Origin of the sequence: Niallia sp. (assembly GCF_031978665.1) — a bacterium.
Lineage (GTDB): Bacteria > Bacillota > Bacilli > Bacillales > Cytobacillaceae > Niallia.
Genome location: NZ_DALZDK010000016.1, coordinates 46,169 through 103,839, shown reverse-complemented (window position 1 = coordinate 103,839; position 57,671 = coordinate 46,169). Strand labels below are relative to the sequence as shown.

Here is a 57,671-nt window from a genome sequence, read left to right as displayed (position 1 = left end):
TGGATTTATTTCATTTAGTCTTTCCATTAATTCGCCAACAACATCGCCTACTTCTCCGACATCTTTTCGCTGAACGTGTTCAATCATCATGTGAGAAAAAGACAGCAATTTCTTCTGAGCTTCTGCTCCATAAGAAATCATAATTCGGTGATTAGTTGGATCAAGCTTAGCCGCCAGTTCATATGCCCGTTTCTGATTTTCTGGTGGCAAAACATCAATAAGGCGAACAGTTTCAGCTGTTTCGCCTTTTTTCATCAACAAATTATTGCTTTCTCCTAAAGGGTCAGAGAAATAATCATTTGAAATAGTTTTCATTTCTCGTTCATCTGTCATTTAGGCCGCCTGCTTTCATCTATCAAATCCTTGTCTTTCTCCTTATAAGAAGTATGCTTTACTACATCTAATTCAAAATGCAAATCATCGATATCATCTGACAGTATTTCATGAAGATCGTCTTCTAGCGTTCTGGAAAGCTGCTCTAATGTTCTTCTTGTATCATTTAAAGTTGCCTGTAATGCCCTGTTCTTTTTGGGTTGAGCTGATAACAGTGCATATTTTTCAGCAATCTCCACTAAAGAATCCAAGTGAGAATAATAAAATTTGTCCGCTTTATAAAAACGGCGTGGCTCTTCCTTCGTTAATCGATAGATTTTCTTTGTGACGCGCATTAAATCAATTCTTTGTTTAAAGGAAGGAAAGTGACGAATGGCAAATACGTGTCGATTTAAACGACTAATTTTCTCATTCGCTTCCTTTAATTGCGTCTGGATAAATTTATATTCCTTTCTTGATAATCCTTGCCTTACCATTGACTGATGCTTGATTACACCATCAGAGATAAAATAAGTAACAGCGGTTGCTGCTATCCCATATGCAACGGAAAGGAAGAAATATTGATCAAATCCCACATAACTAATTAACCATGTTAAAGCACCTACAGGAAAAGAGATGCCTGTTCGCACTAAAAACATTAAAAATGAGTTCACTATAATCGACTCCTGCCTTTGTATCCTTTAATTTTTATACGTTCCTAATCAACATTTGTTTCAAAAATGTACGTTTTATTTAATTCTATTTTAACGTAAACAGGCTATTTTTTGCTATAGACTTTAAATGGAATATTGTCTACGACTAAAGACGTATTTTCTTATACTGTCCCTTACATTATATCTATGTGGAAAAGCATAAAAAAATGATTTGATCCTTTTGATTCTATCAATCTAGACTTATATCGTTGATTTCCATTAGGCATGGTATGTAATAATAGAAATGTTGACATTAATTTTCACATTTACGGAGATGGCAAAAGATACTTTGACTCGAAAAGCAGATTCAGTATCTAGGTTTGGAAAACTGGCGCTTTTCTGTGGTCTAATCCCATTCGAATATACCGACCATACTTAATTAAGGTAGTTCACCAATCAGACATAACTTTGTGAACTAAATGTGAATTACATCACAAACATCTTTATTACGTTGGAAATGGTGATATTATATAAGTGTAGTAAGAAACAAACAAGATCTTGTAAAAAGAAATGTGAAATAGTGAACAATATAATCAGATAACTAATCTTAAGGAGATGGAGTAAAATGTTAGACTTATTAAGAAATAATAAAGTGGTTGCCGGAATTTTAGCGATATTTAGAATTTATCTTGGTTATCAATTTATCCATGCAGGCTATAAAAAAATTACAAGTGGTGGCTTTGACGCAAGTGGATTTTTACAAGGGGCAATTGCAAATAGCACAGGTGATCACCCAGCAGTACAAGGATGGTGGGCAACATTTCTAGAACATATAGCACTCCCAAATGCGGATTTATTCAGTTTCATGGTTCAATGGGGAGAAGTTCTAGTAGGGATCGCACTAATCCTAGGTTTATTCACAAGCTTTGCAACATTGATGGGAATGGTCATGAACTTTGCCTTCTTATTTAGTGGAACAGTAAGCACAAATGGACAAATGATTCTATTAGCAATATTCGTTATCGTAGCAGGTGCAAACGCAGGTAAATTTGGTCTAGACCGATATGCAATGCCATATATCAAAAAGCAATGGAACAATAGAAGAAATAATAAACACAAAAAAGAAACAGCAATTGCGTAAGCAGTTAATAGAAAGAAGTCAGTTACGATTAACATAACTGACTTCTTTTCTTTATGCATTTTAGTTTTTACCCAAGGCGATTTGCCAATTCAGGGCGACGTGCCTTTTTCTCTTTCGGTTCTGTCTTCGTATATGGTGGCTGAATAATCAATGTAATAACAAATGAAATCACACATAATATTGTAATAACCGTAAAGGTTGCATGGAATCCTCCTAGTACTGCTGCAATCATAGATCCAGCAAGTGCTCCGAATCCAAAACCTTGATAGATGATTCCATAGTTTTTACTTTGATTTTTCAGACCAAAGAAATCAGCGACAATGGCCGGATAGACGGTAATTACTCCTCCGAAACAGAATGCAATTGCTGCTACACAGGCAAAGAATAGTGGGAAATTTAATGGCACTACATTTAAAACAGTGACTGCTATAGCAGTTACTACTAATGTTCCAGATACTACTTTAATTCGTCCTACTTTATCAGATAATGCTCCAAGAATAATACGTCCAATTGTATTGAAAATTGCTACTAACGCAACAGCGTTGGCTGCTGTCGCAACATCTAAAGTAGCTAAGCTGACACCAATATCTTTGACAATTCCAATTAAATACAGTCCGCTCATACATGCTGTAAAGAAAATAACAAAGAGTAGGTATGCTTGTTTCGTTTTCAGCATTTCCTTCACTGTGTAATTCTTTTGAGCTGTTACTGACGCTGTTTTTGTTTCTACTTCTTGCGCTTCTTTTAAGAGGAATGATCCTCCCACAACCATTGCTAATGCGATAATACCCCAGATTAAAAAGGCTGTTGAAACACCAAATGATTCAATAAAACTTGCATTTAAATATTTGAAAACAAGGCTACCGGTTCCATATGCCCCTACAGAAATACCAGATATCAATCCTTTTTTCTCAGGGAACCATTTAATTAAATTTGATAGGGAAGTAATATATGCAGTACCGTCGGCAAAACCAACGATTACTCCTGCAACAAGATATAACATCCATAAAGAAGATACTTGAGAGCTTAACATTAATCCTCCACCGAGGAAAATTCCAGCGATAGCAATTAAGCGACGCAATCCCCATTTATCTTGTAGCTTGCCTGCAAAAAGAGTAGCAAATGCTAGTGCAAAACTTGTAATCGAAAAAGTAATTGCAGTTGCACTTATATCCCAGCCAAATTTATCAACGAGCGGTTGATTGAATAAGCTCCATGTATAAATGGTTCCTAATCCCATTTGAACAATAATTGTACCAATAACTATAAGAAGGCGACTTCCATTTCGTTCTTTCATTCCGATCTCCTCTTTCTACTCGGTTTATAAACAGTATTTTCTACTATAAAAGGTTGTTTATGCTTTCTATTTATAGTTAAATTATACCGCCTGAAAGCTTTTTGAAACCGGTATCAGAATGAAATGCCCTATATTCGGAATGAATGGTAATTACAGATGCATAAGTTGTCGAAATGCTTTCGCTTTACTTCTGCTAACTGGTATTTCTGCCTTCATATCCTTTAATCGAACGAGATAAGTATGATTAAACCATGGCACAATTTCATGGATTTTCGAAAGGTTCACCGTATAGGATCGGTGGCAGCGAAAAAAAGTATCCTGTGGCAATTTATCGTGAAAATCAGAAATGCTCATTTGCATCATATATTCTTCTGATTTTGTATAAACTACTGTTACTTTTTCACTTGCTTCTGCAAAATAAATATCATTTACATCTGTCACAATAATATTTTCATTTTTGCGCAGATTGATACGACGATTTACCTCTGTTGTGACTTCTTCTGATCCCTTACTTTCCCTTTGATATGCTGATTCTAATTTTGCAAGCATCGCTGCTATACGCTTTTCTTCGTAGGGCTTTAAAATATAATCAAATGCTTCTAATTCAAAAGCCTGTGCTGCATGCTCCTTATAGGCTGTCGTGAAAATAATATAAGGCTTTTTGGCAAATTTACTAATATTGCTTGCTAAGAGCATTCCATCTAAAGACGGAATATTAATATCCAAGAAAATGGCATCGACTTCATTCTCTTGTAAAAATTTAAGCACATCTAGACCATCCTCAAATGAGGCAACAATTTCAATACTGCTATGTGTCTTAATTAAATATTCTAATTCGTCTTTTGCTGGAATTTCATCCTCTACAATTATTGCTTTCATGCTATCACCTTCGTTATATCAAAATAAACTTCCGTACCTGGCTCTAATCTTCGAATGATCAAGCCTGTTCCATAGGTTAATTTTACTCGTTGATGGACATTCGTTAAACCGATCTGTTTTGATGATACTTCTTCTTTCGCGAGGCGATCAATTACTTCCTGAGCAATGCCTTCACCTGTATCTCGTACACTAACGCGAACCTTTTCTCCTAAATCTTTGACTGCAATTGTGATAACTCCAGGTCCCTTCCGCTTTAAAATTCCATGAACAACAGCATTTTCCACTAATGGTTGGATAAGCAGACTTGGAAGCTTAATATGGGTATCATCTATTTCATAGTTCACTTGTAGCCTATTCCCAAAACGCGCTTTTTCAATTTGGATATAGTCTCTTACTTGCTGAAGGGCTAGCTGTATATCAATAAGCTCTTCTCCTACCTCTAAGTTATAGCGCATATACCCTGATAAATTAATTATCAATTCTCGTGCTTTTTCTGGATTGCGACGGGTCGTTGAAGCAATTGCATTTAGAGCATTGAATAAGAAATGTGGGTTGATTTTTGTCTGTAAAGCTTTAAGTTCCGCTTTATTTGCCTCTTCCTTCATTTGTTCTACTCGTGAAACTTCCATAAGGGTAGAGATAATTTGTGCTAAGCCAATCGCCATCGTTTGGAGCGTATTTGTAATCGTATAGGCCTTTCGATAATAGATTTTCAAGGTACCGGTTACAACGCCCCTTTCTTCCAATGGAATAACCAATAAACAATGAATTTGTGGGGTGTGATGGTCAGCGATATTATTTCGGATTGTGATTTTCCCACTTCGAATCGTGTCTTTTGTTAAATCACTAATAATTTCTTGGCCAATTTTGTATTTCTCTTCTCCAAATCCAACATATGCAAGAACATCCTTTGTGTCCGTTATTGCCACGGCATCAGCCTGAATATCCTCTTTAATAATGGTACAAATGGTACGTAAGGAATTTCCATTAATGGAACGGAAATACGGCAATGTTTTATTAGCAATATTAAGGGCTAGCTGTGCCTGCTGTGCAGCAATTCTTTCTTTTTCCCCTTCTACACTAGCAATCATTAATACAATTAACCCGATACTGACTTGTCCTAAAATCATCGGTAAGGCAATGATGGATACAATATCTAACCCTAAATCAAATGGATCTGCCATTAGCAAAATAAGAATCATCGTGAGCATTTCGCATAGCATCCCCGCAATAATTCCATATATCCAGCGACTATTCTTTTTCACGCGAAGATGAATATAACCGGATACAACCCCAGCTAAAATACTTGTAATTAAACAAGGGATAGAAGTGACGCCCCCAATATCGATTAAATAACGATGTACACCAGATACAATTCCTGTTACAATCCCAACCCAGGGGCCAAACAGGATACCACCTGACATAATCGCTATTGTTCGGATGTTCACAATCGAACCTTCTACTTGGATGCCTGAATAGGTACCAAATAAGGCAAAGGCGCAAAATATCAAGGTAATTAATGTTAGTTCAGTAGGAGAGTGATGTTCCTTTTGCAATGTTTCTTTAAATTTCGGAACTCGTGTCATAAAAAATAAAGTAATGAGTAAAAGTGCAGCTCGTTCAAATAACTGAATGAGCATTTGTAATTCTAGGGAAGAGTCCATTCTACTTCCTCCTTCTGTTTAAAAATCTTTGGTGTTGTTCTTGCAAAATCCTTCGCATGAATAATATTTCCTATTAATTAATAAAAAAGGAACCATTTAACTTGGTGATTTCACCACTTTTCACATCTACAAAGTAATCACAATCTAATTTTCCGGATAGTACCCACTTTTTATCCTCTGAATCATATACATAATAGGGAGTTAGGGTGAAATAAGGCTTTAGCTTATCAAAAGCCTCTTCCTTGGTTACTTGTATCTCGATCGGTTCCTCTTCTTTTACGTCCATTATTTTATCCCATAATTCCTTTTTGTCCATATAGTTTACTACTTTCCCTTCTGCATTAAGGAATACAATTACCTTTTCTGGAAAATGAGCTTGAGCTGTAATATGCTCTAGGTGTGCATGTAAATAGGTATGTTCTCGATATAAATAGGTAAGTGTCCATTTCCCTGAATCATTCGGATACTTCATTTGCAAGAATTCTTTTACTGTTTGTATCGCACTTTCTTCTTCCACATCTGTTATTGGCAAAGAATCTGGATGGGGTTCCATTGAATAGGCTTGCTCGATACTCACCTCATTCTCCCACTGTAGATATTCCCTTTCAAAAATATCCTTCCTTCCCTCATCCCATTTGATTATTTTGTTTACGTTTTTTCGAAATGCACCATTCTCCTGCATAAATGGAATGGTTCTTTTCCGATTATTTCTTATGTATGTTTCTTCCACTCCATATACGATTATCATACCATCCTCTTCAGGAAATTTGGCTACAACAACCTGCTCTCTCGCTATCTCCTCTATATCAGCTAGCGATAAAGTATATTCTTCTCCTAAATCTTTCTTATTCGTTAACACACTTGTGTTTTTGGAATAAAAAGTTAACTTCCCATTTTCATTAAACTCTACGTTTATCGAACTAGATGGAGAGAAAGGAATGCCATTCCACTGTTCTTCAAAATATAACTCCCTTTCGTCTCTTTTCTTGCAAACATAGTCTTTGTCTATATTTAATCCGGTGAAATCATGGAGCCAGCTCTTAACCTCATTCACCTCTTTATTTGGAAAAACAACTCCATTTTCCGCATAGGTCAGCCCTTGTACAAAAATAGCAGAGTCAAACTCCTTTGTATGGATGTTTATATCGATGGAAGCTGTCCCTGCAGGGTTTTCCTCCTCATCTGTCCAATCAGCATATTTATTAGGAAACCATTCCATATTTAAGAGATACATAGTCTCGCCATCCAACATTAGCCTTCTAAATAAACGATGCCGTCCTAAATAATATTTCGTTAGTCCCCATTGATCTTTTGTAAAGTCTACAAGGTCTTTAATCCGCGTGTCCATTTTTCTTTCCCCTTTAACATGATTTTATCTCACTATATCATTAATCGCATCACATACATCATCTGCCAACATTCCATACGGTCCCTTTTTTGATGCTGCAGCATCTCCTGCCAATCCATGAATATAGACCCCTAAGCGAGCAGCTTCTATTTCACTTAACCCTTGTGCAAGCAAACCAACAATCACACCTGTAAGTACATCTCCTGTACCACCAGTCGCCATGCCATTATTTCCAGATGTATTCACATATGTATTATCAGCACCTTCCGTTACAATCGTTCTGGCATCCTTTAATACACATACTATCTTCTTTTCCTCAGCAAATCTCTCTGCTACTCCGATAATATCCTCCGTAATCTCAGGAATTGCTTTATCGGTGAGTCGAGCCATCTCTCCTAGATGTGGCGTCATAATAATATTTTGTTTATGATTCTGTAAAAGCGCTGGTTCCCTAGCTATAATAGTAATGGCATCTGCATCTATCACTAGCGGGACTTTGCTAATGGAAAGTACCTTGCTTACCAGATAATGAGCTTCCTCTGTTATCCCCATTCCAGGACCAATTACAATGGCACTCGCCCAGTTAATAGCATCCATTAACCAATCTTCTTCTAATTGACTACTGTGATAAGTCGTTACAATAGATTCTGGAAGCAGGGTTTGGAGAATTTGCCGATTTTCTTCTGGGGTCACGATTCTTACCAATCCAGCTCCCATTCGATAAGCTGCTTTTGCGGAAAAATACGCTGCGCCGCTCATATTTTTGGAACCAGCAATCACCAGTATTTTTCCATATGTACCTTTATTAGAATAAGAATGACGTTTGGGAATTTTCTTTAAATCCTTGTCTGTATAGGTATATACTTTTGGCACTTCTCCTTCAAATCCTACTTCCGTAATTCCAATATCTTTTATCTTTACACTCCCCGCATATGCAGCTCCTGGGTAAAGCACTAACCCTAATTTCTGAAATGCAAATGTCACCGTTTTTGTCGCTTTTATGGCGTTTCCCATCACTTTTCCATTATCTGCTGAAATACCTGAAGGAATATCTACAGAAAGAATTTCCGCCTCAGCTTGATTTACTTGCTCTATCACCTCTAAATATTTTCCACTTATCGGGCGTGATAAGCCAATACCAAACAAGGCATCTACAATCGTTGTATATTGATTAATCCCTATATCGCTTACTGACTTCACTCCATAATACTCTGCAATTTTCTTTTGCTGTTCATTTTCTGATGTTCGTTTCTGTTCATTGCCTACAAACAAAACATCTACCTTTATATTTTGTAAATGCAAAAGCCTTGCCACTGCATACCCATCTGCACCATTATTGCCAGAACCACAAACAACGAGAACCCTCTTTAAATCAAAAGAAGCCAGCTCCTCGACTACCGAAAGAGCTGCCCGTTCCATAAGCACCATAGATGGCATGCCTATTTTTTGAATGGTAGTTGCATCGCATCTTTTCATTTCTTCACTATTTAGTAAATATTCCATTCTATCCCACTCTTTCTAAAAAGAAATCAACCTACTCGCTCATGATACTTACCTTCTATTTTTTTCTTATATTCTCCTGCTACAAGAAGAATCAATCTCATCTCTCATTAAAGCAGAAAAAAGTATCCCTGTATGGAAGGAACGGGTTCTCTTCTGTGGGACAATGAAATCTTAGCAAAGAAAAAATTCGTTTTATATAAAATCGCAGTGTTTTTAACGTTATTTATGCTGACTTTAGTGTGCTCAAAAAACAAATGGAAAAATTCCGTTTATTATGAAAAACACGCATATTTCTATAAAAATAAGAGAGGTTTTTCCGCTTATCGTATCCAAATCTTTGGATTTTGTCTTATTTTGAGCAGTTAAGCGGAATATCTCCTCTTATATCTGCTTCCTAACCTCCCTTTATATAGATTAGCCGGAAATTCTCCGCCTATGAATTTTCATACCTATCCTAATATCCACAATGAACATATAATTGGTAATCAAAATCGCAGAAAAATAGCGTTGTATAACAGCTACTGTACAAGGCTAATTTAATGCTAAATTGGGTGTGAATATGCTATAAATGGCTTAATATCAACAAAAAACACCTACTCAAACAATGTGAGTAAGTGTGTGATTTACTTGTTTTGTCCCCTTCAAGAGAACCCGCTAGTATGGAAGGATATTTATTGTCTTTTTTTCGTCTTTTTATTATTTAACTTCTCCGCTGCTGTTAATGGCTCATTGGCAAATTCATGATCATATTGACGGGATGTATCATCCTGAACTGCTTGTTTCGCGTTTTTATTTTTATTTTTTGCCATGATTATCACCTCCAACCTTTATTGTTTCTAGCACCATGAGAAATATGTAAGCTGGATAGTGAATTTTTTGTTACAAAAACAAAGCCTTCAAATGCCATCTAGCATTTGAAGGCTTTGTCAGTTATTTTCCATGGGTAACTATTTTCACCTTTTGCTTAATCGTCGTTCTAAGCACATCTCCTTTTTTATAAGCAATTCCCGTTGCTACTAAAAGCAGCATACCTGTTACGATAAAAACAGACTGTGCAGGGAAAACGCCTCCGAGAAAACCTCCTATCATCGGACCAAGCATTCCACCTAACTGATTGGCTGTTTGGTTTAGACTAAAGGCTCTGCCACGGAAATCTTCTGCCGTTGATTTGACAACTAATCCATTTAAGGCTGGAAAAACAGCACAGAAGAAGAGTCCGAAAATGAATCGAGTTATCGAGAAGCCCCAAATATTACTGAAGATAATTTGGGAAAAGGTGCCAAGTCCTCCACCTAATAAACCAATAAATAAGATACGGTTAAATCCAACCTTGTCTGCCCACTTCCCCCAATAGGGTGCCATGATGACACTTGCGATACCAGGAAGAGAAAAGATAATCCCAGCTAATAGGGAGGCTTTGTCCATCGAACCACCAACCTCCAGAATATAAAGTGGAAGAATCGGCTCAATTGTCATAATAGAGCATGAAGTGACAACCGTTAAAAGGAGTACTAACATAAGAGGTCTATTCGAAAAAGCAATTCGCAAGTCATTTCTAACAGATCCTTTTTCTTTACTTGGCGAAAAGTTATCCTCTTTTACCCAGAAGATAATTAAAAAGGTAGCAATGAAAACAAGAAAACCAGCACTCGCAAAGGAAAGTCGGTTCCCAACTAATTGCGAGATTATGCCTCCAATTAATGGCCCCATTATTCCTCCTGATGCAGAAGCTGTAGAAATCATTGATAAAGCATAACCTGTTTTATCAGAAGGTGTATTTGTTCCAATTAAGGCAATCGCCCCAGGAATAAAACCAGATAACAATCCTTGCAGTATTCGAAGTACTAATAATTGATAAGGGTTCGTAACAAAGGCTGCTAAAGTGTATACCACGAAAAGGACAAATCCAGCTCGAATGATCATGGGTTTTCTTCCATATTTATCTGCTAGCCTTCCCCAAAACGGTGAAGCAAACGCGCCTGCAAAAAACGCTGCACTAAACAATACCCCAGACCAAATCTCTGTGTTTTCGTGAACATCTAATTCTAGAAGAAAAATTGGCAAAAAGGGAATTACCATGTTAAATGATGCTGAGGTAAAGAAAACCCCTATCCACAAAACAAGTAAATTCCGCTTCCAAATTTCCATTTAGTATCGCTCTCCTAAGACATCAGCAATCAACTACTAAGCCAATGAGATTTATTTCCTCCATCATAGCATACTACCATTTATTTTTATACCCGAAATTTTCATTTTTCGAATAATTAGGTGGAATAAGAAAAGTGCAGGACACCAAATTAACTTCAAAAAAATTTACTTCTTAGCTATTGAAAAAAGTTGAGAAACTTTTATTCATTTCTCAACTTTCCATGGTTAATTAATTTTAAATTCCTTTACTAATCCGTTTAACTCTACCGCTAAATTAGATAATTCATGTGAACTGTCTGACAGCTCTTGCATGGAACTACTTGTTTGTTGAACAGAAGCAGATGTTTGTTCAATGCCAGCAGCTGCTTCTTCGGAAATCGACGCGATATCTTCAATGGATCGATTCATTTCTTTACTTGTTTCTAAAATAGAGGCCAGATTTTCTGAAACAACTTCAATGCTATTCGCCATGTCATTTACAGCGGTTTTAATACCATTAAATGTTGCACCTGTAGTTTTGATCTGTTCTGCACCTCTCATTACTTCTTCATAACCACCTTGGAGAGACTCCGTCACAATACTCGATTCTTTTTGAATACTGCCTACGATATTAGTAATATCGGTGACGGAGAAAGCAACTTGTTCTGCAAGCTTTCTTACTTCATCCGCTACTACCGCAAAGCCTCGCCCATGTTCTCCAGCTCGTGCTGCTTCAATAGCCGCGTTTAAAGCAAGTAAATTTGTTTGATCGGCAATTCCTTTAATAACGGAAACTAACTTCGATATTTCCTGTGACTGTGTATCCAAGCCACGTACTTTTTCCACAGCTTCTTTCATGATTTGATTAATAACATTCATTTGTTCAATAGAAGATTCCATTAATTGGCTACCATCATTAGTCATTCCTAATACTTTATTAGAAGATTGGTAAATTAACTCCCCTTGCGTATATGCGTCACCAATTGTTCCAGAAAAGGACTCCATCGATGCTGCTAAATCACTCGCTGTGTTTGCTTGGCTTTCTGCTCCAGAAGATAATTCCTGCATGGTTGTCGCTACTTGCTGACTTCCAGCAGTCACTTCATTTGTCGATTGGGATAAGTTTTCACTCTGCTTATTAACAGTAATCGATACTTCTGATATCTTTTGAATGACCATACGGAGATTGCTGCTCATTTTATTCATTGACTGAGCTAGTTTTCCAATCTCATCCCTACCTTCATAATTAATGCTTTTAGCGGTTAGATCACCATTCGCAATCGTATCACTAACCTGTACTACTTTCTTTAAATTACGCGTGATAATCCGACTAATAATCATGATTAATACTGTACCAATAATCAGAGCAGTAACCATTGCTATAACTAAGGTTCTTGTCGCAATATCTGCACTATCTACCGCATCGCCTGCTGCCTTCGTACGACTAACTTGTACCAATTCTTGCAGTTTATTTAAAGCAGTAATCGTTCTATTACGAAGGGTTGTATTTGTTAAGCTTAAGGAATTAATCGCCGATCGATCATTCGCTTGCATCGCAGGTATAATTTGATCTACAAACAGTTCATTCATACTCTTATCGCGCTCAACGATTTCATCAAATAATGCTTGCTCTTCAGCATTTCGAATATCTTTTTTAATCGCTTCTTCATATTCATTAAATTTAGTAATACTCACTTGATACTCGTCCACATATGTAGGATTTTGATAGTCGAGATAATTTAAGATACTTATACTCTTTTCACGAGTAATAGAACCCATCTCTGTTATAATCAGAGCTCTTTCATCGGTGTTATTTAATTGCTCAATACTGTCATTAATATGGATTAAACGCGTAGTTACTAGAATAGTAGTAATGGTTAAAAGTGCAAAAACCAGCAACAAGGTAATTCCATATTTCCAACCAATTGATACATTATTTAATTGAAAATTACCTAAACTCTTAAAGTTCCAATTACTTAGTTTGCTAAAAAATTTTTTCTTTGTTTTTTTCTTTTGGCTAGTGATTTTTGGTTTTTTAAACTTCATTTTCGCCATCACAAGTTCTCCCCCTTGATGATTTAAGACCCCCACTACTAAGAATATTTCTTTCTCTAATTCATCTCTGCATCGATAATAGAATATTCCGAAATAGCAATTTTTGGTTTATTTATTTTTGTCCTCCTTTCTTATTCAGCTAGCACTCTTTATTTGTCTGCATCTATTTCTTTAATCTGCCTCTTCTGTCAACTAGTAAAATAGAATTAGATTCGTTAAAAACAAGGTACTTTTTCACTTGGTATGTACAATTCTAAAGTAATTTACAGAATAATTCAATTTTATTTACAAATTATATATCGGACTTTTTGCTCAATTGTTTATATTTAAATAATTTTTCATTATAATTTTTTCTTATATTAGAACTTTAATAATTATTTCACTAACTAACAGACTGACTGCAGGATTTCTCCACCCAGTGCAACTACATGTATTCATAGGATGCACCTTATTTTAAAAATAAAACTGTGATCAAAACTCTTTTATTAAAAGTTTGATCACAGTAAAAAACTAATCTTATAAATAAAGAACCATTAATTCTTCATCATAATATTTCCCAGTTATTTTTAATGCTTTTCGATCGATGCCATAGGTTTCAAATCCAAACGATTGATATAGCTTTTTGGCAGATATATTATCAGTGACAACCTCTAAGTATAGCTGCTCTATTTCTTGTAGATCACGTGCTTTTTCAATTGCTGTTTGTACTAATTGTTTCCCAATACCTTTTCCACGGTACAAAGGTGTAACATAGGCAGCATATAAATGGGAACGGTGGCTCATTTTTTGTTTTGTATCACTCATTAAGGTCAAGACACCGATGAGATTATTTTCAGCAAATGCTCCAAATACATAAGCAGATAAATCTTCTAACCGGTTCTGTGTCCTACTGATCGGATAGTTTTTTTCTTCCTCATAGCTAGACCCAAATGCCTCTGGATTTGTTTTCAATGCTTCTAATCTTAATGCAAAATAAGCCTCTGCATCATGGCGGTGTAATTGCCTGATTTCCATTTGAATCACTCCCTATCTGTGTAAAACTCGCCTTCGTAATCGATGGAGCTACGGTTACTTTTTCTGGTGTTTGTTTTTTCTTCTGAATGCTCGGATGCTTAAAGATCACTCCAACTTTTACTTGTTGAACCTCTTTTACCCCTTGTACAATCAGCTGCATCGCAAAAATTGCCAGAATAAATGGAACGAGTATAAATAAATACCAGTATCGTCCAGAAGCTAGTGCCGCTCTCCCAACCTGCCCTATTAACCCAGACCATTCATAGGTAGAAGATTGAGGAGGATCTGCAAACATAGGATCCATAGATAATTTTGTTCCCCCAAAGAAATAATCAAAAATCCCTAAATGCATGAATATTAACAATACCTGGATAAATTGCTGTCCAAATAAAATTGAAAGCCGTGGTCCTAAATGGGGGAGAATATGGCGTGTAAAGATTTGAAATTTCCCACCTCCCATTACCTTAGCACTTGCAATAAATTCATAATCAAGCACTCGATTAATTTCTTTTCCTATTAATACCGTCGTTAAAGGGACAACGAGTATAGTCAAAATCATTGTTTCTAAAAAGACTCTTTCCCAAAAGGAATAACTGAATCCATCAAAGCCTGGCAAAAGAATTGGTCTTAGCAAAATATATGCAATCAAGCTTAATGGCATAAAGTGAATAGAATCTACCATCTTTGCAAGCCATTGCTGTGCTTGCGGTTTCGCATAAAAGGAATAAACAACAGCAAGCAGCAATCCGCCAATTACACGTAAAAACGCAATAAGGAGCGCAAAAAATAGTGTGTATTTCGCGCCAATCACTATTTGGTCAAAAATACTATAGCCGAGTTTATCAGAACCAAAGAAAAAAGGTTCAGTTGGTGCAAACGGCGAAGCAGCAAGTAACGTCGCTCCATCTTCTGCGTATAATAAACGCATTTGATCAACATGATTATTAGTTGTGACTGAGTAAATAATGCTATACCCAATTACCACGATAAAAAACAAGCTTCCCAAAGCAAATTTCCAATTCTTCAGATGTACGCCTAACATCTTTCCTCCCCACTTTACTGGACGAGCAAAGGAAAGGCTTCTCCAGCTAAACCGTTGGAATCCATCCTTTAGATTGATAAGAAATACTTTTAAGGAGGTGGTGAGATGCGGAATGGATATCCGCTGCTGCCACGATTCCTTTTTCAACTCATGTGTATGCTCTTGTTCTTCCTTCATTGCGAGATCGACTAGTTGAAAAATAATAAAAAATGGCGTAAATATAAGCAGTAAGGAAACGGCAATTGTCATTGGAGTAAAGCTTTCTACGAGAAAATGAGTAAAACCATGTACATTAAACAGTCGTTCAATAATAAATTGGCTAGACAACAATCCCCATATAATAATTTTCATATGGTGAAAGGACACTGGGATAATATTTCGGAGTATATGCTTCCACAAAATCGGAAAGTTATGAATCCCTTTACTTCTTGCAAAAGTTACATACATCTTCAAAAATTCTTCTTCCATCATCAGAATTAGAATTTTAAATAAAGAAACGGCAGGAAGAACAGCAAGCGTTATAATAGGTCCTAAATATGCCTTTTCTGAATAACTGGCTACTTCAAATATCTCTACACCAGTTTGTACAAAAATAAAGATGACTAAAGCTTGCAGAAGTGTTGCAATAATAATGTCTGGAATTGATTCAATTAGATCTAGGATTCTTTTTATTGGTTGTAGGAGAAATTTGGGTAGAAAAAAAGAGACGATTGCTAAAATAAAAGCAACCATGCCTCCTAGCAAAATCGCCCCAAATAGAATTTCCATCGAATAAACAAAAGCCGGCCATAGCACATCCAAAATTGGTTTTTCATCCACACCATTTAAGGAATATACCCATCCATCCTTCTGAAAAAATTCCTTCCACAAAAATGATCCTAATGTTGAAAAATACCCCTCTCCCTCTGGAAAATTTCTCATTTGAAAGTATTTCGGAAAAACACTTAAAGCTAGTATCGCAATCGCGCCAAGTAAATAATAGATGATTAATTTCGCAAATTTTCTCATAGCTCCCCTTTCTTCTCATTTCATCATTCTAAAAATTCATTCTATTCAAATTATATGGATATATTGATTGCTAATCAACCCTTTATTTTCCAATAAGTGGTCTATTAGATGGATAATAAAGGGTTATTACTCTAATATCAGCGAAATTTATGAGATATCAGCCAAATTTACATTTTTTCAGCCAAAACCAGGGGGATATCAGCCAAACTTTCATTTTTTAGCCAAATCATTGGGAAATCAGCCAAACATTTTCATCTTTCTAGTAGCAGCTCCCTATTATATAATCACTATCCGTTGAGTCCCCATGCTGGATAATTCCCTAGACCCCAACCTCTTTCACTCGCTGATTTTTTCTGCAAGTATATCAAACATTTTTCGGACTGTTTCAGTCGGAACTTCTTTATAGGCGTCACCAAGGCTAATTTCAAAAGAGCAGGTATTTTCATCGATTGCATTTACATAGCCACTTATTCCAATTCCCATTATTTCTTGGATATCTGTTAAAATAGCCTCTACCTCTTCTTTTCCCAATTCAAAATGAACATGGAACATATTAGAAACTGGTGTAATCGGAAGAGTTCGAATTCCTTCACACGCATTAAAAAATGCTGCAAGTTCTTTAGCAGATTCATAGTATTCACCCATTTTATGAGCTCTTTTCTCATAATAATAATCAGCAGACAGAATATATGGGTACAAACTGATTAAATCACCGCCATATCTTCGTTTCCACACCTTTGATTGACTCGTAAACTCTTCACTTCCAGCTAATATCGCTCCGGCAATTCCGCCGATTCCTTTATAAAAAGACATATAGACACTATCAAAAAGTGCACATACTTCTGCCGCAGTTTTTTGATAATAAGGTAGCACTTCCAATAATCTTGCCCCATCAAGATGAAGTTTAATTCCTTGTTCTTTGCAATAATGAGAAATTTCTTCTAATGTCGCAAAGCTTGGTAATTGACCACCAATTTCACGCTGAGGCAATTCTAATAGCACACAGGCAACACCATTCTCCATTTGCTTAATATCTTCTAATTCTATTACTCTCGTTTCATCAGCAAGTAAAACCGTTTCAATTTTATGAAGCTTCTTTAATCCATCTTGTTCATGTATTTCTAAATGGCTTAATGGATGGTAGGCCACTTTCCCTAAATCTTTTTCATCACACCATATTCGTAGAGCGATTTGCTGTGCCATCGTTCCGCTCGGAAAAAAGACTGCTGCTTCTTTTCCTAAAAGATTGGCCATTTTTTGCTGAAAGTCTTCTATTATTTGTCCTTGTCCATACATATCACTTTCTGTATTTTCGTCTACTTTCTGTATTGCTTCTTTTAGTACTTGAACATTTCTTTTGCCATGATTACCTAATTTATAGGTAGTTTTGTTATATGAATCTCTTAATGTATTTGCCATGGTATTCTCCCTACTCTCACTCAGAATATTTCGACGATATGATAACTATAGCACTTTTTAAATTCAGCTAGGTATTTTTTATTAGCTTAGTCCCTTACTTTCTTGAAAAATAGGAGGCTGGCGCTGACGAGGAGAGTCTGTTACTTTTTCCCATTCTCTGATGCCAACTCGGGCTCAGAGCGACCTTCTCTGTTCCCTTTCTCCTTTCTCTTTTAACAAAACGGGCACTGAGAACCTCTCTTTTCTAGCTTTATTTCATTCTTAAAACATCTCTAACTTGCTTTCTCTAAAATAATCAACCATACGAAAAGAACAGTAATCCCCAAAAGAAATACTGTTCTCTACCATTACTTATATAAGCTGTGTTGCATTCTGATTAACAGTCGCCTCTCCAATATCTGCTTCCCGTTTGAATAGTCGAGTATAAACACCATTATTATTTTTTAATAGTTCAGTATGTGTGCCTTCTTCAACTATTACGCCTTTATCTAATACGATAATTCGATCTGCAGATAGTACCGTTGATAGTCGGTGGGAAATAATGAAAATCGTTTGTTTCTTTGTTGTTTTTAACACTGCTTCATTAATCTTTGCTTCTGTGATAGGGTCTAGTGCCGAACTTGCTTCATCCAAAACAAGGATTGGCGCATCTTTTAAAATTGCTCGTGCTAAAGAAAGACGCTGTTTCTGACCGCCAGATAGTAAACTTCCTCTTTCCCCAACCTTTGTGTTCAGTCCTTCAGGAAGTGTTTCGAGTAGTTCTCCCAAACCGCTCGCACGGAGAACCTCTAATAATTCTTTCTCTGTAGCATCTGATTTCCCAATTCGTAAATTATCTGCCAATGTACCACTTCGCATTTGTACATCCTGTGTCACAATTGCCATTTGCGAGCGAAGCCAGTCTGTATCCCATTCTTTAATCTCTCGGCCATCTACTTCAATGGAACCGTTTGTTGTGTCATATAATCGAAACAGCAAATCAATAATCGTTGATTTCCCAGAACCGCTTGGACCAACTAACGCTATTTTCTCTCCTGCCTTAATACTAAAGGAAACACCCTTCAATACACTTTCTTCTTTATCAGGATAAACGAAAGATACATCCTTCAAACGCACATCTCCACTTGCTCTTTCTCCTCTTACACCTTGCTTTGTTTCTGCTTCTGATGCTGCCTGAGAAAGTAAGATTTCCGAACGATCTAAAGCAGGACCTGTTCTTCTCACAGACAGCCAATTTCGGAGAAGACGTTGCATTTCGTTGGCAGCAATCGTTACTAACCCGCCTGCTGTTAACATTTGACCACTTGTTAAGTCAGCATTCCAAATAAGGAGGGTACTAATAAAATAAACCAGCCCTAATGCAAAACCGTTATAGCTTGCAATCACAACTACCGACTGCATTCTTGCTTTTAATTCTCTTAATGAATGTTTTACGAACGAATCCCTGATGGAAACAACACTTTCTACTTCACTATCAGAAACACCCATTACTCGTGAAAGATGAATTCCTGTCACAGATTCTCTTAATCTCTCTAAATATCTAGAGGCTTCTGCCCTAGCGTCGGCTGATGCTGCTCTTGTTCTTGCCCCAAGATAGTTCGATGCCCAGTAAAAAAGAATTCCTAGAACAACACTCGTAATCATCAAATAAGGGTGAATGAAAAGTAGAACAATGCTATAAATCACTACCCCTTGTGCACTTGCCATAAAGGTTGACCCTTCCCATGCCAAAAAATTATGAAGGGTATCTGGATCATCAGAAGCTCGTGCTAATAATTCCCCTGATGAATTATTTTGATAAAAAGAAAAAGGCAACACTTGCAAGTGCCCAAATAATCGTAGCTTTTGTCTATTCGTCACAGACTTCGATGTAATATGGCAAAAATATTCATCAATGATCATCATGCCTAAATCCAATACAGCAGATAATACCAATAGCCACATTAAGCCCCATAACCATGTATTATTCTCACTTGGAAGAATGGTATCTATCAGCCAACTCAGGGCTAAAGTTGGTATTAACGCAGAAAAGACCTGGCTAATCGCAATAACGAGCGAATCGCCAATTACCCATTTTTTATAGGGCATTAAAAATTGAATAACACGTTTGCCATCGCCAATTTTCTTTTGTTTGGAGATATCCTGCTTACTCATCCAATCATCTCCTTTTCTAGCTCGCTATATTGTGCTCGATATAGTTGATAATACTGCCCTCTTAAGGCAAGCAGTTCCTCATGTGTACCTTGTTCAGCAACCATCCCTTGATCAAGCAGCAGGATTGTATCAGCCTTTCTGACTGTAATCAATCGATGGGCAATCGTAATCGTCGTTCTCCCTGGAATTAATTGCTCCAGTGATTCTTGAACCTTTTCTTCTGTTTCACCATCTAAGGAAGACGTAGCTTCGTCAAAAATTAATACTGGTGGCTGGCGAAGGATTGCCCTCGCAAGTGCAACTCTTTGTCTTTGCCCACCAGAAAGCTTCAAGCCACGTTCCCCAACAATCGTTTCATACTTATCCTCCAAGGAATCAATTAATTCCTTTAATCCTGCTGCATCAACAGCCTGCTCCAATTCTTCCATCGTTGCATCAGGCTTTCCATAAAGAAGATTCGTTCGAAGCGTACTATTTAAAAGAAAAGTTTCCTGGGAAACAACTCCCACCTGCCTTCGAAAACTATTACGGTCATAAGCAAATAAATCTTTTCCATCAATGGTTACTGAGCCCTTCTCTGGTTCATATAATCCTAGTAAGATTTGAATAAGCGTACTTTTTCCTCCGCCACTAGTCCCGACGATTCCAATATGCTTGCCGGATTCCACGGAAACCGATACACCCTTTAATACTCGCTTGTCACTGCCTGGATAGGAAAACCAAATATTATCTAAATCTATTTTCCCTTGAACTGCACCAAAATTCGGAAGATTTTGTTCATGCTCTTCCGGCAGATCGAAGTATTCGTATATCCTTTGTAATGCTGGGATTGCCTGTTGAATGGTTAAGGCATTTTCCGCTAATGATCGCACAGGCTGAAACATGATAGGAATAAAGTTTAAACACGATACTAGTGTTCCAACAGTGATATTCCCTTGCCAAATTGCCAATCCACCAATCAGCATCACAACACCAGGTGTAGCAATATTAAATAAATTTCCCAGACGCCAATTGACTTTTCCGATTAAGGCCGCTCGAATAGAATAGTTTTTCCAATTCGTCAGTTTCTTTTCTTGTGTAGCAATCTCGTCTTTTTGTGTTTGATATGTTCTTACTAAACGAACACTCTCAATGCTTTCCTGTAAATGCTGATACATATCAGCACTCATATCTCTTTGTACAGCACTCATTTTCCGCATCGTCTTCCCTAACTTAAAGGATGGGAAAATATAAATCGCAAATACAATAAACATGACAATCGCTGCTGGCCAGTATATTGCAAACACTGTAATAAAAGCCGCTACTGCACTAATTACTTGTTGGAGAATTCGTGGTACAACAGTATTATTCAAATTCTGTATTGATTCTACATCATGGGTTAGTCGATATAGCATATCCCCGCGAGGTGTCGTCGAGAAAAAGGACATCGGTGTTCGGTGAAGCCTTTTAAACGCACGAATTTGCATATCTGTTATCACATCAAAACCAATTTTCACCTGTACAAACTCTTGTAAAGATTCAAATAGCGCCTTTCCTAAAAATGCTGCTAATATTCCGAAAACAATCCATAAAATAAATGCTACAACCTTGTCTCCGATTACTTCGTCCACCAATTTCCCTACAAGAATTGGAGGCAAAATCGTAAACGCACCTCCAACTAATGAGAAAAATAAGGCAACCAATAACTTACGCCAATATGGTTTAAAATGCTGTAAAGTAGTTCTTAATAAGTTCATTCTTTCTCCTCCCCACAAAGAGTTATTGTATTACAAATAATGAAAATATTCACTATAATTTACAAAAAAATTTCGGATTATGAAATTTATATTCATGTAGTAAAAAAAGCTACCTTTAGCTCCAAATCTTTTTATGCAAAAAAAGAAGGCAGCAATTTGCTAACCCTCTAAGTATCTATTATTCTCTTATTCCTAAAATATATTTTTTCTATCCTACCACTTTCTATCTGGACAGCTCTTCTGCATTAAGCTAGCTCGAAATCGAATAAAACAGCCGCATTTTCCACATGTATGCTGACTCAGATGCTCACATTGAAAACATATTTCCAACCGCTGATCTCTTAATTCTTCCCCGGCTAAGTCTGTTTCGAAAGAAAGTTGTTCTTGTACAAGCGAATCCACATCCATTCGGCTAATTGCTTCCTTTAACTCACAGCCGATACAGCCCATTTTAGTTTTCCTTTGTAATGATACTTGCCACACTCATTGGTGGTAATGTAACTTTTAAAGTTTCTTTATCTGCTATATAACTAGTAAACTCTTTTTTTGCTACAACATCAGGTTCTTCAAATGTGTTATGGGCATCCATCACGTCAGCTGTAATATATTCTGCTTCCAGGACAACGAATTCTCCATCTTTTCTGGAAAGCGTAATTTCTCTCGTTTCTGTTATATCATAGTTGCACAGGGAAACAGTTACTTTCCCATCCTTTTTGGAAGCCGTGTATGTGACATGATTGCTCTCATCTCCATAAGATTCAACTAACTCTGCATTCTGATGATGTTTATACAAATCGAAAACATGATACGTAGGGGTTTTGATCATTTTTTCCCCTTCTGTTAATAACATTGCCTGTAGTACATTCACCATTTGGGCAATATTAGCCATATGAACACGGTCTGCATGCTTATGGAAAATATTTAACGTAATAGCAGCTAACATCGCATCACGAATCGTATTTTGTTGATATAAGAAGCCTGGGTTTGTTCCTGGTTCTACGTTATACCAAGAACCCCACTCGTCTACGATTAAGCCAACACGCTTTTCCGGATCGTATTTATCCATTATTGTACTGTGTTTTGTTATCAATTCGTCCATGTACTGAGCATGTTCTAATACAGAATACCACTGCTCTTCTGGGAAGTTTAAAGCATTTCCTTTATCCTGCCATACTCTTGTTGGAATCGAATAATGATGAAGGCTAATTCCATCCATAAATCTTGCCGCATTTTTCATCAATACTTCTGTCCAATTGTAGTCATCTACATTGGCACCACAGGCAATTTTATAAATATTATGCTCTCCATATTTTCGAACATAAGTCTGATATCTACGGTATAAGTCTGCATAATATTCTGGACGCATATTTCCACCACAGCCCCAGGATTCGTTACCTACACCAAAAAACTCTAATTTCCATGCTTCTTGCTGTCCATTTTCTCGGCGGAGATTTGCCATTGGGGATTCACCATTCATGGTCATATACTCAACCCATTCTTGCATTTCTTGGACTGTCCCGCTTCCAACATTTCCATTCACATAAGCTTCACAGCCTAATTGCTGAATCAATTCAAAAAACTCATGTGTTCCGAAGTGGTTATTTTCTGTTACTCCACCCCAATGTGTATTAACTATTGTACTTCTATTCTCTAATGATCCAATCCCATCTTTCCAATGGTATTCATCCGCAAAGCATCCACCTGGCCAACGAACTACAGGAACTTGAATTTCTTTTAAAGCTTTCACTACATCTTTGCGAATTCCATTTTCATTTGGAATATCGGAATCTTTTCCAACCCAAACACCTTCATAAATACAACGTCCTAAATGTTCAGCAAATTGTCCATAAATATATTTACTAATTGTCGGTCCTTGTTTATCTAATAATAAATTCACTTGCATGTTATGATTCCTCCATTTTCAATTTTGGGAAAAACGTAGACAAATCATTAGGCTTATTCTATGTATCTTTTCCTCCTTCTCCTTTGACTCCCTCATAATTGCTAGCTACATAGTTAAAAAGATAAACTTACGACTAAAATATATTACATAATGAAACCGTTGTCAATAACTTATAAGTATACTAATTTAATAATTTAATTAATCATATTTAACTATGAAGTTATATAAAATATTTATTTTTGCTATTCATTTATTCATGTAGTAATATAATAGTAATAAAGGGGGTATCACGGATGCAATTAGATATATCGGAAAATTCTATCCCTGTGTATGAGGTTCTATCCAGTCCTACACGAATTAACATTATTAAATTATTATCTAAGAAAAAAATGAATATTGGAGAATTAGCAAAAGAATTGAATATAAGCAGCGCGATAGTCAGTAGACATATCACAAAAATGAGTGATGCCGGTTTAGTAAAAACCGAAACGCTTCCTGGCAAATCTGGTCTGCAAAAAATAGTTATCTTAAAAGTGGATCGTATCGAGATAAAGTTTCCACAAAAGATTTACTCTGCTTTTGAAACCTATAAACAAGAAATTCCCGTTGGACACTATTTTAATTTTGATGTTTATCCAACCTGTGGACTTGCTACTACAACAAATACGATTGGGGAATATGATGATCCTAAATACTTTATGGATCCGCAAAAGAATCAAGCAGCTATCCTGTGGTTCACAAAAGGATTTATTGAATATCGCATTCCTTCTATTTTAAAAGAAACAGATAAACTAGAGATGATTGATATTGTATTGGAAGCCTCTTCTGAATTTCCTTATTCCAATAATGTTTGGCCATCTGATATTACCTTTTCTTTAAATGGAAAAGAGCTATGCACCTGGACCAGCCCAGGAGACTTTTCTGATACAAGAGGTCGCTTTACCCCAGATTGGTGGCCAAATGAAACCAATCAATACGGCATCCTACTTACCATCCGCATCACCAAGCATGGCGTTTATGCTGATGGTAAAAAATTATCTGATACTACTATTGATCAATTTCGCGAAAAACAAAGTGGTATGTGGGATCTAAAGGTAGAAATAAAAGAAGATGCAGAAAATCTTGGCGGCGTTACTCTATTTGGAAAAGGCTTTGGGAATTACGATCAAGATATAAATTTTATTACTTATTATAGTAATCCTGTGTGAAGATACGAAAGCTATATATGAATTTTTCAGAGGAAAAGTGTTTATGAAAGGCACTTTTTCTTTTTTATTTATGATTTCAGCTTTGGCTTTTTGATGAACACTACTTTTCCCCTTTCTCTGGGAATTTCAGCTTTCATCTACTCCATGAACACCACTTTTTCCTTTTACCCCAGGAATTTGGGCTTTCATCCCTTCAATGAACACCACTTTTCCTTCTTCCCCAGGAATTTCGGCTTTCATCCCCTCCATGAACACCACTTTTTCCTCTTACCCCAAGAATTTCGGCTTTCATCCCCTCCATGAACACCACTTTTTCCTCTTACCCCAAGAATTTCGGCTTTCATCCCTCCGATGAACACCACTTTTTCCTCTTACCCCAAGAATTTCAGCTTTCATCCAACCTCAAACCCAACTAGCCCTCCACACACCAAAAAGCCACACCGAAATCAATCGGTGTAGCTCAAAAACTAGCATTCTCTATTTCAATAAAAGTACATCAAATTGCCCTAGTTCTACTGCTTCGCTCACTACTTCTCCAGTTAAAAGATTTACCTTTCCAACTAGCTCTTCTGGCAATAAATGAGCCTTTTCATTTTGATTAATGACGAAATAATAAGAGGAATTTGCTGTCTCTCTTTTCGTAATTTCTAGTCCTTCTCCATTCGAACAAATCGGCTTCACACTTGTTTCTGCTAACAAAGCATTGAATAAATGAGCAATGCCATCTTGTTCTACTTGCGTACCAATATACCAAACCTTTCCTTTTCCATAGGAATTTTTCGTAATCGTAGGGGTATCCTTGTAAAAATCCTCTTTATAGGTAGCGACAGCCTCTGCACCTTCTAGATGGATAATGTCACATAGTAATTGACTGGTATATACATTTCCATCACTAAATTCAATTCCATTCCTTTGTTCAGGTGCCAATGCATCAATTTCTTCAACCCATATTCCTGCTATTTCACGCAACGGTCCTGGATACCCTCCAAGATATACATTATCGGACTCATTAACGATACCGCTCATAAAGGTAGTGACAAACTGTCCTCCATTTTCAACAAATGCTATGATGCGCTCTGCCAAGCCTGCTTTTAGCATATAAAGAACTGGCGCCACGACCACATCATACTTAGAGAGATCCCTATCAACGGATATCATATCGACTGGAATATTTTTATTATAAAAATATTGATAATATTGATGTATTTGGTTTACATAGGTTAAATCTTTATTTGGTCCACTTGTATACTCAAGCGCCCAATAGTTTTCCCAGTCAAAGATGATGCCGACTTTACTATTTATTGTTGAGCCGATAATCTCTTCTAATTGCTGTAGTTCTTTTCCAAGTTCCATAACTTCTCGAAATACTCGTGTATTTTCATGTCCGACATGCTCAATGACAGCGCCATGAAATTTTTCACATGCTCCTACTGAACGGCGTAGCTGGAAAAATTGGATGGTGTCTGCTCCATGTGCAAGCGTCTGATAACTTTGGGAACGCATTTTCCCTGGACGCTTTAAAGAATTATATGGCTGCCAGTTTTGCTGACTAGGTGTTTGTTCCATTAGCATAAATGGTTGGCCGTCTTTAAGACCGCGCATTAAATCATGACACATCGCCGTATAGCTTAGTGGCGTATTGTAGCTTGGATAATTATCCCATGAAACAATATCCATTTCCTTTGCCCATTTAAAGTAATCTAAATTTTTATAGGTTCCCATTAAATTTGTAGTAATTGGCGTGTCAGGATCAAATTTCCGAATCGCATCTCGTTCCATCTTGTAATTTTCCAGCATACTATCTGAATTAAAGCGGCGATAATCAATCGATATTCCTGCAAAAGCTGTTTTATCTCTGCCAATTCCTTCACCTAGTGCATTCGGCAATACTACTTCATCCCACTCGTAAATAGTATGGCCCCAGAATTCTAAGTTCCATGCTTGATTTAATGCCTCAATCGTTTTATAACGATTTTTCAGCCATACCCGAAATGCTTTCTCACAGTTTTCGCAATAGCATTCCCCACCATATTCATTATTAATATGCCAGCAGGTAACATGGGGATTATCGCCATATCTCTCCGCTAATTTCCCAGCCAATTTGCTAGCAAACTTCTGATAGACAAGACTGTTCGGACAGGCATTATGTCTTTGTCCAAATTTATGATGCCTGCCTTCATAATCGGTTCTTGCCACTTCAGGATATTTTTTCACCATCCATGCAGGCAAAGATGCTGTTGATGTGGCGAGAATAATATCATACTTGTCCTTACTAAGCATTTCTACGATTTCATCTAGCTCCTCAAAATAATACTCTTCTTCCGAAGGCTGAATTTTTGCCCATGAAAAAACATTAATCGTTGCCGAATTAATACCTGCCTTTTTAAACATACGCATATCTTCTTCCCAGATATCCTTAGGCCATTGATTCGGATTATAGTCTCCTCCATACAAAATGCGATTAAAAAATTTTTTCTCCATTTCCATCCCTCCGTACTTTTTATACATTCATTATAGAAAGGCAAATGGAGAAAAAGTATAATAAGAGTAACTAGTTTATATAAAAATACGAAACTATTGTAAGGGGATTCATAAATGGAAGTGCATTTTAATTTACTAGATGATTTCAACCCTTTTTCGATTGAAAGTATTGGGTATATGTGGGAACAGCCAATGGTCATGCGAGAAGACGGTTATCCTTATTACCACTGGCTACAAACAGCTGAAGGGTTAGGGGAAGTTACGATTGCAAATGAAAAAATCCTATTGCAACCATTTGAAGGTATTCTGATCGCACCATTTGTTCCTCACTACTATGAAGCTATTTCCTCAAAAGGATGGCGAACAAATTTTATGACGATCAACGGTACTTTTTCTCCAAGTATTGCGGAGATACTTGGGACTTCCTCTTATTATCGTGCAAATGACTGTCCTGACTTTTCCTATAGTGAATGGACGAAGAGAATGTTGTCACATATAAAAAATGAAAACAAAAGTACCGTACAGCAAAAGCTTTCCATCGACGTGTATACCTTCTTACTAAATATCCGAGACCACGGATTACACAGAACATTTCAAACAAATGATTTATATCAACAATATATCTCGCCAAGTATCCAGTGGATCGAAGCAAACTATGGGGAAAAATGCGATATTTCGGATATGGCGAGAAGACTCTTTATCTCGCCCCAATATTTGAACAAACTTTTCAGGAGATTTGTTGGTGTTTCGGTCTATCAATATGTGCTTGCATATCGAATCAAAAAGGCAAAAGAAATTTTAGTCACAAATAGAGACACAAAAATTAAGGACATCACATTTCTTACTGGCTTCAATGATACAAGTCACTTTGTAGCTACCTTTAAAAAAGAAACAGGCTATACCCCTAAAGAATTCCGATCTTTTTATTAGAATAAACTCCTCCATGTCAAAATGGAGGAGTTAACTATTTATTAAAGATGTAGCCGAGCAGACTTCCTTATTAAAAAAACTTCTTCTTCCAAAAGACCAAAGCAGTTACGCCTGATAAAAGAAAGGAAATCATAATCGCGATTGTGAAAGAATAAGGTACATCTTGAAATGGGATATGGACATTCATCCCATAGAAGCTTGCTACCATGGTTGGCAACGACAAAATAATCGTAAAAGAAGTTAGGAATTTCATCACGATATTAACATTATTAGAAATAACAGAAGCAAAAGCGTCCATCATCCCACTTAAAATAGACATATGTGTCTCAGCCATCTCAATGGCTTGCTGATTCTCAATAATAACATCTTCCAGCAATTCTTGATCATCTTCATACATTTTCAAATAATTACTTTTAAGCATTTTTTGCATGACAATATTATTTGATTTTAAGGAAGTCGTAAAGTATACTAAGCTTTTTTCGATATTGAGCAAGGAAAAAAGCTCTTTATTTTTCATGGATTGATGAAGCTCTTTTTCAATACTATCTGTCTTTTTACTGATTTGCTTTAAATATTTTAAATAAGCTGTCGCCATACAGTATAGAATTTGCAAGGAAAAACGCGTCTTTTTATACGTAAAAAAACTCTTCATTCTGCCTTCTGAAAATTGATGAAATATTGGATTATCCTTTAAGCAAACCGTAATGAAGCAACTCTTCGCAATAATCATCCCTACTGGAATCGTGTCATAAATTGGCATATTTTTCTCATCAAGGGAAACGAGAGGAAGATTGACAATGATTAATATATTTTCCCCATCTTTCTCAATTCTCGAACGCTCTTCTTCATCCAAGGGATCTTTCATAAACGCTAATGGAATATCTAAACCGGTAGCAATTTCCGTTATTTCGGTTTCTGTTGGGGCAATTAAATTGATCCAGCAGCCATTCATCATGCTATCCGTTTCTTTCAGCATTCCTTCTTCTGTAGAAATATAAATTTTTTTCATGCTTTTACCTCCTCTAGTTATAGAGGAAATCAAAAAAATTCTCTGCCAAATAAAGTTGAATCTTTATCAGTATTCAAACTTCTAAAGGAAGGGTTATTCATGACTTCCTCTTTCATGGCCGTGGGTTCCGGTTCAGGTTCCATACACATTCGATTACTCATAAAAATTCAACTCCTCACTAGTATTCTTTAAACCTATTACATACTACTTTATAATTTATTTATTGTAAACAGAAAAGGTGAAACTTTTCTAATGTACCATTCCCCCTCCTTTTTTGTGCCCAAACACAAAAATAATGAAGAAATTTAGAATTCGCTCCATAGATTATCTTCTTAAATATTCGTATAATTTAAAAAAATCTAAAAACAAACTACAACTTGGAGGTACATATGAGCGAACTAGCAAAGAAACGAATAAAATACGAAGAATCAGCTCCGCCTAAGAAAGCAAAACTAGTCGACAGATTTTTAAACGTCATTGAACGTACAGGTAATAAATTACCGGATCCAATTACGTTATTTGTCATCATGTCAGCTCTCATTCTTCTCGCTTCTTATTTACTATCCTTAATCGGTGTCTCTGCTACTAACCCTAGCTCTGGAGAAACAATTGAAGTAGTTAATTTACTGAATCGTGAAGGTATTATTCAAATCTTAACAAGCATGGTGAGTAATTTTACTTCCTTCCCACCATTTGGACTAGTATTAGTCATTATGTTAGGTGTTGGGCTTGCCGAAACGACAGGACTTATCCAAACTGTCATGAAAAGAACGGTTTTAAGTGCACCGAAAAAATTAATACTGCCTGTCATTGTCTTCACTGGAGTTCTTGGCAATATTGCTGCCGATGCAGCATTTATCGTGTTTCCTCCTATCGCAGCCCTTATCTTTATGAGCGTGGGAAGAAGCCCAATTGTCGGTCTTATTGCCACCTATGCAGCGATCGCCGGTGGATATAGTGCTAACTTAATTCTAAATTCCTTAGATGTTCTACTCGCAGGAATTACGGAACAAGCAGCAAAAGTAGTAGATCCAAATTATGTTGGAAATCCTACGATGAATTATTATTTCTTAATCATTTCTACTTTTTTATTAGTTGCCGTGACTACTTGGGTTACAGTGAAATTTGTGGAACCTCGCTTTGGCAAATACACGGGAGTTGTACAAAAATTAGATAAAGTAACAGCATCAGAAAAACGAGGTTTACGTTTTGCAGGGATTACTCTAATAATCTATTTAGCTGTTATTTTATTAATGGTTATTCCAAGAAATGGTTGGTTGCGCGATTTAGAAACAGGCTCTGTCATTAACTCTCCATTTATGTCATCAATCGTACCAATCATGCTATTTTTCTTTTTATTACCGGCTTTAGCATTTGGGATTGGCTCTAAATCAGTGAAAAATGATAAAGATATTGCAGAGAAACTATTTAAATCCATCGCTGACTTAGCTCCGTTTATTGTGCTTGCTTTTGTCGCTGCACAAATGATTGCTTACTTTAGTTGGAGTAATATTGGTCCAATTCTTGCGATTAAAGGAGCAGAATTACTTCAAGCGATGAACTTTACAGGTCTGCCAATGATTATCGGCTTCATCATTATTTGTTCCTTTATTAATCTATTAATTGCTAGTGCATCAGCAAAATGGGCACTACTTTCTACCATCTTTGTGCCAATGTTTATGTATTTAGGATATAGCCCTGCATTAACGCAAATGGCTTATCGAATTGGAGATTCTATCACAAACCCAATCACGCCAATGCTTGCTTACTTTGCGATTCTTCTAGCCTTTGCTAGAAAACATGATAAGTCGATTGGAATTGGAACCTTAATATCTGCTTTACTTCCTTATTCCATCTTCTTTGCTATCACATGGATTCTCTTATTCGCTATTTGGTACTTATGTGGTCTTCCTTTAGGACCTGGGGATCCTATCTTCTTAAAATAATTTTTAGGCGATTCACTACGTGCAACCTGAATCTTTAGGTTGCCGTACTACATATAATTTTAAAAAAATTGAAATGAGGGGTAACATGGAAGCTTTATTTTCACTATTAAAAGACTATGAACAAGAGATGATTGAGATACGACGTCATCTCCATGAACATCCAGAATTATCCTATCACGAAGTGTATACACCTGCTTATATTGCAGAATATCATCAAAAATTAGGGCATGAAGTAAGAACGGGCGTCGGCGGCCGTGGTGTCGTTGCTACTTTAAAAGGCAGCAAGCCAGGAAAAACAGTGGCCTTACGTGCAGACTTCGATGCACTTGCCATACAAGAAGAAAATGATATTCCTTATAAATCTAAGGTCGACGGTGTCATGCATGCATGTGGACATGATGGTCATACCGCCACATTATTAGTATTAGCAAAAGCATTAAATAAGTTACAGGCAGACATCGAAGGAACTATTGTATTTATTCATCAATTTGCCGAGGAACTTTCTCCAGGCGGTGCGATTGCCATGATTGAGGATGGCTGCTTAGAAGGAGTAGATGTCATTTTTGGAACCCATTTATGGGCAACAGAACCAGTTGGAAATATCATGATCAACACAGGTCCTATTATGGCAGCTGCTGACCAATTTGATATTACCATCCAAGGAAAAGGTGGCCACGGGTCTGAACCACATATGACGAAAGATGCGATTATGATTGGTGCCCAATTTATTACCAATGTACAACAAATTGTCTCAAGAAGAGTGAATCCATTACACCCTGCTGTTGTTTCTGTTTGTAGCTTTGAAGCTCAAAACCCCTTTAATGTTATTGCGGATACCGTTAAATTAAGCGGAACAGCACGTACTTTCCATGATGAGGCTCGTGATTTAATTGAAAAGGAAATCGGAAATGTCATCCAGGCATCCTGCCAGATGGTTGGTGCCTCTTACGATTATCAATTTAAGCGTGGCTATCCTGCTGTCGTAAACCATAAAGAAGAAACAGACTTTATCATTAAGCATGCTGAGCAAATTGAAGAAGTTCAAAAAGTAAGAATTTGCGACCCGCTTATGGGAGGCGAAGATTTTGCGTACTACTTACAGCATGTAAAAGGTGCCTTCTTCTTTACAGGTGCTATGGATCCTAATTGGGAGGAAGTCTATCCTCATCATCATCCAAAATTCAATATTGATGAACGCTCGCTTTTGATTGCAGCCAAGACACTAGGGACTGCAGCATTAAATTACTTAAGTAATGAATCCGGAAAAACTAAACAAGCAAGCTTCATCAACGAATAACTAAAAATAGCTGTTCCTAGCATTTAACAGGAACAGCTATTTTCATGAAAGAAACAATCAGCTAAAACTCGTCTCCTCCCATTCTTTGTTCCTGCCGTGCATGCAAAAACAACGCTATTTTTAAATTCGTTAAATTATCTAAATCATCAAAGTCACAGTTCAATTTTTCCTGTATTTGCTGAAGACGATAATAGACTGTATTTTGATGAAGATGCATTAATTCAGCTGTTTTTGCCACATTTTTATTCGATTGCAGGTAGGTTTGTAATGTTGTTAACCACTCATTTTTTGTTCGATTGTTCACTTGAGAATGAATCGGACCTAAAATATTCTCTATAAAATAGGCAGCTTCTTCTTCTTGCACACTAAATAAGTAACGTTTATAGCCAAGGGACTGAAAATCAAATACTGTTTCTTCTCTTTGAATACGATCCATTTCTTTCTCTAATAATTCTGCATCTTTATAAGATATAGATAGATGCCGCATCGAGTAAACCGGACGGCCAACGTAAACAAGGATGTCTTTATAAATCGATTGTAATCTGTCTATATACTGTTTAACGGTTTGAACATTCCCTGCTTCTTCCTTCTTGGTCCCTAGCAAAAGAAACAGTTTATTTCGTTTTGGAAAAATCATTACCGAGAATTCCTTTTTGAATACTTGCCGCATCCCTTCTTCTAACAAATTAAGCTGATTCAATTCATCAAAAGAATGTTGTTTACTTTTGATTACTAGAAAAACAAAGTACTTTGCAGGGATCATCTCCTGCTTCTTCAAATAGCTTTGAACCTCTGGCGTGAAGTGGCTATTTAAAATATCCTTTAATAAAGCTTCCTTTTCTGCCTGCCTATTTTTCAGTTGTTCTTGAAGCTTTATTTGCTCAATGGCAATAATAGAAGCTGCATGTTGAAAAGAAAGCTCTCCCACTATATCAAGAGGCACGCTTTTTCCTGTAATCACTAAATATCCAATTGTTCCAAATGAGGATTGTACCGATAAAGCTTGTCCAAGCAACTCGCCCTCTTTATAAATTTTCTGCAATTGTTGAGTGTGCAACTTTTTTTGGTTCTCTCTAATCCATTCACTTAAGAAAGGATTTTCCAAATTTGAGGTCGGATAAGAAATATCCAAACGACCTAATGAATCAAAATAATAAATACAATCATTCGGATTCCGAGCAAGATTTTTTACTAAAGATTGCACTCCATTGCCTTCTAGCACGGTCTCATTTAATTGATTATGCAAATCAAGAATTGTCTCTAATTGCAGTGCCCTTTGCTGTTTCTCATAAAAGGCACGGGCGTTCACAATGGAGATCGCTATTTGACTTCCAATAGCTTCTAAAAATCGCAAATCATCCTCTGTAAAAAAACCTTCATTTTTAAAATTATCAATGGTCAGAACACCAATTTTTTGTTGCTGATAAACAAGTAAAACGGACATACAGCTGACAGGCATTAAAGCATGGACCGTAGATTTCAAATAATATTGAAGAGTCTTATTACGCATATTGGACATCGCTTTTTCAATTTCTTCGATTGTATTAATTAACATGCTTCTACCTTCTGCAAAAACGGTTCCGCTAATTCCTTCTCCTTCAAGTAGCTTATTCTCCAAGTAGATATCTTCCTTAAAGTTGACTGCTGCTTCAATTTCCAAATACTGATTTTCTTCATTCCACAGCAATAGAAATCCAGCATCTGCTTTTTCAATAGCTCCAATTACATCTTCAATAATCTGCTGAATCAATTCCTTTAAACTATCATTTGTCGTAATATTTTTTGATACTTGTATAAATGTATTTAATCTGCGCTCCATATTATTCTCGCTGCTCATTTGATTCCCTCTTTATTGCTTATTGTTATGTATTATTATCCCCTTAAACTTATTTTTTGTTAAGAAAATTCACAAAAAAATAACAGGACGGCTCTCTAACTAGGAGAACCGTCCTGTTTTTTTCGTATTATACGAGCTTATGCCCACAATTCGAGCAGAAATTCCCTTCACTTGTTTTCGTCCCACAATTTGGACAGAAATTTGGTCGCTTTTGATCTTGATTTTGTGGAGATGCTGTTGGAGCTGGTTGTTGATTTTGATTCTGAGTTTGCTGCTGATTTTGCTTATTCATTTTATCGATCATTTGATTGGCCATATTCATGCCCATCATCATTCCAGCCATATCAGAGGCAGTTCCACCACCAGAATTCTTCCCGCTGGACATGCTATCAATCATGGAAATTTGCTGATACTTATCGATATTTCCTACCATTCCATGCGAAGCATTTTTATTAATCATATCCTGAACTTCCTTCGGATAACTAAAGCTCATAATTTGGAAGCCCGTAATGGTAAGCCCGCTTTCTACCATTTGACTATCTAAATCTTCCCTAATGCCTTTCGCAATTTCAAAAGCATTTGCCTGAAGATTAAACATATCCTTGCCTTCTGTGACAATCCACTTCATAAGCAATTGGTCTAGGACGGAGGTGATTCGTATTTTTACATCTTCCACTAAATATTGATTTTTAATCCCAGCTATTTTATCAATTAAGGAAATATAGTCATTTACTTTAAATTGAAAGGTTCCATTCGCTCGAATTGGCATTCCACCAGGAAGCCCAACTGCCGGAATGTTTATTGCATTTTTCGTTCCCCACTTCACCGTAAATTCTTTTGTATTTACAAATAATACTTCTACCCGCATCCCACTATTGAATCCGAATTTAAAGCCTTTTAACGTAGAAAGAAAGGGGATAATTTGTGACTCAATATCATATTCTCCGTCCTCTTGGAAGGCTCCCTCTATACTGCCATTGTTTAGAAAGATGGCATCCTGCCCTGGGCGAATAATTAATTTACTTCCTTTTTTAATTTCACGATTCTTCCATTTATAGAAGATCATATCTTCTCTGAATTCTTCCCATTCCACTACATTTGCAAATTGATTGCGAAAAAATGACATTTTTTCTGTCCCCTTTCGTTATTCAAATAACTATTTAAAATTTCCCTCTGCTACCGCTATGGGAGTGACCACCACCAGTAATCCCCCCACCACCACCTGAATTATTTTGTGGCTTTCTTTGTTTCGTCACTGTTTTTCGAATAAATCGGTCATGGCTATTTACAATCTTTGAATTTCGTTTATCCATATACGTATTGCCATTCACGGTTACTCTTCCGCCTGACTGGAAGACCATGATACTTACAACAATTCCTGCTAGCACAACAGAAACAATCAGTTGAAAGCCCCAATGTGAGAAAAATGCAGGCATCCCACTTGAAGTATTTTCTTCTATATAGTCATTTCGAGAGTCAGCAATTCCACTATAGTCATAATCATTTTCTAAACTAGATGAATCATCAACCAAATAGTAAGCAGATTCATGCATAAAGGTCGAGAAAGCCTCGAAATATTCCCCTTCTGATAAAGCTGGCGTTATTTCTTCGCGAATATAATCTAGTGTTGAATCATCTAAATAATCTTCGGCTTTTTTAAAGCCTGCTAAATATATATCCCTTTGTTCCATATCAATTGCTAAAATAGCTGTATTTCCAAAAGGTTGATCATAGCCTGGAGATTCTTCATCATAATAATCTTGAACATATTTCTTGATATCTTTCCCATCTGTACCATCTAGCGTAAGTACCAATAATGCTGTTTCCGTTTCTTCTCCTAATTCCACTGCCAAGCTTTCTAATTCTGTTCTTTCTGTATCTGTTAGCAACTTTGCATGATCAAAAATGAATTGCTTTTGATTTTCTGAGGCTGCATGTACAGTAATTCCAGAAAAAACGGTCAGTATTGCCCAAGCAATAAGCAGTAAACTACTATATCTGGTTAGCAAGTTTCTCAAAAGAAGCCACCTCCCATAAAGAAGGATACACATTTTAATGTTAGAAATGAACCAGCCGCAATCCCACTAAACCATACTGCCACTTTCCCTTTACTAATCGGCGGCTTTCCTACTACCTTTCCTGTTTGCCCATTCATCGCAAAAATATGCTCTTGGTTTTCATAAACATAGCTTACCATCCACACAGGAAGTAAAACATAATCACTGCAAACAGCCTTCGTATCAATATTTTTATCTCGATAATTAATCGAATGATACCCAGTAAAAGTGGAATGAACAAAGGAATCGATATAATCACTGATTTTATCCTTCGCCCGTGGCAATAATTCTGAATCCGTATAATTATATTTTTCCGAAATGAAGCCAGCAAGATAAGGTGTTTTGAAATCCTTCAGCTGTTCATAAGGAAAAGGCTCTAGCTTATACATTAGCACATCATTCATTTTTTCAGAAGCATCCACTGGAATTTTCACATAATCTAAATTTATTTTCCGATACGCTTCATAATACTTCGTTTCCGTGTAAATATAATCCCCACTTGTATAAGTCCGAACCTTTGTACAAGAAGCTGTTACATCCACATCACTATTTAAATCATAAAGCCAAAATGGAACGTACATACCAGTTATACTTTTTATACGATCTGCACTCATGAATCCTTTTGGTGTTAAAAGTCCTTTTCTACACCATTTTCGAAACGCTGCGATTGCCTCTTCTTTACTGATGGTAAAAGGAATTACTTTTTTAGGGGCAAGCGCACCTGCCAACCGATCCGCAATCACTACTCCCGCACCACAAAAACTACAATTCGTTGCCGTCGTGTCTGCTTCCGTTATTAACACCGCGCCACAGTTGTCACAATGGTACTCCTTTACCTCATTTTCCTCAAAGGATGCAGACAGTAAATTTTCTGGATAGCTCTCAATATTCTCTTCATTTCCACAGCTAGGGCAAGATAAACTGCCAGTATCTGCATTAAAACTCATATCTCCCCCACAATTTGGGCATTTATAATGAAGGATCATGCTAATCACCTCAATTTATTTATCTATGAATATACTAATAATAACTTATTTAAACACTTGTAGCTTTTCTATCCATGAAAAATTTCCGATATATACATATACTGATTGGATGGCGAAAAAGTTTCATTTTCCTATTTTGTCCTTGGATTGAAGGGCCAATCACGCTTATTCTAATTTTCATAAGGAACTGCCATAATAAGGGGAAAAGGGAGAAACAAACAATAGTGATGAAAAAAAGGCGACTAAGAATATATGTACCAAAATTTATTTTCGAGAAGTAAGAAATGATGTATCGCAAGCAACGATTACGAAATAAAGAATGTTTGCATATAGGAGGGAAATGAATGAAAAAAGCACTTTTAATTATAGATGTACAAAATGGCATGTTTCAAAAAGAAAATGTTGTACATAAAGGAGAACAATTACTTCTTCGTATTAAATCTTTAATCACACAAGCACGCTCCACAAAAACACCTATCATTTACATACAGCATCAATCACCAATCGGTAAGCCGCTAGAGTATAGGACACACGGTTGGGAAATTCATTCGGATATCGCTCCAGTAAAGGAGGATATTATTATTCAGAAAACAACGCCAGATGCTTTTTTTCAAACTTCTTTAGAAGCTGAACTAAAACAGCTAGAAATTGAGCATCTAATTATCACTGGAATTCAAACAGAAGCATGTGTGGATACAACTTGCAGACGTGCTTTTAGCAATAATTATAAGGTTACGCTTGTTTCAGATGCCCATAGCACTTGGGATACTAATTTACTAACAGCTGAGCAGATTATTGGGCATCATAATGAAGTGTTGCGGTGGTTTGCTGATGTTTATCTTAGCTCGGAGATAAGTTTTTAAACGCTTTTGTAGAGAGAAAAGGGCTGTCTTAAACATTTCTGCGTAAATTTCAACCATAAAAAAACCGATAATGTTGATCAATTCACAGCATTATCGGATTTTACTTTATATCATTTTCAGCTTATCAAACTACTTTTCGGACAACTTGGCTTTCTCAATTACCTTTTCGTCTGTTTTTTTATACTCTCGGGCTCAGAGAGCACCTCTCTGTTACCTTTTCCAGTTATTTTTCTTGCGCTCGGGCTCAGAGAGCGCCTCTCTGTTACCTTTTGGAATAGACAACAATAAAAAGACAGTTCCTTTCTCTTTAACAATCTTTATCATGTCCCACAATATGTTTGATAAGAAGGATTCACCTTTTGTGGGGCTACTCCGTATTCTATTTGTTCTTTTGTATAAGCATAAGGATTAGAAAGCATTTGTAATAATTCTTCCATTACACTTAAATCTCCGTCTTCTGCCGCATCAAGGGCAGCTTCTACCAGATGGTTTCGAGGAATAACGACTGGATTATGTTTTTTCATCCGTTCACGGGCGTTTTCCTCTCCACCTTCCTGACTCTTTATTCTTTCTTTCCAAGTCTTGTGCCAATCGATAAATGCTTGATTTTTGCTTACGTCGATTTTTTCTACTTCTCCTAATGTCAAAGAACGAAAAGTATCCGTATAGTCTGCTTGATTATTTTGCATGATGCCAAGGAGCTTCTCAATTAGTTCTCCATCTTTTTCGTCTTCTTCCGCTTCTAATCCTAGCTTGCCTCTCATGCCGTCAAGCCAATGCTGTTGATAGAATGTATTAAATTCATATAGTTCTTTTTGTGCCAGTTCCACTGCCTTTTCCACATTATCATGGAATAATGGCAGCAATGCCTCCGCAAATCTGGCCAGATTCCAGCCTCCAATTTTTGGTTGATTTCCATATGCATACCGACCTTGGACATCGATGGAGCTAAAAACCGTATCTAAATGAAAGCTATCCATAAAAGCACATGGACCGTAGTCAATCGTTTCCCCGCTGATTGTCATATTATCTGTATTCATTACGCCATGGATAAAACCAACCAACTGCCATTTGGCGATTAAGGCTGCTTGGCGTTTAATCACTTCTTTAAACATAGCTAAATAGGGATTCCCTTCTTTCTCGATCATAGGGAAATGACGATCAATTGCATAATCCGCAAGAGCTTTAAGATCCTTTTTCGAATCTAGGGAAGCTGCATATTGAAAGGTACCAACTCGGAGATGGCTTGCTGCAACTCTTGTTAAAATGGCCCCTGGCAACTCTGCTTCACGAACAATCTTTTCTCCAGTTGCCACGACCGCGAGACTTCTAGTTGTTGGTATGCCAAGCCCATACATTGCTTCACTTATTATATATTCTCTTAACATCGGCTTAAGAGCGGCTCTCCCATCCCCACCTCGAGAATATTGAGTGCGACCAGACCCTTTTAATTGGATATCAAATCTATGCCCTGATGGCGTAATCTGCTCCCCGATAAGCATTGCCCTTCCATCACCAAGCATCGTTGGGTGACCAAATTGGTGACCTACGTAAGCTTGAGCAAGAGGAAATCCGCCTTCCGGAATCTTATTCCCGCTTAATTCTTGTATCACCTCTGGACGTTGCAATTGTTCACTATTCAATCCTAATGATTTTGCCAACTCATGATTTAGCTTGATTAGACTTGGCGAGTTGACAGGGTTCAATGTCATCTTTGAATAAAAAACAGCGGGAAGACGGGTATAGCTATTATCAAAATTCCAGCCAGCATTTATTTTCATTTCACTATTACTCATATTAGCTCCCTTCTAATCGTTATTATGGATATTTCTATTATACCCTTTTAAACAAATGGAACATGCATTCACTCTTTAGAGGAGAGAAATAGGTTACTTTTTATAAACTTCTTCCTTTGAATGAAAATCATCTTTTATGATTGTTTCGTCCATATTTTCTTTTGTTACAGCAACAGGAGAAAGCAAGATAGTCGGAACTTCTACTTTGCCATTATTTACTTTATTTTCAACTGGAATCCTTTCTCCATTTGCCATCTGAACAGCAATTTGCGCTACTTCTTCTGCCAAAGCTTTAATTGGCTTATATACAGTCATAGTTTGAGTGCCTTGGACTATCCGTTGCGTTGCCGGAAGATCGCCATCTTGTCCAGCAACAGGAATTTTTCCATCTAGTCCATGTTTTTTCATGGCTTTAATGGCACTTCCAGCTGTTGCATCGTTTGCAGCGATAACAGCATCTATTTTATTGTCATTTGCTTTTAAAGCCTCTTCCATATTGCTGTATGCATATTCTGGATCCCAGTTTTTTGACCATTGATCATACACTATGGTAATATCTCCTCTATCTATAAAAGGTTTTAAAACTTTAAAGACTCCTCTTTTAATAAGGTGAGCATTATTATCCGTATCTGCTCCACCAATGTATACATACTTCCCTTTTGGCACTATTTCAGTAATTGCTTCCGCCTGCAATATTCCAACCATTTCATTATCAAAGGAAATATATAAATCGACTTCGGCATTTTTTATTAATCGATCATACGAGAGAACCTTTATTCCAGAAGAATGAGCTTTTTTGACAATTGCTGCCATTGCTTCTGCATTATGTGGGACTACTACTAATAAGTCGACCCCCTTGCTTATTAACGTTTCTGCCTGCAGAATTTGCAAAGCATCATCTCCATTCGCTGCAACACTTTCTACTTCTGCACCTAATTCTTCTACGGCTTCTCTAAATAAATCTCTGTCTCTTCTCCATCTATCTTCTTTCAAAGTATCCATCGAAAATCCTATTTTAAGCTTTTTGTTCCCTTCTTCCGTTTTTGTTGTTTTGGATGAAGGCTTGGATAGAGATTGACTGTCTTCTATTCCTTGTTCCTTATAACAGCCAGAAAAGATACCTGCCAAGCATATTAACATAAGAATTAACAATGATTGTTTTCCAATTCCTTTCATCTATCTCTCTCCCATAATTATTCGATGTTTTCCTCTATTCTTTATACAGGAACTAGGATGTTTTATTCACTAAAAATAACTTCCGATATTCCTTAGGTGACATATTGCACAGCTTTTTAAAGACTTTGCTAAAATAGTTCGGATCATGGTAGCCGACTTCAAAGGTAATTTCTTTTATGCTTTTATCCGTATCTCTTATTAATTCCTTTGCCTTTTCAATTCGACATTCCGTTAAGAAATCAATATAGTTAACGCCTTGCTTTTCTTTAAAAATTTTGCTTATATAAATGGGACTAAGACCGACTTTCCTAGCCAATGAATCTAAAGATATATCCTCTTGGGAATGGGCAAGGATATATTGCTTCAACTGATGAATCGTATCTGCTTCCAATCGATCTGTTCTTTGTCTAAAAGAATGAACCATTTCATCAAGCAATCTCGTTGTTTCTACTTGTAATTCCCGATAATTTACGGGCTTATATTCATATAAAGGTGTATATGTCTCTATTCCCATCTCTTCCATCACACGCGATACAATCCAGAGAATTTCTAATATTCGTTGCTGAGTATGCAACACATCTGCCTCTTCTTTTTCATAGTGCTGCAAAACATATAAAATATATTTTCGTATATTCTCCCACTGTCCCATTCGAATTTGGTCTGCAAATTCCTTTTTCCGATGTTCTGTTAGCCTTCCACTCAAGGAATCATTTGAAAGCGGAGTTTCATCTGAATAAAAACGATATTTTACCGTTAAGGAAAGATCCATTGTCGCAAAAAGGGCCTCATGGTATGATTGGCGTACCTTCTCTAAGGAAGAGGAAACATTTCCGATTCCAATAAAACAATCTGCATTCTTCGTACCTTTAACAATGGATCGTACTTGGTGGGCTAGAACAGTTGCCTGTGAACGATAAGATACCTTGTCGTCTCTAAACACAATAATAGGAAGATGGCTGCCATAAAGGGCACCTATCCAGCAGCTTTTCGTTTCTCTAATTTTCTCTTTTATAATCGAATAGAGGGACTCTGCCCCCGTTGGCATTAGTACTAGCATGACAAACATTTCCTGTGTAGATGGCGTCTCTAACATTTCAACAAGCATATCCACATGTACTTCGTGGACATGATCAAATAATAATTGTGTCACGACATCTGTTTCCACCAGAGATAACGCTTTCAAAAAAGCTTCTTCTTGATACTTTCTGACAATAGATACTCTATGTTCCTCTTTAATCTGCTGAAAAACCTTGCCAACCGTTGTGATTATTTCACTTGCTCGACTCGGTTTAAGAATATAATCCTTCACACCTAGCTTAATCGCTTGACGCATATATTCAAACGTATCAAAAGCAGTTACCATAATAAATCGAATCATAGAATTGCTTGCAGTAATCCTTTCAATCGCTTCTAAGCCATTGAGACCTGGCATTTTAATATCCATTAAAATTAAATCAGGTCGAAATGTTTCTGCTAATTCAATTGCCATTTTTCCATTTTTTGCTTGCATTATCTTTGTATCAGGAAAACCTTTTTTTATAATTGCCTCCATTCCTTCTCTCTCTAATTGTTCGTCATCTACAATGAGGAGTTTTATCATCATCCCACACCCTATTTTTTTATTTGAATAATCACCTTAGTTCCCGAGCCAATCTCACTCTTAATCATTAGGACATCTTCATTTCCAAAAAAAAGTCGTAGTCTTTTTACTACATTGCTAAACCCTATTCCAATGCCTTTTGATTCCTTTTCAAGAGGCTGTAAATCTTCTGTAAGCAATTGTTGTATTTTATCCTTTGGTATTCCAATCCCATCGTCTTCGATTTCGATTAGGACTCTATCCTTCTCATCTATTACTCGGGCCCAAATCGTTCCGCCATCCTCATTTGGTTCCACTGCATGAATAACTGCATTTTCAATAATTGGCTGTAATGTTAACGACGGAATTTTCCAATCTAGACAGCATTCATCTATCTCCATAAAAAAACGCAATCTGTCTGTAAATCTTGCTTTTTGTATATCCATATATTGCCTTAAAACCATTATTTCCTCTCGGAGCGTCACCGACCGATCTAATTGCTTTAAATTGTATCTAAGAATTCCTGCCACACTAACTAATAAATCACTTGTTTCTTCTGAACCTTCTAAATAAGCCTTTTTTGATATCGTATTTAAGGTATTAAAGAGAAAATGGGGACTGATTTGACTCTGTAGACTTTTAAACTGGCTTTCTTGCAGCAATATTTTGCTCTGCTGTAATTCATGTTCTAGCTGTGCTTTATGTTTTATTTCTGAAATTAGCACATTAATGTTCTTTCTCATTCTATCGAAGGTTCTTGCTAGAAAAGCAATCTCATCCTTTGTCTCTACTTTTACCTGCAAATCAAATCGGCCTTTAGACAATTCATTCGCTGCCTGCGTTAGCTTAAATATCGGTCTAGTTATAGTTAATGAAAACCAGTATGTTACCAAAAATAAGACGCACATGATTAATAATAAAAGGAAGATTCCAAGTTTCATCACTTCACCTGACTGCTTTATAATGCCTCGATAAAAACGATCATAGGTTTTAAGCTCTGTATCAACTAAGGATAAGGACATCTCTGAAATATATGTTGATATGCTCGTAACTTCAGAGAACTCCTGGGCAGCCGATTCACTGTCGTTTTCTGATAAAAATAGCAGGAGCCGATTGGTTGTTTCGATAAAACTATCAATTAAATGAACATAGTTTGTTAAGGTAAAATCATTTTCTACGTTTCTTAGCGTAACGACCCCTTGTTTTGCTTCTTCCATTCTTTTCTTGCTTTGATTAAGCTTCGACATATTCACGTCAGATGGATTTATCATGTAGTTATTTAAATCAGTGATTACATTCTGGCTACTAGAAGTGACTTCGTTAAGCTTTAAATAACGTTGCAAAATCTCATTATATTGCTGTTGTGTTTTGTGATTGTAATAAGTAAGTGCTATCCAAATGATGGACATGATAATCAAGACAATTGTTGTGAGCAGTAGAATTTTTTTTTGAATACTATTCATATGTAGTTTCCGCTTTCTGTATCTTTACATCTGTTAGATAGCCATTTTTATCTAACGGGACTTTTTCACCATTCAGCCATTCCAGCATTAGTTGGACACTCTTTTCTCCCATTGTTTCCGGAGATTGTTCCACCATGGCATCCAAGGTCCCTGCCTCTAATAGCGAGATAGATTCAGGTCCATCATCAAAGGAATATAAATAATATGGGGTGATTTGATAACGCTTACTTATTTCTTTAACCAAAGTTCCTAAAACATTTGCATTAATAGCGATGAATGCATTCGTATCAGGCTCCTTATTTAAAATATCTTGTGTTGCTAGGACTACCTGCTCTTTCGTTGTGTCAATCGTTTTTGCATAGACAACGTTAATATCTTTATATTGTTTAAGTATCTCCTCTATACCATTTAATCGCTGTTTTTGAAAATATTCCTCCTGGGAGTCAAGCATGAGAACAACCTTTCCCTTTTTTCCCATATCACTTACTAGTTGCTCCGCAATCATTTTTCCAGCGAAAAATTGATCTGATCCTACATAAGTTCTTCGCAAACTGTCAGCTATCGGAACATCATTTGCAACAGTAATAATGGGAATTCCATAAAAAGAGGCTTTTATTTTAGTCAAATTCTTAAACTCATCTGTATCCAATCCTTGAACGATAATTCCATCTACTTTCGATTGAATCGCTATTTCGATGTTTTTCAGAAAATCTTCCTGATTATTTCCATAGCTCCCCCATACTTCAAGACTAACATCTTCTAATTCTGCTTGTTTTTTCGCCCCTTGTGCTACTTTATCCCAAAAGGGGGTATCTCTTTCTTGTGTGATTAAAACAAGACGTTGCTGATCTTGATTGTTAACCATATCAGAGGGAAATTGCCAATCCGCACGAAAAACATTTCTTGCCGAATCAAATGTAAAATAACAAAGAATAAAAATGACCGTTAAAAATATAACCATAATCGTTTTTCGCAAAAGACCAATCTCCTTCCATTAAAATGTATCCTACAAACTCATCATAGCATCCTTTGAAAATAGTACAATACTTGTTCACTGGAAAAGAAATGTCATTTATTTAGGAAAATTACAGCAACATGGAATGGAAGAAAAACGAGGCAGCAGCTTGTCTGGTAAAAAGGTAGAAATAGGAGAGACAGCAGTCTCTCCTCCTAGTTTATTTTGACTTTCGCGTCATAACATCAAAAATAACCGCGCCTGCTAAAACTCCCCCTCTAATCATATATTGATAAGAGATGCCAACTCCTAGTAAATTCATTCCACTTGAAAGAGATGCCATAACAATTGCACCAATAATAGCACCTGTTACTTTTCCAACTCCTCCGGCAGCTGAAACTCCTCCTACATAAGCAGCTGCAATTGCATCTAACTCGAATAGAGTACCAGCTGTTGTTGTAGCAGATTGGAGACGAGCCGTAAATAAAATACCAGATAATGCTGCCATCATTCCCATGGATCCAAAAACAATATAGGTAATCTTTTTCACATTAATCCCACTAAGGTGAGCAGCTTCTGGATTACTTCCAACTGCATAAATATGTCTTCCAAGTACTGTTTTCGTAGTCAAGAAATGATACAAAAAAACAACTGCAAGCATGATAATAACAGTCCAAGAAAATCCGTTATACCCAGCAAGAATCCATGTAATATAGGCAATGATTACAGAAACAAATGCTAATTTTAAAATAAACATTGGTTTAGACAGCACTTCAAATTGATATTTTAATTTGTTGCGTCTATTTGTTATTTCACTATAAATATAGATAAGAATTCCTACTAATCCCACCAATAAAGATAAGAAATGAAGTCCATTTACTTCAAGAATAGATGGTATATATCCATTTCCAATCGCATTAAATGTATCATTTTGAATGATAATGGTTCCCGTTTTTTCCGTTACTTGCAATAAAGCACCGCGAAAAATCAGCATACCTGCTAAGGTAGCCACAAAGGATGGTATTCCTACTTGTGCTACTAACAGCCCGTTAAATAACCCTACCACAATCCCAAGTATGAGAATGATAGGGATGGTAATATACACGGAAACCCCTGCCTGTGTCAGTAGGATTGCAGCAATCGCCCCAAGAAATCCAGCAACATATCCAACAGATAAATCAATATGACGAATAACAATAATCAATGTCATCGCAACTGCAAGCACTGCTATATATCCTGCTGAATCTAGTAAATTACTTATATTACGCGAAGAAATAAATAATCCGTCTGTCATAATCGTAAAAGTAAGAATAATAACAAACAAAGCGATATACATTCCATAATCACGAATATTGGCTCGAATAAGTGTTTTTGCTTCTTGGTACATATTCATTCCACCCTCCCTATTGTGTTGCCAGTTGCATAATGTTTTCTTGATTAGCCTCTTTTATATTCAATTCACCTTTTAATTCTGTTTGCGCCATGACATATACTCTATCACTCATGCCAAGCACCTCTCCTAGCTCAGAAGAAATCATGATGATGCTTAACCCTTCTTCAATTAACTTATTCATAACAGTATAAATTTCAAATTTAGCACCAACATCAATGCCTCGGGTTGGTTCATCTAAGATTAATAGCTTTGGGGCAACAAATAGCCATTTTCCAAGTGAGACCTTCTGCTGATTCCCTCCACTTAAATTACCTGCGAGCTGTTCAAGCGATGAAGCTTTTATATGAAGCGACTTTTTATAGGAGTCAGCGACCTTAATTTCCTCGTTTTCATTAATGACTCCTTTTTGCGCAATTTCTTTCAAATTAGCAGCAGAGATATTACTCTTAATATCTTGCAGCAAGAATAATCCATCTCCTTTACGATCTTCCGTTACATACGCTATTCCTGCCTGAATGGCATCGCTTGTATGTTTAAGCTTTTGCCGTTTCCCGTTCAAGAGCATTTCACCCTGAATTTTATACGATTTGGCATTTCCAAAAATACTTAATGCAAGTTCTGTTCGACCTGACCCCATCAATCCCGCAATTCCAACGATTTCACCTTTTTTTACATGGATGTTAATATTCTTTACCACTTCTCTCCCTAATTGAGGATCAAAGGCACTCCAATTTTTTAGCTCTAAAACAGTTTTTCCTTTTTCTTTCTGATCTCGTTTTGGATAAATATCTTCTATTTCTCTACCAACCATATTCTTAATAATAATATTTTCTGTTACTTCCCCTTTTACAGCATCTAAGGTACAAATTGTTTTCCCATCCCGAAGAACAGTTGCTTTATCTGCAATCGAGATAACTTCCTTTAGCTTGTGGGAAATCATAATACAAGTAATTCCTTGCTTTTTTAGTTCCTTTAATAATTGGAGCAGATTTTCACTGTCATCTTCATTTAATGCAGCGGTCGGTTCATCTAGGATAAGCAGCTTTACATCTTTACTTAATGCCTTGGCAATTTCAATGAGTTGCCTTTTTCCGACACTTAAATCCTTTACAAGTGTATCTGGAGCAACATCTAGCTTTACTTTTTCTAATAATTTCTTCGATTCAACAATCGTTTGGTTCCAATTGATCATTCCACCTTGCTTCACTTCATTTCCAGCAAAAATATTTTCATACACCGTTAAGTCGGGAAATAAAGCAAGTTCCTGGTAAATAATAACAATACCTACTTTTACACTGTCACTAATTTTATGGAACTGCTGAATCTCCTCTTCTAATACAATATCGCCATCGTAGGTTCCATATGGGTGTACTCCACTTAATACTTTCATTAAAGTCGATTTACCAGCTCCATTTTCCCCTATTAAACAATGAATCTCTCCTTTACTCACTTTGAAATTCACATCGCTTAATGCCTTTACTCCTGTAAATTCTTTTGTAATCCCATTCATTTCGAGAATATATTCACTCATTTTCTTCCTCCTTTAAAAGCTGACAAGGGAATGGATGAAAGGTCAACCTCGCTTGGTATATTTAAAGCCAGAAGCAATCGATATAGCCAATTGAGGTCGAGCTCTTTTTTTGGGAAACCTCTTCTATAAAATTACTTTAAGCCTGTAAATTCACTTGCTTCGTAATAGCCTGAGTCAATTAATTCTTTTTGCACATTATCTTTATCTACAACAATGACATTTGTTTGCTTCGCGCTTACTTCAATCGCTCCATTATCATAAGAGCCTGTAGTTTCTGGTGATTTTCCATCTAAGATATCGACAGCAATCCCCATTGCATCCGTTACTAATGTACGAACATCTTTAAATACTGTCATGGATTGCTTTCCATCAATCACATATTGAATAGATGCTTTTTCTGCATCTTGACCTGTCACAAGATAACTCGAAATATCCCCATCAGAGGCAAATACGTCTGCAATTGCACGGGCTGTACCATCGTTAGGTGCTAAGACTGCAACATCCCCCTTCATATCTGTGCCTACAGCTGTTAAATGCGTTTGCGCTTTATTTTTCGCTTCGTTTGGATCCCAGTTTGTTGTCACCTGCCCTAAGATTTTACTCATTTCATCACGGCTAAGCTCTTGCTTATCTTTTAACTTTTCTGCCTCTCCTGAGTTAGCAATTTTGAATGTTCCATCAGCAATTTTCGGTTGAAGTACGCTCCATGCGCCCTCAAAGAATAAAAAGGCGTTGTTATCCGAAGCAGCTCCTGCATATAGATACAAAGGTACGTCCTTTCCTTCTGAATGATCAATCAAATACTGCCCTTGTGCAGCACCAACAGCCACGCTGTCAAAAGTAACGTAGTAGTCGACTGCATCTGTGTCAGTAATCAGACGGTCATAAGAGATAACTTTAATGCCATCTTTTTTAGCAGCCTCCACAGCCGCCGCTGCTGCTGCTCCATCTTGTGGAGTAATAATAAGTACTTCAATCCCTTTATTAATTAACGTTTCCACATTTTCTTTTTCTTTCGCAGAAGAACCTTGGCTGAATAAAATTTCAGTCGTGTATTCAGAGTCTTTTAACGCATCTTTAAAGCGCTGCTCATCCTGTACCCAACGTGGCTCATCTTTAGTTGGCAAGACAATTCCCACACTGATTTTCTTGCTACTTCCACCTGTGCTGTTGCTACAAGCTCCCATAAGAGCCGCAACTAGCATTACTACAAGTAATAAGGATATGGACTTCCATCTTTTCATTGATTTTTCCCCCTTTGAATTTGGTTCTTTCTTTTCTTTACAGTTAAAATTGTATGGGAATAACCATCCATTTGTAAGCGTTAACAATAGTACTCTTTTAATATCTTCTGTATTTTTTTAATATGGGGTGGGGAGAAAATCTATTTTGTTTTTTATGATACTAAAGGATTTTGGGGCACCTCAAAAAGTAGAGCTTCTTCTTAGGAACAACATTTTCCTATTATCATCAAAAAAACAGCCTTCATTCAAGTAATGAAAGCTGTTTTTACCTATCAATATAAGACTTACCTCAAAAAGTTACTTCGCAAGCACTCTATTTCCATAAGGCATGGTATTTTTCTTCTTCTTCATTTTATTTTGATACATATTATCATCTGCTTCTTTAAATAAAGCGGTCATTTTCCCAAGAGAGCTTGGAACAAAAGCGTAGCCAATGGACATTTTCACAGCCATATCCTTCTCACTTTGTTCATTGCCGCTTAATTCACTGGACATTCTTTTATATAACTCTTCTATTTCTTCCTTGTTCATTCCTTGGATTAATAATACAAACTCATCTCCGCCTATTCTAGAAACTGTAAGATATGGAGAAGAAAAAGCGTTTAATAATTTTCCAGCTTCTTTGATTAGATCATCACCTTGTTTATGTCCATATTTATCGTTTACCTGCTTTAGTTCGTCTAAGTCGCATAAAATAATGGCGATTGCTTCATCTACTTTTGTATCAAATTCATCCATCTTTTGTTCAAAGTAAAAGCGATTATGCACTTCTGTCAGCGCATCATGAATCAGTTGATATTCTAAATTCTGCCGTAGTCTTACTTTCTCGTCAATATTGCGAATAATTCCATGAATCGCTACTACCTCCCCTTGTTCATATATAGGAGTAGCATATTCCTCAAACCATTTATAAGTACCGTCTAAACATCTCATTCGTTGAATCAAAGGTTTGCTGTAATCAATTTGTCCGGTAATTTTTTTAAACATAATATCATAATCTTCTGGATGGATAATCTCTAAAGGAACATGCGGATTTCGATAGATTTCCTTGACCATGCCATCTCCTAAAATGTGATCCGCAGATGGACTTATATACGAATGTCTCATTTGCGGTTTTACTTCATATCTGTATACAATATCCTTTGAGCTTTCTACTAAGCGAAACATAATATCTTCCTTTTCTATTTTCGCTTTCCAGTTATTATATTTACGCTTATCGTTTATTTTCCAAAAGCAAATACCAACCACTATACCACTGAAAAAGTAGAATATCCCCATCTTCATCCTCACCTTATAATTAGTGAGACTATCATCTGCATATTACAACTATCCAAATAACAGAAAAAAGCTAATCTTCTACCGATTAGCCTTCCATTTATAAAGATAAATCGGTAACTGGCTGACTTAATCTCCAAGATCTTAGTCCCTATAGCTTTGCGTCTTCACCTTTCGATGAATTTGCCTTTATCATTTTATTAGCTGTTTTCGTAAAATTTATTGCTATACCCACAGCCGGAATACACTTCGCTTTCCGTGGGACTCGCGCTAAAGCCGCGGTCTGCCTTTGGCCTGCAGGGTCTCAGCTGTCTCGCTAATCCCCGTGGCGTCTACGTGTATTCCAGCTGCTCCATTTTTCCAACTAATTGTTTTTTTCGATAGAAAAAACAACATTCCTTTTAGAAAACAGCGTTTTATTATATTGAAATAACGAATATTATACTATCAAAATTTCCTTTTTCTTGTTTCTATTACAAATTTTATAGGAAAATAGGTAGATACACAAGTGATAGAAAGGACTTTTTTCACATTTTTTTACATAACTAGCATGAACGGCATTCTGTTCAATCGGAAAAATTCACAAAATCTCCATTTTTCTCTCATGATTTCTCGATTTATTTTGATATCTTAATAAAAAAAGCAGTTACTAGAAAGGAAGAACGCGATTAAGATGAAGAAAACGAAACTAATCATACCGATAGTTATTACGATAGTATTTGCTGTGACCGTCATTTTGTTAATCAATCAAAATAATCAATATGAAAAAATGGACAGCGAGGATGTAAAGCAACTCGTCCAAGATTTTAGTTCCGGCAAGAAATCAGCAGCTGCTGCATCGATTAGCTCCGATACACTAATCGTAAGTACGCTTGAAAAGGAGGAGTTTATTTACCAATTGCCGCAAGATGAATTTTTCGTATCGGTTGCTCCCTACTTAGTAGATACACATCCATGTGCTATCCATAATCTAGCTAGTTGTCGTGGAGAATTGGCTAATAAGGAATTTACTGTATATATTGAAGATCGAGATGGAAATGTTTATGTGGATGAACCATTAACATCGCAGTCAAATGGTTTTATCGATTTATGGCTTCCTCGCAATAAGGATTATCAAATTACCATCTCCTATAATGGCAAAACGGCTACAACAGAATTCGCAACTTTCAAAGACGATAATACTTGTATTACAACACTCCCTTTAACCTAAAGATTAGTGGAGGTATACCAGTTTCTAAGTTTGGATACCTCCTTTCAAAAAGTTACTTATATTTCGTAATAGTCCTGGGATTGATAGCTTTTAAATCCACAAGACTCATAAAGCTTAAGAGCCCGTGCATTTTTTGCTTCTACATCTAAAAAAACCAGAAAGCCTTTTTCCTGTTCCCTTTTGACCACTTTCGATAATGCCCTTCTTCCAATTCCTTTCCCGCGAAGCTCTGGAAATACAACGAAGCCATAAATCCATGCTTCTCCATCCATTTCAGAAACTCTGATTTTCCCAGCTACTTTTCCATCTACCTCAATAATCATGCGTTGTTGAGCATCCTGTTCCTTTATTGTCTCTACATATGCACGGGCATCCTCTTCCTCCATGCCAAATCCAAGGACATCAAGCTGAATTTCTACTTCTTTGTCTTTAGCATAATCATATGTTCTTAAAGAAATCGATGTATCCTCCATTAACTCTGTCTTATGCCATTTCATTTGGTGCTCTGAAAAAGCGTATGTACAAGGGATATTTTTCAAAAAATCTTTTGCACTTTGTGACGAAGCGGGGGCATTTAGTAAAACGCTCTTCGCCTTTCTCTTTCTTGACTCTTCTATCCCAGCCTCCAATAAATTCGCAAATATCCCTTTTCTGCGATAATCTGGATGTACCATTCCACAAAGCTCTACTTTTCTTCCAAAATAATAGCTCCCTAAGAATCCAACTAGCTTGCCGTCTTCATAATGAAAAAAGTCCTCTTTATTTTCCTCGTTTCGGTTTTCTAGCATATCGAAGTTAAGCTTTAATTCATAGCCTTCCACTTTCTCACAAATATCCTTAAGCTCTTTTATTTCTGCAATTTGTTCTTTTGTCAGCATGTTTATTTTCTCCTTTGATTTGGGATATCTTGCTTGGAGATTATTTCCCTTCATAACATCAGTAATCTTTCAAAAGCCATTTCAAAAAGAGTACTTTCCGTACTTCCTAACCACTCATCCGAAATAACCTCATACTTACAAGTGTCGCTGTTTAAATATTTATAAATAATAAAAGCTTCATCTATTTCCCCTTTTTCCAAAGTACCGATTTGTGGATTGGTCCCAGTAAGGGATATGCTTATCTCCCTCTTCACCTCTAGAATATTTAAATGATTCACTTCATATATTTGCCGGTACAAAATTTCATTCCGTCTAATAAAAAACAGTTTTATGCGGTAGTCATCTAAGTATTCTACTGCAAGGATTGGATGATTTTCTTTCATAAAATTTACGACTGTTTCTGTTTGTAAAATCGCATTTATTTTCGCAACGGTATCTCTTATTTCTGCTGCCCTTTCAAACTCAAAATTACTGGAAGCTTCTATCATTTTTGCAGACATTTCTTCTATTATTCTATAATCACTTTTTTTAAATAAAGAAAGGAGACGATGAACAATTTGTTGATACGTCTCTGTGGCTACTGGATCAAAGCAGATACCCATACACTTTCCGATTGAATAATTTAAGCATGGACTATTATTTGGTATCGACTGCGAACAATCCATCTTATAAAATGCCTGTATTCCTTTTAACGCATTCTCTACTGTTCCTTTACTAATGAAGGGACCAAAGTAATAATGAATGTCGTCCCTATCAATCTCATTGGCAATCTCCATATGGTAGATTCCCTTCTTCCATCGAAAAACGATATAGTTATATGCTTTTGTTGCCTTCATCATCCTATTGTACATCGGCTGAATTTCCTTTATTAATTTACACTCCAGCATCAATGCCTCAAATTCCGTATCAGTGAGGAGATAATCAAAATCCTTTATATGGTTTACAAGCTTCTCTACTTTGCCAACACGATTTTTCGAATGCTGGAAATAAGAAGAAACTCTATTTTTTAACCTTTTTGATTTGCCGACATAAATGATTTGTCCAGAGGAGTCCTTCATTAAATACACTCCTGGAGACGCTGGCAAATTTTTTATTTTTTCTTTAAGCTCCAAGGTGATTCCTCCTCTGCACCTTTTAAAAAGAAGTCATCTTTATTCCATGCTTCTTCGTATCAATCTCTACTTCTCCACCAATTGGAAAAGTAAAAAATGGCTGGATATGCCCAAAATCAACATCATATAGGACTGGGATTTGTTTCAAAATAGGATGTTTATCTAGAATAAATAATAGCTGCTCCTCTGACATTTTAGAAGCTCGTTGAAATCTACCAACCACTAATGCTCGGATGGAGCCCGCCGTCTGCAGTAAAGAAGTTAAATCTCTTGCGAACGTTTCAGGAATAGTTAATTCATCATCTTCTACAAACAAGATGCTGTCTTTCAGATTTGGCATGTATTCTGTTCCCTGTAGTAAATTTAAGGTACACAGATTCCCACCAAACAATTGCCCTTTTGCATATCCCTCTTGGAATACCTTCCATCCTCCTAGTTCAAATTGGCGATTTTCTTGATCCAAATACCACGCATCATCTGTCCATACATCAGAAGGCTCTATGATGAATTTCTTTGATTCCATCAAGCATTTTTGAAAGTATTCCGTTTGGTATTCTTGTAGCTTTTCCATTTGAAAACTGGAAAAATGGGGACCAGAATATGTAATAAAATCAGCCTTCGTTGTGATTGCTGCTGCTAAAGCAGTAATATCACTATACCCACAAAGGATCTTCGGATTGTCTTTTATTAAGTCATAATCTAAATATGGCAATAATTCATTGCTGTTAAATCCACCAATTACAGTTAATATTCCTTTCACCTTTTTATCACGAAAGGCATCATGAATGTCTTCCACCCTATGTTCAATCGTCGAGGAAAACTGCAAATCCGATTCAAAAATATGCTTTCCGAACGTAACAACAAAACCAAGGTCTTCTAATCTTTTCTTTGCTTGTTCCATTCCCTCTTCGGATAAAATTGTCGCACTTCGACTAGGTGCTATTACTCGAATTTCATCGCCTTTTTGTAGCTTATCAGGTATTCTCATGCACATTCCTCCTCTTTCTTCTTATTAAAGCACAAATAATCATATATTTCTGTAACTTTAAGGTAGAATGAAACGTATATTTGGAACAAATATGAATGAATGGAGGAAAAAACATGCTTACTTTTTTTCTAGTAGTTGGCATCATCGCTATTTTCATCGCAGTGACAATGATTGGGGCCTGGCCAGATGGACGGCAACATAGAAATACTCATATTACAGAAACGAAAGAAGATCGTGTCTTAAATACAAAAATTTCTATGGCGACTGGTTTGATTGGTATTGTCTCGTTGGCGATAGCTGGGGTTATTCATTTTTTAACAAATTGAATTCCTATGAACCCGGATATGATCCAAAATTTTGTTTTATTGTCCAAACCATCTCATATATGATCCAAATTTTCGTTTTATTGTCCAAACCATCTTATATATGAGCCAAACCCCTACAACCAATCAAAAAGTGGGACAAGGAACCTGTCCCCCAATCCCACTTCACCATTACTTCAGCTCCTTAATTTGCTTGGTCAATTTCAAAAACTTTCTATCTAATTCTGCGTATTCTTTATCCTTTGGTGTCATAAAGCTTAATTTTCCAAGGACTTCTTGTCTTTCTGTTTCGAGTTTTAAACGGAGCTCTTCTTTATTATCTCTTTTCTGTTCTCCAGATTCCGTCCATTGTCTTTGAATCGTTCTTTCAACTATGGCTATTTTACTAGTAATTATTTTCTCTAAGAAATAGCGGTCATGGGAAACGACGAGGAGCGTTCCATTATAGCGCGATAACGTTTCTTCCAATTGTTCACGGGACGGTAAATCAAGATGATTCGTTGGTTCATCTAGAATGAGCACATCTTTTTCTTCCAAAATATAAGCCATTAACTTACACTTTACCCGTTCTCCCATACTCATCTTTTTTATCGGTTCCTTCCATTGCGATGCCATAAACCCTAAATGCTTCATTAACGTTTGTACTTTTCCTCTTTCTTCAAACGTCTCTTTAAAAAACAACTGTGCTGGTGTTTCCTCTAAAGGAAGATCAAATACTTCCTGTGTTAAATACCCAATATTGGCAGATGGAGAAATCCAGACATCTCCATCTGCCTTTTCTTTTCCTAAAATAATATTTAATAAGGTTGTCTTCCCACTTCCATTTGGACCAATAATGGCAATCTTCTCGCCATGTTGAATCGTGACGTTCCCCTTTTCAAACAAAACGCGAGAGCCAAATGCTTTTGATAAATCCTTGATCTCCAAGAAGCGTTTTCCTTTCTTTTTATTCGCTTCAATCGAAAAAGACACCGTATACTCTTCTTCTAAACGCTCTACTTTGTTTTTTTCCAGCTCTTTTTCCAATCGTTTTTGCTTCGATTTCACTTGGGCATCCATTCGTTTCGCTTTTGCACGATAATATTCTTTTGGAAACTCTTGTTTCGTTGATTGTGCATGTGCCTTTTGCGACCAAGAGGTAATCTCTTTCATTTGCCCTTCGACTTGTTTAATCTTCTTTTGTTGTTTGTCATATTCTCTCTGCTGGGTTAATCTTTTCTGTTCGCGCGCTTCCATATAACTGGAGTAGTTCCCTTTATGCTCGATAAGCTTCTTACTTTCAATAGACCAAATCTTTGTAGAAACAGCATCTAGAAAATAACGGTCATGGGAAACAAGGATAATTGTGCCTTTATATTTTTTGATTTGCTCTTGAAGTAGTTCCATACTGTTCTCATCTAAATGATTGGTTGGTTCATCTAATAACAGTAAATCAGCTTCAATAGCAAAGCCTCTGGCAAGCCTTGCTTTTAACTTTTCCCCACCGCTCATTTTTTGAAAATCATTTGTTGGCACCTGCCATTTTTCCAGCAGCTTCATTTCGGTAGAATTCTCTTCCATAAGGTCATGGTTTTCCATTTCTTGTTCGACCATTCTAATTGCCAGATTTTCCTTTATCCACTTCAAATGTCCTTCTATAGGAGCTATGTCTTGGTTTATCAACTGCAATAAAGTCGATTTTCCAGCACCATTTTTGCCAATAATCCCAATAATCTCTCCCTGCTGTACACTTGCATTTATTTTTTCGAAAATAGTTACATCCAACACTTCATAACCGATATTCACCAATTTTAAAAGTTCTGTCATTGTACCAAACCCTTTCTGAGAAGGGAGAAAAAAAATCCTCCCAATTATTCTTGGAAGGATTAGCCATACCTAATTATTTGCTCATTCGTTCATCTTGATCCTATACAAAAAAACTGTGCATATCGACCAATAATTGTGTGCATACCATTAGAGATACACACTGAAAAGCGTTTTATGGAAATGGGCAGACTAATCCTATTTTTGTTTAATTTGAAATTTATTTCATTCAAATTTTTAAAAAATAAGATTAGTTCTTCATCGTTCACCCATCATCCCTTTCGTTATAAGTACCTGAAGTATAACACATTTTCCAATCTGTAATCCACTGCTTTAAGATAAAATGGTAAAAATTCACTTTATATTCCTAACTGTACAATATCACAATTGTTTAGTATTATTTTAACTATGTGTTTGTTAGATAATCTAACATATGATATCCAGGACTTTATAAATATCAAGAAAAAAGCGAAAAGGAGTTACACGAATGAAGCAAAAAAGAATGTCTAAATTTATTTTATTCTTTGTAGTTATCTTAACTATATTGAGTATTATTTCTCCCATAACAAAAGCAGAAGCAAAGGAGAAAGTATATCAGATCGCAACAGATATTACATTTGCACCATTTGAATTTCAGGATGTAAATGGTGATTTCGTTGGAATTGATATGGACTTAATCGCTGCTATTGCGAAAGACCAAGGTTTCCAATATGAAATGAAGCCACTTGGATTTAACGCTGCTGTACAAGCACTTGAATCTAAACAAGTGGATGCAGTTATTGCGGGAATGAGCATCACAGAAGAAAGACAATTAAAGTTTGATTTCTCTGATCCTTATTTTGATTCAGGTATCATTATGGCGGTTGATAGTGATAATGAGACCATTTCCTCTTATGAAGATTTAAAAGGTCAAAAGGTTGCTGTTAAAACAGGAACAGAAGGTGCTAGCTTTGCTGAAGGCATCAAAGATAAATATGGATTTTCAATCGTAACTTTTGACGATTCTGCTAATATGTATGAAGAAGTAAGAACAGGAAATTCCGTTGCTGTATTTGATGACTATCCAGTATTAGCTT

General features: G+C 36.5%; 44 protein-coding genes, 1 pseudogene and 1 riboswitch (1 of these 46 cut by a window edge). Of the genes and pseudogenes, 9 read left to right on the top strand and 36 right to left on the bottom strand.

Annotated features, from left to right (window positions below):
* Both RTL21_RS10825 and RTL21_RS10820 read right to left on the bottom strand, forming a co-directional pair.
* Positions 1 to 333: the beginning of a toxic anion resistance protein gene (locus RTL21_RS10825; protein WP_312095894.1), read on the bottom strand. 804 nt of this gene lie to the left of the window's left edge; 333 of the gene's 1,137 nt are visible here — the first part of the coding sequence; the start codon lies at positions 331 to 333; the stop codon falls past the left edge of the window.
* Entirely contained in the window at positions 330 to 971 is a 642-nt protein-coding gene (locus tag RTL21_RS10820) for a 5-bromo-4-chloroindolyl phosphate hydrolysis family protein (RefSeq protein WP_251628373.1), read from the bottom strand. The genes RTL21_RS10825 and RTL21_RS10820 overlap by 4 nt, the downstream gene beginning before the upstream one ends.
* Positions 972 to 1,590: 619 nt before the next feature.
* Between RTL21_RS10820 and RTL21_RS10815 the strand changes: the two genes are divergently transcribed.
* The gene (locus RTL21_RS10815) at positions 1,591 to 2,106 is read left to right on the top strand and encodes a DoxX family protein (protein WP_312095893.1); all 516 of its coding nucleotides are present in this window, start codon (positions 1,591 to 1,593) and stop codon (positions 2,104 to 2,106) included.
* A gap of 67 nt (positions 2,107 to 2,173) precedes the next feature.
* On the opposite strand, the gene RTL21_RS10810 is transcribed toward RTL21_RS10815, so the two are convergent.
* The 15 genes from RTL21_RS10810 to RTL21_RS10740 all read right to left on the bottom strand — a co-directional run bounded on the left by RTL21_RS10810 (position 2,174) and on the right by RTL21_RS10740 (position 23,255).
* Positions 2,174 to 3,403 (bottom strand): L-lactate MFS transporter, encoded by a 1,230-nt coding sequence (locus RTL21_RS10810; protein ID WP_312095892.1) that lies wholly within the window; start codon positions 3,401 to 3,403, stop codon positions 2,174 to 2,176.
* A gap of 150 nt (positions 3,404 to 3,553) precedes the next feature.
* The gene (locus tag RTL21_RS10805) at positions 3,554 to 4,282 is read right to left on the bottom strand and encodes a LytR/AlgR family response regulator transcription factor (protein WP_312095891.1); all 729 of its coding nucleotides are present in this window, start codon (positions 4,280 to 4,282) and stop codon (positions 3,554 to 3,556) included.
* Positions 4,279 to 5,946, bottom strand: a complete 1,668-nt coding sequence (locus RTL21_RS10800) for a LytS/YhcK type 5TM receptor domain-containing protein (protein WP_312095890.1) — start codon at positions 5,944 to 5,946, stop codon at positions 4,279 to 4,281. Before RTL21_RS10800 ends, RTL21_RS10805 begins: the two co-directional genes overlap by 4 nt.
* Positions 5,947 to 6,019: 73 nt before the next feature.
* Entirely contained in the window at positions 6,020 to 7,294 is a 1,275-nt protein-coding gene (locus RTL21_RS10795) for a hypothetical protein (RefSeq protein ID WP_312095889.1), read from the bottom strand.
* Positions 7,295 to 7,318: 24 nt separating this feature from the next.
* On the bottom strand, positions 7,319 to 8,797 hold the full coding sequence (locus RTL21_RS10790; RefSeq protein WP_312095888.1) for an NAD(P)H-hydrate dehydratase: 1,479 nt from the start codon (positions 8,795 to 8,797) through the stop codon (positions 7,319 to 7,321).
* A gap of 671 nt (positions 8,798 to 9,468) precedes the next feature.
* On the bottom strand, positions 9,469 to 9,606 hold the full coding sequence (sspO, locus tag RTL21_RS10785; protein ID WP_235250719.1) for a small acid-soluble spore protein O: 138 nt from the start codon (positions 9,604 to 9,606) through the stop codon (positions 9,469 to 9,471).
* A 121-nt stretch (positions 9,607 to 9,727) separates the two neighbouring features.
* Positions 9,728 to 10,945 carry an MFS transporter gene (locus tag RTL21_RS10780; protein ID WP_312095887.1) on the bottom strand — a complete coding sequence of 406 codons (1,218 nt, stop codon included), beginning with the start codon at positions 10,943 to 10,945 and terminating at the stop codon, positions 9,728 to 9,730.
* Positions 10,946 to 11,170: 225 nt separating this feature from the next.
* Complete coding sequence (locus RTL21_RS10775) at positions 11,171 to 12,979, bottom strand: methyl-accepting chemotaxis protein (RefSeq protein ID WP_312095886.1); 1,809 nt, start codon at positions 12,977 to 12,979, stop codon at positions 11,171 to 11,173.
* 516 nt (positions 12,980 to 13,495) lie between these two features.
* Positions 13,496 to 13,993, bottom strand: a complete 498-nt coding sequence (locus RTL21_RS10770) for a GNAT family N-acetyltransferase (protein WP_312095885.1) — start codon at positions 13,991 to 13,993, stop codon at positions 13,496 to 13,498.
* Entirely contained in the window at positions 13,965 to 16,043 is a 2,079-nt protein-coding gene (locus tag RTL21_RS10765) for an ABC transporter permease subunit (protein WP_312095884.1), read from the bottom strand. The genes RTL21_RS10770 and RTL21_RS10765 overlap by 29 nt, the downstream gene beginning before the upstream one ends.
* A 336-nt stretch (positions 16,044 to 16,379) precedes the next feature.
* On the bottom strand, positions 16,380 to 17,462 hold the full coding sequence (locus RTL21_RS10760) for a threonine aldolase family protein (protein WP_312095883.1): 1,083 nt from the start codon (positions 17,460 to 17,462) through the stop codon (positions 16,380 to 16,382).
* 351 nt (positions 17,463 to 17,813) lie between these two features.
* Positions 17,814 to 19,616, bottom strand: a complete 1,803-nt coding sequence (locus tag RTL21_RS10755) for an ABC transporter ATP-binding protein (RefSeq protein ID WP_312095882.1) — start codon at positions 19,614 to 19,616, stop codon at positions 17,814 to 17,816.
* Positions 19,613 to 21,352 (bottom strand): ABC transporter ATP-binding protein, encoded by a 1,740-nt coding sequence (locus RTL21_RS10750; RefSeq protein ID WP_312095881.1) that lies wholly within the window; start codon positions 21,350 to 21,352, stop codon positions 19,613 to 19,615. Before RTL21_RS10750 ends, RTL21_RS10755 begins: the two co-directional genes overlap by 4 nt.
* Before the next feature lie 213 nt (positions 21,353 to 21,565).
* Positions 21,566 to 21,802 (bottom strand): DUF6171 family protein, encoded by a 237-nt coding sequence (locus RTL21_RS10745; protein ID WP_312095880.1) that lies wholly within the window; start codon positions 21,800 to 21,802, stop codon positions 21,566 to 21,568.
* A 1-nt stretch (position 21,803) separates the two neighbouring features.
* Positions 21,804 to 23,255 (bottom strand): alpha-N-arabinofuranosidase, encoded by a 1,452-nt coding sequence (locus RTL21_RS10740; RefSeq protein ID WP_312095879.1) that lies wholly within the window; start codon positions 23,253 to 23,255, stop codon positions 21,804 to 21,806.
* 293 nt (positions 23,256 to 23,548) lie between these two features.
* On the opposite strand from RTL21_RS10740, the gene RTL21_RS10735 reads away from it, so the two are divergent.
* A complete protein-coding gene (locus RTL21_RS10735; protein ID WP_312095878.1) occupies positions 23,549 to 24,463 on the top strand; it encodes an ArsR/SmtB family transcription factor in 915 nt (304 codons plus the stop codon).
* A gap of 477 nt (positions 24,464 to 24,940) precedes the next feature.
* On the opposite strand, the gene RTL21_RS10730 is transcribed toward RTL21_RS10735, so the two are convergent.
* Positions 24,941 to 26,944: a beta-galactosidase gene (locus tag RTL21_RS10730; RefSeq protein ID WP_312095877.1), complete on the bottom strand. Its 2,004-nt coding sequence runs from the start codon at positions 26,942 to 26,944 to the stop codon at positions 24,941 to 24,943.
* 114 nt (positions 26,945 to 27,058) lie between these two features.
* Between RTL21_RS10730 and RTL21_RS10725 the strand changes: the two genes are divergently transcribed.
* Positions 27,059 to 27,874 (top strand): AraC family transcriptional regulator, encoded by an 816-nt coding sequence (locus RTL21_RS10725; RefSeq protein ID WP_312095876.1) that lies wholly within the window; start codon positions 27,059 to 27,061, stop codon positions 27,872 to 27,874.
* 70 nt (positions 27,875 to 27,944) lie between these two features.
* On the opposite strand, the gene RTL21_RS10720 is transcribed toward RTL21_RS10725, so the two are convergent.
* Positions 27,945 to 28,883, bottom strand: coding sequence for a magnesium transporter CorA family protein (locus tag RTL21_RS10720; protein WP_312095875.1), 939 nt, complete (start codon positions 28,881 to 28,883; stop codon positions 27,945 to 27,947).
* 389 nt (positions 28,884 to 29,272) lie between these two features.
* Between RTL21_RS10720 and RTL21_RS10715 the strand changes: the two genes are divergently transcribed.
* Entirely contained in the window at positions 29,273 to 30,829 is a 1,557-nt protein-coding gene (locus RTL21_RS10715; protein WP_312095874.1) for an AbgT family transporter, read from the top strand.
* Positions 30,830 to 30,914: 85 nt separating this feature from the next.
* Positions 30,915 to 32,126: a M20 family metallopeptidase gene (locus RTL21_RS10710; protein ID WP_312095873.1), complete on the top strand. Its 1,212-nt coding sequence runs from the start codon at positions 30,915 to 30,917 to the stop codon at positions 32,124 to 32,126.
* A gap of 61 nt (positions 32,127 to 32,187) precedes the next feature.
* On the opposite strand, the gene RTL21_RS10705 is transcribed toward RTL21_RS10710, so the two are convergent.
* The 4 genes from RTL21_RS10705 to RTL21_RS10690 form a co-directional block, all read right to left on the bottom strand.
* A complete protein-coding gene (locus tag RTL21_RS10705) occupies positions 32,188 to 33,963 on the bottom strand; it encodes a helix-turn-helix domain-containing protein (protein WP_312095872.1) in 1,776 nt (591 codons plus the stop codon).
* Positions 33,964 to 34,090: 127 nt separating this feature from the next.
* The gene (locus tag RTL21_RS10700; protein ID WP_312095871.1) at positions 34,091 to 35,089 is read right to left on the bottom strand and encodes an SPFH domain-containing protein; all 999 of its coding nucleotides are present in this window, start codon (positions 35,087 to 35,089) and stop codon (positions 34,091 to 34,093) included.
* Between the two features lie 34 nt (positions 35,090 to 35,123).
* Complete coding sequence (locus RTL21_RS10695; protein ID WP_312095870.1) at positions 35,124 to 35,981, bottom strand: TPM domain-containing protein; 858 nt, start codon at positions 35,979 to 35,981, stop codon at positions 35,124 to 35,126.
* Positions 35,978 to 37,006 carry a TFIIB-type zinc ribbon-containing protein gene (locus RTL21_RS10690; protein WP_312095869.1) on the bottom strand — a complete coding sequence of 343 codons (1,029 nt, stop codon included), beginning with the start codon at positions 37,004 to 37,006 and terminating at the stop codon, positions 35,978 to 35,980. Before RTL21_RS10690 ends, RTL21_RS10695 begins: the two co-directional genes overlap by 4 nt.
* 344 nt (positions 37,007 to 37,350) lie before the next feature.
* On the opposite strand from RTL21_RS10690, the gene RTL21_RS10685 reads away from it, so the two are divergent.
* Positions 37,351 to 37,869, top strand: coding sequence for a cysteine hydrolase family protein (locus RTL21_RS10685; protein ID WP_312095868.1), 519 nt, complete (start codon positions 37,351 to 37,353; stop codon positions 37,867 to 37,869).
* 320 nt (positions 37,870 to 38,189) lie between these two features.
* On the opposite strand, the gene RTL21_RS10680 is transcribed toward RTL21_RS10685, so the two are convergent.
* From RTL21_RS10680 to RTL21_RS10640, 9 genes are all read right to left on the bottom strand, one after another.
* A complete protein-coding gene (locus RTL21_RS10680; RefSeq protein ID WP_312095867.1) occupies positions 38,190 to 39,665 on the bottom strand; it encodes a protein adenylyltransferase SelO in 1,476 nt (491 codons plus the stop codon).
* Positions 39,666 to 39,758: 93 nt separating this feature from the next.
* Positions 39,759 to 40,841: a D-xylose ABC transporter substrate-binding protein gene (xylF, locus tag RTL21_RS10675; RefSeq protein WP_312095866.1), complete on the bottom strand. Its 1,083-nt coding sequence runs from the start codon at positions 40,839 to 40,841 to the stop codon at positions 39,759 to 39,761.
* 52 nt (positions 40,842 to 40,893) lie between these two features.
* Positions 40,894 to 42,441, bottom strand: coding sequence for a response regulator (locus RTL21_RS10670; RefSeq protein ID WP_312095865.1), 1,548 nt, complete (start codon positions 42,439 to 42,441; stop codon positions 40,894 to 40,896).
* An 11-nt stretch (positions 42,442 to 42,452) separates the two neighbouring features.
* Complete coding sequence (locus tag RTL21_RS10665; RefSeq protein ID WP_312095864.1) at positions 42,453 to 43,883, bottom strand: sensor histidine kinase; 1,431 nt, start codon at positions 43,881 to 43,883, stop codon at positions 42,453 to 42,455.
* Positions 43,876 to 44,859, bottom strand: coding sequence for a sugar ABC transporter substrate-binding protein (locus tag RTL21_RS10660; RefSeq protein WP_312095863.1), 984 nt, complete (start codon positions 44,857 to 44,859; stop codon positions 43,876 to 43,878). Before RTL21_RS10660 ends, RTL21_RS10665 begins: the two co-directional genes overlap by 8 nt.
* A gap of 199 nt (positions 44,860 to 45,058) precedes the next feature.
* Positions 45,059 to 46,231 carry a sugar ABC transporter permease gene (locus RTL21_RS10655; protein ID WP_312095862.1) on the bottom strand — a complete coding sequence of 391 codons (1,173 nt, stop codon included), beginning with the start codon at positions 46,229 to 46,231 and terminating at the stop codon, positions 45,059 to 45,061.
* 10 nt (positions 46,232 to 46,241) lie between these two features.
* Complete coding sequence (locus RTL21_RS10650) at positions 46,242 to 47,762, bottom strand: ATP-binding cassette domain-containing protein (RefSeq protein ID WP_312095861.1); 1,521 nt, start codon at positions 47,760 to 47,762, stop codon at positions 46,242 to 46,244.
* A gap of 131 nt (positions 47,763 to 47,893) precedes the next feature.
* Positions 47,894 to 49,006, bottom strand: coding sequence for a sugar ABC transporter substrate-binding protein (locus RTL21_RS10645; RefSeq protein ID WP_312095860.1), 1,113 nt, complete (start codon positions 49,004 to 49,006; stop codon positions 47,894 to 47,896).
* Between the two features lie 297 nt (positions 49,007 to 49,303).
* Positions 49,304 to 50,284: a sensor domain-containing diguanylate cyclase gene (locus tag RTL21_RS10640; RefSeq protein WP_312095859.1), complete on the bottom strand. Its 981-nt coding sequence runs from the start codon at positions 50,282 to 50,284 to the stop codon at positions 49,304 to 49,306.
* Positions 50,285 to 50,393: 109 nt separating this feature from the next.
* Positions 50,394 to 50,479: riboswitch (cyclic di-GMP riboswitch) on the bottom strand.
* A gap of 475 nt (positions 50,480 to 50,954) precedes the next feature.
* Between RTL21_RS10640 and RTL21_RS10635 the strand changes: the two genes are divergently transcribed.
* Complete coding sequence (locus tag RTL21_RS10635; RefSeq protein WP_312095858.1) at positions 50,955 to 51,491, top strand: CueP family metal-binding protein; 537 nt, start codon at positions 50,955 to 50,957, stop codon at positions 51,489 to 51,491.
* Positions 51,492 to 51,547: 56 nt separating this feature from the next.
* Here RTL21_RS10635 and RTL21_RS10630 read toward each other — a convergent pair whose 3' ends face one another.
* Genes RTL21_RS10630 through RTL21_RS10620 form a run of 3 tightly spaced genes read right to left on the bottom strand, consistent with a single transcriptional unit; the run spans position 51,548 to position 54,469 of the window.
* Complete coding sequence (locus RTL21_RS10630; protein WP_312095857.1) at positions 51,548 to 52,369, bottom strand: GNAT family N-acetyltransferase; 822 nt, start codon at positions 52,367 to 52,369, stop codon at positions 51,548 to 51,550.
* 50 nt (positions 52,370 to 52,419) lie between these two features.
* Complete coding sequence (locus RTL21_RS10625; protein ID WP_312095856.1) at positions 52,420 to 53,481, bottom strand: UvrB/UvrC motif-containing protein; 1,062 nt, start codon at positions 53,479 to 53,481, stop codon at positions 52,420 to 52,422.
* Positions 53,482 to 53,503: 22 nt separating this feature from the next.
* On the bottom strand, positions 53,504 to 54,469 hold the full coding sequence (locus tag RTL21_RS10620) for a S66 family peptidase (RefSeq protein WP_312095855.1): 966 nt from the start codon (positions 54,467 to 54,469) through the stop codon (positions 53,504 to 53,506).
* A gap of 113 nt (positions 54,470 to 54,582) precedes the next feature.
* On the opposite strand from RTL21_RS10620, the gene RTL21_RS10615 reads away from it, so the two are divergent.
* Positions 54,583 to 54,795, top strand: a complete 213-nt coding sequence (locus RTL21_RS10615; RefSeq protein WP_312095854.1) for a DUF5316 family protein — start codon at positions 54,583 to 54,585, stop codon at positions 54,793 to 54,795.
* Between the two features lie 168 nt (positions 54,796 to 54,963).
* Here the strand turns inward: RTL21_RS10615 and abc-f are convergent, their stop codons facing one another.
* Positions 54,964 to 56,598, bottom strand: a complete 1,635-nt coding sequence (abc-f, locus tag RTL21_RS10610) for a ribosomal protection-like ABC-F family protein (RefSeq protein ID WP_312095853.1) — start codon at positions 56,596 to 56,598, stop codon at positions 54,964 to 54,966.
* A 484-nt stretch (positions 56,599 to 57,082) separates the two neighbouring features.
* Between abc-f and RTL21_RS10605 the strand changes: the two are divergent.
* Positions 57,083 to 57,671 (top strand): annotated as a pseudogene (locus tag RTL21_RS10605) (transporter substrate-binding domain-containing protein); the annotation flags it as partial.

Excerpts from the sequence above, each read along its gene's own strand:
- RTL21_RS10820 (WP_251628373.1), bottom strand. The coding sequence starts at position 971 with ATGTTTTTAGTGCGAACAGGCATCTCTTTTCCTGTAGGTGCTTTAACA.
- RTL21_RS10815 (WP_312095893.1), top strand. The coding sequence starts at position 1,591 with ATGTTAGACTTATTAAGAAATAATAAAGTGGTTGCCGGAATTTTAGCG.
- RTL21_RS10810 (WP_312095892.1), bottom strand. The coding sequence starts at position 3,403 with ATGAAAGAACGAAATGGAAGTCGCCTTCTTATAGTTATTGGTACAATT.
- RTL21_RS10805 (WP_312095891.1), bottom strand. The coding sequence starts at position 4,282 with ATGAAAGCAATAATTGTAGAGGATGAAATTCCAGCAAAAGACGAATTA.
- RTL21_RS10800 (WP_312095890.1), bottom strand. The coding sequence starts at position 5,946 with ATGGACTCTTCCCTAGAATTACAAATGCTCATTCAGTTATTTGAACGA.
- RTL21_RS10795 (WP_312095889.1), bottom strand. The coding sequence starts at position 7,294 with ATGGACACGCGGATTAAAGACCTTGTAGACTTTACAAAAGATCAATGG.
- RTL21_RS10790 (WP_312095888.1), bottom strand. The coding sequence starts at position 8,797 with ATGGAATATTTACTAAATAGTGAAGAAATGAAAAGATGCGATGCAACT.
- sspO (WP_235250719.1), bottom strand. The coding sequence starts at position 9,606 with ATGGCAAAAAATAAAAATAAAAACGCGAAACAAGCAGTTCAGGATGAT.
- RTL21_RS10780 (WP_312095887.1), bottom strand. The coding sequence starts at position 10,945 with ATGGAAATTTGGAAGCGGAATTTACTTGTTTTGTGGATAGGGGTTTTC.
- RTL21_RS10775 (WP_312095886.1), bottom strand. The coding sequence starts at position 12,979 with ATGGCGAAAATGAAGTTTAAAAAACCAAAAATCACTAGCCAAAAGAAA.
- RTL21_RS10770 (WP_312095885.1), bottom strand. The coding sequence starts at position 13,993 with ATGGAAATCAGGCAATTACACCGCCATGATGCAGAGGCTTATTTTGCA.
- RTL21_RS10765 (WP_312095884.1), bottom strand. The coding sequence starts at position 16,043 with ATGAGAAAATTTGCGAAATTAATCATCTATTATTTACTTGGCGCGATT.
- RTL21_RS10760 (WP_312095883.1), bottom strand. The coding sequence starts at position 17,462 with ATGGCAAATACATTAAGAGATTCATATAACAAAACTACCTATAAATTA.
- RTL21_RS10755 (WP_312095882.1), bottom strand. The coding sequence starts at position 19,616 with ATGAGTAAGCAGGATATCTCCAAACAAAAGAAAATTGGCGATGGCAAA.
- RTL21_RS10750 (WP_312095881.1), bottom strand. The coding sequence starts at position 21,352 with ATGAACTTATTAAGAACTACTTTACAGCATTTTAAACCATATTGGCGT.
- RTL21_RS10745 (WP_312095880.1), bottom strand. The coding sequence starts at position 21,802 with ATGGGCTGTATCGGCTGTGAGTTAAAGGAAGCAATTAGCCGAATGGAT.
- RTL21_RS10740 (WP_312095879.1), bottom strand. The coding sequence starts at position 23,255 with ATGCAAGTGAATTTATTATTAGATAAACAAGGACCGACAATTAGTAAA.
- RTL21_RS10735 (WP_312095878.1), top strand. The coding sequence starts at position 23,549 with ATGCAATTAGATATATCGGAAAATTCTATCCCTGTGTATGAGGTTCTA.
- RTL21_RS10730 (WP_312095877.1), bottom strand. The coding sequence starts at position 26,944 with ATGGAGAAAAAATTTTTTAATCGCATTTTGTATGGAGGAGACTATAAT.
- RTL21_RS10725 (WP_312095876.1), top strand. The coding sequence starts at position 27,059 with ATGGAAGTGCATTTTAATTTACTAGATGATTTCAACCCTTTTTCGATT.
- RTL21_RS10720 (WP_312095875.1), bottom strand. The coding sequence starts at position 28,883 with ATGAAAAAAATTTATATTTCTACAGAAGAAGGAATGCTGAAAGAAACG.
- RTL21_RS10715 (WP_312095874.1), top strand. The coding sequence starts at position 29,273 with ATGAGCGAACTAGCAAAGAAACGAATAAAATACGAAGAATCAGCTCCG.
- RTL21_RS10710 (WP_312095873.1), top strand. The coding sequence starts at position 30,915 with ATGGAAGCTTTATTTTCACTATTAAAAGACTATGAACAAGAGATGATT.
- RTL21_RS10705 (WP_312095872.1), bottom strand. The coding sequence starts at position 33,963 with ATGAGCAGCGAGAATAATATGGAGCGCAGATTAAATACATTTATACAA.
- RTL21_RS10700 (WP_312095871.1), bottom strand. The coding sequence starts at position 35,089 with ATGTCATTTTTTCGCAATCAATTTGCAAATGTAGTGGAATGGGAAGAA.
- RTL21_RS10690 (WP_312095869.1), bottom strand. The coding sequence starts at position 37,006 with ATGATCCTTCATTATAAATGCCCAAATTGTGGGGGAGATATGAGTTTT.
- RTL21_RS10685 (WP_312095868.1), top strand. The coding sequence starts at position 37,351 with ATGAAAAAAGCACTTTTAATTATAGATGTACAAAATGGCATGTTTCAA.
- RTL21_RS10680 (WP_312095867.1), bottom strand. The coding sequence starts at position 39,665 with ATGAGTAATAGTGAAATGAAAATAAATGCTGGCTGGAATTTTGATAAT.
- xylF (WP_312095866.1), bottom strand. The coding sequence starts at position 40,841 with ATGAAAGGAATTGGAAAACAATCATTGTTAATTCTTATGTTAATATGC.
- RTL21_RS10670 (WP_312095865.1), bottom strand. The coding sequence starts at position 42,441 with ATGATAAAACTCCTCATTGTAGATGACGAACAATTAGAGAGAGAAGGA.
- RTL21_RS10665 (WP_312095864.1), bottom strand. The coding sequence starts at position 43,883 with ATGAATAGTATTCAAAAAAAAATTCTACTGCTCACAACAATTGTCTTG.
- RTL21_RS10655 (WP_312095862.1), bottom strand. The coding sequence starts at position 46,231 with ATGAATATGTACCAAGAAGCAAAAACACTTATTCGAGCCAATATTCGT.
- RTL21_RS10650 (WP_312095861.1), bottom strand. The coding sequence starts at position 47,762 with ATGAGTGAATATATTCTCGAAATGAATGGGATTACAAAAGAATTTACA.
- RTL21_RS10645 (WP_312095860.1), bottom strand. The coding sequence starts at position 49,006 with ATGAAAAGATGGAAGTCCATATCCTTATTACTTGTAGTAATGCTAGTT.
- RTL21_RS10640 (WP_312095859.1), bottom strand. The coding sequence starts at position 50,284 with ATGGGGATATTCTACTTTTTCAGTGGTATAGTGGTTGGTATTTGCTTT.
- RTL21_RS10635 (WP_312095858.1), top strand. The coding sequence starts at position 50,955 with ATGAAGAAAACGAAACTAATCATACCGATAGTTATTACGATAGTATTT.
- RTL21_RS10630 (WP_312095857.1), bottom strand. The coding sequence starts at position 52,369 with ATGCTGACAAAAGAACAAATTGCAGAAATAAAAGAGCTTAAGGATATT.
- RTL21_RS10620 (WP_312095855.1), bottom strand. The coding sequence starts at position 54,469 with ATGAGAATACCTGATAAGCTACAAAAAGGCGATGAAATTCGAGTAATA.
- RTL21_RS10615 (WP_312095854.1), top strand. The coding sequence starts at position 54,583 with ATGCTTACTTTTTTTCTAGTAGTTGGCATCATCGCTATTTTCATCGCA.
- abc-f (WP_312095853.1), bottom strand. The coding sequence starts at position 56,598 with ATGACAGAACTTTTAAAATTGGTGAATATCGGTTATGAAGTGTTGGAT.